General features: G+C 52.2%; 52 protein-coding genes and 1 tRNA gene (1 of these 53 cut by a window edge). 20 read left to right on the top strand and 33 right to left on the bottom strand.

Annotated features, from left to right (window positions below):
• A protein-coding gene (locus CLC93_RS09050) for an SRPBCC family protein (RefSeq protein ID WP_141237370.1) crosses the window boundary here: on the bottom strand, window positions 1–490 show its 5' portion. It extends 35 nt beyond the left edge of the window; only the first 490 of its 525 coding nucleotides appear in the window; its start codon is at window positions 488–490; the stop codon falls past the left edge of the window.
• A 69-nt stretch (window positions 491–559) separates the two neighbouring features.
• Window positions 560–1,738, bottom strand: a complete 1,179-nt coding sequence (locus CLC93_RS09045; protein ID WP_095505749.1) for an MFS transporter — start codon at window positions 1,736–1,738, stop codon at window positions 560–562.
• A gap of 93 nt (window positions 1,739–1,831) precedes the next feature.
• Between CLC93_RS09045 and CLC93_RS17720 the strand changes: the two genes are divergently transcribed.
• Both CLC93_RS17720 and CLC93_RS09040 read left to right on the top strand, forming a co-directional pair.
• Window positions 1,832–2,185 carry a hypothetical protein gene (locus CLC93_RS17720; protein WP_169902927.1) on the top strand — a complete coding sequence of 118 codons (354 nt, stop codon included), beginning with the start codon at window positions 1,832–1,834 and terminating at the stop codon, window positions 2,183–2,185.
• A gap of 32 nt (window positions 2,186–2,217) precedes the next feature.
• A complete protein-coding gene (locus CLC93_RS09040; protein ID WP_169902926.1) occupies window positions 2,218–3,363 on the top strand; it encodes a tetratricopeptide repeat protein in 1,146 nt (381 codons plus the stop codon).
• Window positions 3,364–3,384: 21 nt separating this feature from the next.
• Here the strand turns inward: CLC93_RS09040 and ppa are convergent, their stop codons facing one another.
• The 3 genes from ppa to CLC93_RS09025 all read right to left on the bottom strand — a co-directional run bounded on the left by ppa (window position 3,385) and on the right by CLC93_RS09025 (window position 6,567).
• Window positions 3,385–3,915, bottom strand: a complete 531-nt coding sequence (gene ppa / locus CLC93_RS09035) for an inorganic diphosphatase (RefSeq protein ID WP_095505636.1) — start codon at window positions 3,913–3,915, stop codon at window positions 3,385–3,387.
• Between the two features lie 71 nt (window positions 3,916–3,986).
• A complete protein-coding gene (locus CLC93_RS09030) occupies window positions 3,987–4,949 on the bottom strand; it encodes a class 1 fructose-bisphosphatase (RefSeq protein WP_095505635.1) in 963 nt (320 codons plus the stop codon).
• Window positions 4,950–5,244: 295 nt separating this feature from the next.
• Entirely contained in the window at window positions 5,245–6,567 is a 1,323-nt protein-coding gene (locus CLC93_RS09025) for a Na+/H+ antiporter NhaC family protein (RefSeq protein ID WP_245837133.1), read from the bottom strand.
• A gap of 230 nt (window positions 6,568–6,797) precedes the next feature.
• On the opposite strand from CLC93_RS09025, the gene mpl reads away from it, so the two are divergent.
• From mpl to trmB, 5 genes are read left to right on the top strand one after another with little or no spacing between them, the layout of a single operon-like run.
• A complete protein-coding gene (mpl, locus tag CLC93_RS09020; protein ID WP_095505633.1) occupies window positions 6,798–8,162 on the top strand; it encodes a UDP-N-acetylmuramate:L-alanyl-gamma-D-glutamyl-meso-diaminopimelate ligase in 1,365 nt (454 codons plus the stop codon).
• On the top strand, window positions 8,149–8,775 hold the full coding sequence (locus CLC93_RS09015; RefSeq protein WP_095505632.1) for a flavin prenyltransferase UbiX: 627 nt from the start codon (window positions 8,149–8,151) through the stop codon (window positions 8,773–8,775). The genes mpl and CLC93_RS09015 overlap by 14 nt, the downstream gene beginning before the upstream one ends.
• 14 nt (window positions 8,776–8,789) lie before the next feature.
• Window positions 8,790–9,725 (top strand): ABC transporter ATP-binding protein, encoded by a 936-nt coding sequence (locus CLC93_RS09010; protein ID WP_095505631.1) that lies wholly within the window; start codon window positions 8,790–8,792, stop codon window positions 9,723–9,725.
• Window positions 9,722–10,492 (top strand): ABC transporter permease, encoded by a 771-nt coding sequence (locus CLC93_RS09005; RefSeq protein ID WP_095505630.1) that lies wholly within the window; start codon window positions 9,722–9,724, stop codon window positions 10,490–10,492. The genes CLC93_RS09010 and CLC93_RS09005 overlap by 4 nt, the downstream gene beginning before the upstream one ends.
• Before the next feature lie 11 nt (window positions 10,493–10,503).
• Window positions 10,504–11,163 (top strand): tRNA (guanine(46)-N(7))-methyltransferase TrmB, encoded by a 660-nt coding sequence (gene trmB / locus CLC93_RS09000; protein WP_095505629.1) that lies wholly within the window; start codon window positions 10,504–10,506, stop codon window positions 11,161–11,163.
• Here the strand turns inward: trmB and CLC93_RS08995 are convergent.
• The 10 genes from CLC93_RS08995 to thpR all read right to left on the bottom strand — a co-directional run bounded on the left by CLC93_RS08995 (window position 11,160) and on the right by thpR (window position 18,773).
• On the bottom strand, window positions 11,160–11,672 hold the full coding sequence (locus CLC93_RS08995) for a hypothetical protein (protein WP_141237369.1): 513 nt from the start codon (window positions 11,670–11,672) through the stop codon (window positions 11,160–11,162). The two genes, trmB and CLC93_RS08995, sit on opposite strands and share 4 nt — an antisense overlap.
• A gap of 174 nt (window positions 11,673–11,846) precedes the next feature.
• Window positions 11,847–12,227 carry an aspartate 1-decarboxylase gene (panD, locus tag CLC93_RS08990; protein WP_095505627.1) on the bottom strand — a complete coding sequence of 127 codons (381 nt, stop codon included), beginning with the start codon at window positions 12,225–12,227 and terminating at the stop codon, window positions 11,847–11,849.
• A 94-nt stretch (window positions 12,228–12,321) separates the two neighbouring features.
• Window positions 12,322–13,170 carry a pantoate--beta-alanine ligase gene (gene panC / locus CLC93_RS08985; protein WP_095505626.1) on the bottom strand — a complete coding sequence of 283 codons (849 nt, stop codon included), beginning with the start codon at window positions 13,168–13,170 and terminating at the stop codon, window positions 12,322–12,324.
• A 22-nt stretch (window positions 13,171–13,192) separates the two neighbouring features.
• A complete protein-coding gene (gene panB / locus CLC93_RS08980; protein ID WP_095505625.1) occupies window positions 13,193–13,987 on the bottom strand; it encodes a 3-methyl-2-oxobutanoate hydroxymethyltransferase in 795 nt (264 codons plus the stop codon).
• A gap of 63 nt (window positions 13,988–14,050) precedes the next feature.
• A complete protein-coding gene (folK, locus tag CLC93_RS08975) occupies window positions 14,051–14,533 on the bottom strand; it encodes a 2-amino-4-hydroxy-6-hydroxymethyldihydropteridine diphosphokinase (protein ID WP_095505624.1) in 483 nt (160 codons plus the stop codon).
• Window positions 14,533–15,945, bottom strand: a complete 1,413-nt coding sequence (pcnB, locus tag CLC93_RS08970; RefSeq protein WP_095505623.1) for a polynucleotide adenylyltransferase PcnB — start codon at window positions 15,943–15,945, stop codon at window positions 14,533–14,535. Before pcnB ends, folK begins: the two co-directional genes overlap by 1 nt.
• Window positions 15,946–15,989: 44 nt before the next feature.
• Window positions 15,990–16,874 (bottom strand): tRNA glutamyl-Q(34) synthetase GluQRS, encoded by an 885-nt coding sequence (gluQRS, locus tag CLC93_RS08965; protein WP_211286842.1) that lies wholly within the window; start codon window positions 16,872–16,874, stop codon window positions 15,990–15,992.
• Between the two features lie 29 nt (window positions 16,875–16,903).
• Window positions 16,904–17,347: an RNA polymerase-binding protein DksA gene (gene dksA / locus CLC93_RS08960; RefSeq protein ID WP_095505621.1), complete on the bottom strand. Its 444-nt coding sequence runs from the start codon at window positions 17,345–17,347 to the stop codon at window positions 16,904–16,906.
• Window positions 17,348–17,491: 144 nt separating this feature from the next.
• Window positions 17,492–18,232: a DNA/RNA nuclease SfsA gene (gene sfsA / locus CLC93_RS08955; RefSeq protein WP_095505620.1), complete on the bottom strand. Its 741-nt coding sequence runs from the start codon at window positions 18,230–18,232 to the stop codon at window positions 17,492–17,494.
• Window positions 18,233–18,239: 7 nt separating this feature from the next.
• Window positions 18,240–18,773 (bottom strand): RNA 2',3'-cyclic phosphodiesterase, encoded by a 534-nt coding sequence (thpR, locus tag CLC93_RS08950; protein WP_095505619.1) that lies wholly within the window; start codon window positions 18,771–18,773, stop codon window positions 18,240–18,242.
• Window positions 18,774–18,913: 140 nt separating this feature from the next.
• On the opposite strand from thpR, the gene hrpB reads away from it, so the two are divergent.
• Complete coding sequence (gene hrpB / locus CLC93_RS08945; RefSeq protein WP_245837132.1) at window positions 18,914–21,406, top strand: ATP-dependent helicase HrpB; 2,493 nt, start codon at window positions 18,914–18,916, stop codon at window positions 21,404–21,406.
• On the opposite strand, the gene CLC93_RS08940 is transcribed toward hrpB, so the two are convergent.
• Both CLC93_RS08940 and CLC93_RS17930 read right to left on the bottom strand, forming a co-directional pair.
• Window positions 21,403–21,735: a hypothetical protein gene (locus CLC93_RS08940; protein ID WP_095505618.1), complete on the bottom strand. Its 333-nt coding sequence runs from the start codon at window positions 21,733–21,735 to the stop codon at window positions 21,403–21,405. The genes hrpB and CLC93_RS08940 overlap by 4 nt on opposite strands.
• 154 nt (window positions 21,736–21,889) lie before the next feature.
• Window positions 21,890–22,078 carry a hypothetical protein gene (locus CLC93_RS17930; RefSeq protein ID WP_342744926.1) on the bottom strand — a complete coding sequence of 63 codons (189 nt, stop codon included), beginning with the start codon at window positions 22,076–22,078 and terminating at the stop codon, window positions 21,890–21,892.
• Here CLC93_RS17930 and mrcB point away from each other — a divergent pair.
• Window positions 22,062–24,272, top strand: coding sequence for a penicillin-binding protein 1B (mrcB, locus tag CLC93_RS08935; RefSeq protein WP_342744925.1), 2,211 nt, complete (start codon window positions 22,062–22,064; stop codon window positions 24,270–24,272). The two genes, CLC93_RS17930 and mrcB, sit on opposite strands and share 17 nt — an antisense overlap.
• A gap of 296 nt (window positions 24,273–24,568) precedes the next feature.
• Here mrcB and hemL read toward each other — a convergent pair whose 3' ends face one another.
• Together hemL and CLC93_RS08925 are read right to left on the bottom strand one after the other, a co-directional pair.
• On the bottom strand, window positions 24,569–25,861 hold the full coding sequence (gene hemL / locus CLC93_RS08930) for a glutamate-1-semialdehyde 2,1-aminomutase (protein ID WP_095505616.1): 1,293 nt from the start codon (window positions 25,859–25,861) through the stop codon (window positions 24,569–24,571).
• A 140-nt stretch (window positions 25,862–26,001) separates the two neighbouring features.
• Window positions 26,002–27,660, bottom strand: a complete 1,659-nt coding sequence (locus CLC93_RS08925) for a chloride channel protein (protein WP_245837131.1) — start codon at window positions 27,658–27,660, stop codon at window positions 26,002–26,004.
• A 54-nt stretch (window positions 27,661–27,714) separates the two neighbouring features.
• Here CLC93_RS08925 and CLC93_RS08920 point away from each other — a divergent pair, with 54 nt between their 5' ends.
• The 4 genes from CLC93_RS08920 (at window position 27,715) to CLC93_RS08905 (ending at window position 33,230) form a co-directional block, all read left to right on the top strand.
• Window positions 27,715–28,449 carry a DUF6776 family protein gene (locus CLC93_RS08920; protein WP_095505614.1) on the top strand — a complete coding sequence of 245 codons (735 nt, stop codon included), beginning with the start codon at window positions 27,715–27,717 and terminating at the stop codon, window positions 28,447–28,449.
• 68 nt (window positions 28,450–28,517) lie between these two features.
• Window positions 28,518–28,868 (top strand): iron-sulfur cluster insertion protein ErpA, encoded by a 351-nt coding sequence (gene erpA / locus CLC93_RS08915; RefSeq protein ID WP_095505613.1) that lies wholly within the window; start codon window positions 28,518–28,520, stop codon window positions 28,866–28,868.
• A gap of 133 nt (window positions 28,869–29,001) precedes the next feature.
• A complete protein-coding gene (locus tag CLC93_RS08910) occupies window positions 29,002–30,102 on the top strand; it encodes an efflux RND transporter periplasmic adaptor subunit (protein ID WP_095505612.1) in 1,101 nt (366 codons plus the stop codon).
• A gap of 2 nt (window positions 30,103–30,104) precedes the next feature.
• A complete protein-coding gene (locus CLC93_RS08905; protein WP_095505611.1) occupies window positions 30,105–33,230 on the top strand; it encodes an efflux RND transporter permease subunit in 3,126 nt (1,041 codons plus the stop codon).
• Here the strand turns inward: CLC93_RS08905 and CLC93_RS08900 are convergent.
• From CLC93_RS08900 to CLC93_RS08890, 3 genes are read right to left on the bottom strand one after another with little or no spacing between them, the layout of a single operon-like run.
• Entirely contained in the window at window positions 33,227–34,012 is a 786-nt protein-coding gene (locus tag CLC93_RS08900) for a class I SAM-dependent methyltransferase (protein ID WP_095505610.1), read from the bottom strand. The two genes, CLC93_RS08905 and CLC93_RS08900, sit on opposite strands and share 4 nt — an antisense overlap.
• Window positions 34,013–34,068: 56 nt before the next feature.
• A complete protein-coding gene (locus CLC93_RS08895) occupies window positions 34,069–35,181 on the bottom strand; it encodes an anhydro-N-acetylmuramic acid kinase (RefSeq protein WP_095505609.1) in 1,113 nt (370 codons plus the stop codon).
• Window positions 35,178–36,569: a peptidoglycan DD-metalloendopeptidase family protein gene (locus CLC93_RS08890; RefSeq protein ID WP_095505608.1), complete on the bottom strand. Its 1,392-nt coding sequence runs from the start codon at window positions 36,567–36,569 to the stop codon at window positions 35,178–35,180. The genes CLC93_RS08895 and CLC93_RS08890 overlap by 4 nt, the downstream gene beginning before the upstream one ends.
• Before the next feature lie 130 nt (window positions 36,570–36,699).
• Here CLC93_RS08890 and tyrS point away from each other — a divergent pair, with 130 nt between their 5' ends.
• Window positions 36,700–37,896: a tyrosine--tRNA ligase gene (tyrS, locus tag CLC93_RS08885; protein WP_095505607.1), complete on the top strand. Its 1,197-nt coding sequence runs from the start codon at window positions 36,700–36,702 to the stop codon at window positions 37,894–37,896.
• Between the two features lie 87 nt (window positions 37,897–37,983).
• On the opposite strand, the gene CLC93_RS08880 is transcribed toward tyrS, so the two are convergent.
• From CLC93_RS08880 to CLC93_RS08845, 8 genes are all read right to left on the bottom strand, one after another.
• Window positions 37,984–38,691, bottom strand: a complete 708-nt coding sequence (locus CLC93_RS08880) for a lipid-binding SYLF domain-containing protein (RefSeq protein ID WP_095505606.1) — start codon at window positions 38,689–38,691, stop codon at window positions 37,984–37,986.
• 243 nt (window positions 38,692–38,934) lie between these two features.
• Window positions 38,935–40,662 (bottom strand): Kae1-like domain-containing protein, encoded by a 1,728-nt coding sequence (locus CLC93_RS08875; protein ID WP_095505605.1) that lies wholly within the window; start codon window positions 40,660–40,662, stop codon window positions 38,935–38,937.
• A complete protein-coding gene (locus CLC93_RS08870) occupies window positions 40,637–41,215 on the bottom strand; it encodes a HyaD/HybD family hydrogenase maturation endopeptidase (RefSeq protein WP_095505604.1) in 579 nt (192 codons plus the stop codon). Before CLC93_RS08870 ends, CLC93_RS08875 begins: the two co-directional genes overlap by 26 nt.
• Before the next feature lie 83 nt (window positions 41,216–41,298).
• Window positions 41,299–41,970, bottom strand: a complete 672-nt coding sequence (gene cybH / locus CLC93_RS08865; RefSeq protein WP_095505603.1) for a Ni/Fe-hydrogenase, b-type cytochrome subunit — start codon at window positions 41,968–41,970, stop codon at window positions 41,299–41,301.
• A 10-nt stretch (window positions 41,971–41,980) separates the two neighbouring features.
• Complete coding sequence (locus CLC93_RS08860; RefSeq protein WP_095505602.1) at window positions 41,981–43,681, bottom strand: nickel-dependent hydrogenase large subunit; 1,701 nt, start codon at window positions 43,679–43,681, stop codon at window positions 41,981–41,983.
• Window positions 43,678–44,769 carry a nickel-dependent hydrogenase small subunit gene (hyaA, locus tag CLC93_RS08855; protein ID WP_425439845.1) on the bottom strand — a complete coding sequence of 364 codons (1,092 nt, stop codon included), beginning with the start codon at window positions 44,767–44,769 and terminating at the stop codon, window positions 43,678–43,680. The genes CLC93_RS08860 and hyaA overlap by 4 nt, the downstream gene beginning before the upstream one ends.
• A 313-nt stretch (window positions 44,770–45,082) precedes the next feature.
• Complete coding sequence (locus tag CLC93_RS08850) at window positions 45,083–47,947, bottom strand: valine--tRNA ligase (protein ID WP_095505601.1); 2,865 nt, start codon at window positions 47,945–47,947, stop codon at window positions 45,083–45,085.
• A 656-nt stretch (window positions 47,948–48,603) separates the two neighbouring features.
• A complete protein-coding gene (locus CLC93_RS08845; RefSeq protein WP_095505600.1) occupies window positions 48,604–48,918 on the bottom strand; it encodes a hypothetical protein in 315 nt (104 codons plus the stop codon).
• 171 nt (window positions 48,919–49,089) lie between these two features.
• Here CLC93_RS08845 and CLC93_RS08840 point away from each other — a divergent pair, with 171 nt between their 5' ends.
• Together CLC93_RS08840 and CLC93_RS08835 are read left to right on the top strand one after the other, a co-directional pair.
• The gene (locus CLC93_RS08840; RefSeq protein ID WP_095505599.1) at window positions 49,090–50,409 is read left to right on the top strand and encodes a serine hydrolase domain-containing protein; all 1,320 of its coding nucleotides are present in this window, start codon (window positions 49,090–49,092) and stop codon (window positions 50,407–50,409) included.
• A 140-nt stretch (window positions 50,410–50,549) separates the two neighbouring features.
• On the top strand, window positions 50,550–51,065 hold the full coding sequence (locus tag CLC93_RS08835; protein ID WP_095505598.1) for a GrpB family protein: 516 nt from the start codon (window positions 50,550–50,552) through the stop codon (window positions 51,063–51,065).
• Window positions 51,066–51,137: 72 nt separating this feature from the next.
• On the opposite strand, the gene CLC93_RS08830 is transcribed toward CLC93_RS08835, so the two are convergent.
• Window positions 51,138–51,611 (bottom strand): peroxiredoxin, encoded by a 474-nt coding sequence (locus tag CLC93_RS08830; protein ID WP_095505597.1) that lies wholly within the window; start codon window positions 51,609–51,611, stop codon window positions 51,138–51,140.
• Window positions 51,612–51,693: 82 nt separating this feature from the next.
• Between CLC93_RS08830 and CLC93_RS08825 the strand changes: the two genes are divergently transcribed.
• On the top strand, window positions 51,694–52,029 hold the full coding sequence (locus CLC93_RS08825) for a hypothetical protein (protein WP_095505596.1): 336 nt from the start codon (window positions 51,694–51,696) through the stop codon (window positions 52,027–52,029).
• 81 nt (window positions 52,030–52,110) lie between these two features.
• On the opposite strand, the gene pepA is transcribed toward CLC93_RS08825, so the two are convergent.
• A complete protein-coding gene (gene pepA / locus CLC93_RS08820) occupies window positions 52,111–53,619 on the bottom strand; it encodes a leucyl aminopeptidase (RefSeq protein WP_095505595.1) in 1,509 nt (502 codons plus the stop codon).
• Between the two features lie 227 nt (window positions 53,620–53,846).
• Here pepA and lptF point away from each other — a divergent pair, with 227 nt between their 5' ends.
• Both lptF and lptG read left to right on the top strand, forming a co-directional pair.
• Window positions 53,847–54,968 carry an LPS export ABC transporter permease LptF gene (lptF, locus tag CLC93_RS08815; RefSeq protein ID WP_095505594.1) on the top strand — a complete coding sequence of 374 codons (1,122 nt, stop codon included), beginning with the start codon at window positions 53,847–53,849 and terminating at the stop codon, window positions 54,966–54,968.
• Window positions 54,968–56,026 carry an LPS export ABC transporter permease LptG gene (lptG, locus tag CLC93_RS08810; protein WP_095505746.1) on the top strand — a complete coding sequence of 353 codons (1,059 nt, stop codon included), beginning with the start codon at window positions 54,968–54,970 and terminating at the stop codon, window positions 56,024–56,026. The genes lptF and lptG overlap by 1 nt, the downstream gene beginning before the upstream one ends.
• 43 nt (window positions 56,027–56,069) lie before the next feature.
• Here lptG and CLC93_RS08805 read toward each other — a convergent pair whose 3' ends face one another.
• On the bottom strand, window positions 56,070–56,576 hold the full coding sequence (locus CLC93_RS08805) for an RDD family protein (RefSeq protein WP_095505593.1): 507 nt from the start codon (window positions 56,574–56,576) through the stop codon (window positions 56,070–56,072).
• Window positions 56,577–56,882: 306 nt separating this feature from the next.
• Between CLC93_RS08805 and CLC93_RS08800 the strand changes: the two genes are divergently transcribed.
• Window positions 56,883–56,969 (top strand) — tRNA-Leu (locus CLC93_RS08800).
• The last annotated feature ends 314 nt before the right edge of the window (window positions 56,970–57,283 follow it).

The raw sequence follows: 57,283 nt of genomic DNA, 5'->3' as shown, positions 1-57,283 counted from the left end.
CCAATCCTTTTTGGAAGTTTTTCGACACAGCAACACGGGTAAACCAGGCCATGTAAGGGCCGACAATTGGCTGGCTGAATTCGCCGCGCATTTCCCAAAATACTCGAGTGGCACTTAAGCCGTGGGCTTGGTAGTAGACGCGTCCTTCAGCGGTATTCGAGCCCACTTGCATGCGGTAGTTAACCCCTTGGTCAAGATCCGCGTGGGTGATCTCCAGCGCGCCTTTTTGACGGCCTTGGTTATCGAACCAGGCCTGGTTGGCGCCTGCGCCAAAACTCTGCTCGCCGAGTTTGAGCTCTAAATCCGGGTTGTTGTGTTGCCAAGGGCTCCAATCGGGCCAGCGACTCAAGTCGGCCACCATGGGGTGAATTTGCTCGGAAGAGGCTTGAATACGCACTTCTTGGCGCACCAGATACTGACTGGGAAGCAGAAAACCACCGACGATAAACGCCAACATCAAGCCTGCTACCAAGTAACTCAGTATTTTCACTATTACCTCCCGCACTCTAGTGTTGGCTTAATTAAAGTGGTTAACGGGTGGTTTTTCCAGCCAGCGAGCTTACGACTCGCTGACTTGGACCTTTGCACTAACTAAACGGGTTTCGTTGCCACGCTCAGGGTTAGTTGGGATAAACTGCGCCAGAATCAGCGAGCAGGCGGCCAACAGGGCGCCAAAGTAGAACACGGCACTGGGGTTGATGACCCACACCAGACCCAGCAGGGCGGGAATAACCACGGCCGCGATGTGATTGATGGTGAAGCTAATACCTGCGGTGGCGGCAATATCTGCCGGGCGAGCAATTTTTTGGAAGTAGGTTTTAATCGCAATTGCCATCGCAAACAACAGGTGGTCAATCACGTACAGGGCTGCCGCCATCCACGCCACTTCAACCAGGGCATAGCTGATAAACACTAGCATTAAGCCCACGTACTCAATAGTAAGCGCGCGGTGCTCACCAATGCGGCTAATGAACTTACCGATACGTTTGGCAAAAAGCAGGTTAAACACATAGTTAATCAAGAACAGCGCGGTCACTTGCGACACTGAGTAGCCGAATTTCTCGACCATCATGAAGCCGGCGAATACCATGAAAATTTGACGACGGGCTCCAGAGAAGAACAGCAGGGCGTAGTACAGCCAATAGTCTTTTCTTAAGATCAGTTTTTGTTCTTGCGCTGTGCATTGTTTAAAGCGCGGAAAGTAAACCCACAGCGCGATGGTCATCACCAGCCCCAGGCCGCCAATTAAGGCATAGGTGACTTGGTAGTCCACTTCTAGCCAGCTCATCAACAACCAAATACTAGCATAAGCGCTGAGTGCAGCCGCGGCTTTCCAAGCCAAGGCTTCACCCAAGAAGGTGGCGGTTTGTTTCTTGTCGACCCATTGCAGAGTCAGGGATTGGTTGACGGTTTCAAAGTAGTGAAAGCCAATGCTCATTAGCACTGTGGTTAAATACAGGCCGATGACGCTGGGGAAAAATCCGGTTACCGCGACCCCAATACAGGTCAGGCCCAAAGCCAAAAAGGCAAAGCTTTGCTCTTTTAGCACCAGCAGCACAAACACCGCAGTAAAGGCCAAAAACCCAGGTACTTCGCGTAGGCTTTGCAGCAGGCCTATCTCTTCTCCAGTGAAGCTCGCGCGTTCAATCACGAAATTGTTCAACAGTACTTGCCACACTGAGAAGACTAGCGACATCACAAAAATCATCAGTAGCAAGAGTTGTTTTTGTTGTTTCATGATTTCCAATTCCGTTGATTTTATGTTGCTATGGTAACTCAAACTGGTCATTAAACGCTGCCTTGAACTAAGCTTAAACAGAGATTTCTGAAAATGTTTCACCAACTGGTAGTCAGTGGAGGCTGTAAGCGAGTGACACCCCCTTGGTCATTGGCCGTGATCATGACAGTACTGTTTTGTACGAGCGTGCAAGCCGGGTCTGTCGTGGTACGCAATACCAACCAAGACTATGACGCCTTTGCAGTGCGTGACGAGAAGAAACGCCAATATCAAAGGCAAGAGGCCATTAGATTGCAACAATCGTTACGTATTGTGCGGGCCGTGCCCTTGGGGTGTGTAATCTACCCAAATCACCAGTTACCTTGGCTGTGTAGCCCCTATTATCCCCTGCCTACTCAAGCATGGGGAACCGCTCTGAGCGACAACAACTCACGAGGACAACGCTAGCCCAAATCGCCACTACAATACGGGAGTTCCAAATGCAGAAAACGCTGTTCTTGCTCCTTCTAGCCCTGCTAACGGGTTGTGCTACCGCGCCTGCGGTGCAAGATTCCATGGTTGTGCCATTTGTCGATTCTGCGTTCACTCAAGAAATACCACCACCCGATAGGCAACAAGCCCTACACCTGACCTCCGAGCAAAGCATTCAGCTAAAACACGCGTTTAGTAGGGATCGTAAAAAATTACTCGCCCATGAATGGCTAGCGCAGGAGTTGTCGGCCAAAAGTGGCAAATTTACCTATCGCGATCGCCTTTCAGCACTGCCTAATGAGACCTATCAAGCGCGCGAGGGCAATTGTTTGTCGCTGGTGCTTTTAACCTCGGCCATGGCGCGAGAGCTGGGCGTGGAAGTGGTCTATCGCGAAGTTAAAGTGGAGCCAGTGTGGGATAGAGACTCTGGTTATTTGCTGATTAATGACCATATCAATATCGAACTCAAACCCGAGCGCAGAGCTAATACTGTGCTCACATCGACGCAATCGTATGTCGTGGATTTTTTACCGCAACGGGCGATACAAGGCTATCGAGTGAATCACATCAACGAGCGTGAGCTGTTGTCGATGCTTTACAACAACTTGGCCGCTGAACGCCTGATAGATGGAGAGCTCGACGCCGCCTATTGGCTGGCGAAAGCCTCGCTAGAGCAAGACCCGACTTTCTTGCCAGCGGTAAACACACTAGCGCTGATTTATCGTCGTAAAGGGTTAGAAAAAGACGCCGAGGCGGCCTATCGTTTCGCTATGGCGCACGATCCCAAGGACCTCACCAGCCTTAACAACTTTGCCGTACTGTTGGCGGATCAGGGTCGCTTAGAGGAGTGGGCGCAAATTCATCGCACCGTTGAGTTAACCCGTCTACGCAATCCGTACCACTACTTTGACCAAGCCGAAGCGGCTTTAGCGGCGCAAAACTATGAGTTGGCGATTCACTTTTACCAGAAAGCGCTGGATCGAGCAGACTACCGTCATGAATTCCACTATGGACTGGCGAAAGCCTACGCGCAAAGCGGAGAGATTGCCCGTGCTAAGAATTCGCTGGATAGAGCGCTTAAGTTTGCCTCGTCAGATTCAGCCAATAAAAAACGCTACCAGAGCAAACTGGCAGCGTTCTCAGCATTCGAATAGCCGTTCGTGCAGCTTAGTGAATTAGGCTTTTTCGTAGCGCTCTGCGCTGGATAGGATTTCAGCGCGGGCTGCTGCTACGTCATCCCAACCATCAACTTTAACCCACTTGCCGTCTTCAAGGTCTTTGTAACGCTCGAAGAACTGCTGGATCTGTGCTTTTAGCAGAGGATCGATGTCATCAACGTCGTTGATGTGATCGTAGCTCTTGCTCACTTTGGTGTGAGGTACAGCGAATACTTTGGCATCTTCGCCAGACTCGTCGGTCATCTTCAACACGCCAACTGGACGGGCGCGGATTACAGAACCAGGCTGCAGTGGGTATGGGCTAGGTACCAATACGTCTACTGGGTCGCCGTCCAAGCTTAGCGTGTTGTTCACGTAACCGTAGTTACATGGGTAGAACATAGGCGCGCTCATGAAGCGGTCAACAAATACCGCACCAGAATCTTTGTCTACTTCGTATTTGATTGGATCGTGGTTTTGAGGGATCTCGATTACCACGTAAATGTCGTCTGGCAGAGACTTTCCGGCAGGAACATTGTTCAAGCTCATTGGATTTTATCCTTCACTGTTTTGATGTGGCGCTATTATAGCGCCACCAAATTGAAAATCTAAATTCGACCTTAGCCGTGATATTTCAAGCACTCGGTCACTTCGTCGCGGGAGCCTAAAACGACCGCTACGCGTTGGTGAATGCCTTCGGGCTGAATGTCCAAAATGTCTTGGTAACCGGTTGAGGCGAGTCCTCCGGCTTGTTCTACCAGCAAGGCCATTGGATTGGCTTCGTACATCAGACGAAGCTTGTACGGCTTGGCTGGATTTTTGGTGTCGGTTGGGTAGGTAAAGATACCACCGCGACTAAGCACACGATGAACGTCGCCAACCATGGCGGCAATCCAACGCATGTTGAAGTTTTTACCACGAACGCCGGTGTCGCCTTTTAGAAGGTCAGCGATGTAGTTTTGCATGGCCGGCTCCCAGAAACGCTGGTTCGACATATTGATGGCGAACTCTTGGGTAGTGGCAGGAATTTGCATGGCGTCGTCAATTAGCAGGAAGTCACCGCTAATCGGGTCGAGAGTATACAGCTGAGTGCCTTTGCCTGTGCTGATGGCCATCAAGCTGGATGGGCCGTAAAGCACGTAACCGGCGGCTAACTGTTGGCGCCCCGGTTGTAGGAAACTGTCTTGAGTCAACTCGCCCTCTGGTGCAGGCAAAATCGAGAAGATGGTGCCAACCAGGCTATTGATGTCGATGTTTGACGAACCGTCTAGTGGGTCAAAGCTCACCAAAAAACGGCCGTTAGGGTTTAGCGCAACCACATCGTCTTCTTCTTCTGAGGCAATGCCTTTAACTAAGTCGAGCTTGGCCAAACCATCTTTGATAAGGTCGTTGGCAATCACGTCCAGTTTCTTTTGGGTTTCCCCTTGAACGTTCTCGCTCTCGGTGGCGCCGAGAATACCAGCAAGGGCGCCGCGACGTACGTCGTGGCTAATTTGGGCGCTAATTTGGGCAAGGGCTTGCAGTAGCTGCGACAGTTCCGCGTCGACTTTGCGGGAGGTCAGATCCTGACTAAAGGATTGCATTCTGGCTTCCTATGAAAAAAGAATGAATTAACGGGCGCTAATCATAGCGGAAAAGCAGGGGTTCGTCATGCCCCCTGCGGGGTGTGATTCTCGCGTACTTAGCGTGTCATCCCCGCGTAACTAGCGTGTCATTCCCGCGAAAGCGGGAATCTAGCCAACTGCTGTTAGCAGTTAGGTGGATCCCCAGTCGAGCTGGGGATGACGAACAATGACGCAGGGGATGACGAACATTGACGCTAATGCTGACAGCAATGACGTGTCCCTGCGCCGGGAATTACGCTTATTTGAAACAGACCTAGCGCTTACGCCAAATCACCACAGCGATTGCCACCACAGCCAACAACATGCAGTAGTAAGCCTGGCTTACCGCCGCTAACGGGCTAATCAAGAAGGCCGATGACAACAGCAGCGCTTGTGCACCGTAGGGCAACAGGCCCTGTACGATACAAGCGAAGATGTCCAGAATCGAAGCGGCGCGCTTCGGAGCCACCTGATGCTTAGTGGCCAGCTCTTTAGCCAGATCACCAGCCACAATAATCGATACTGTGTTGTTAGCCACACAGGTATTGGTAAAGGATACCAGCCCCGCCATACCCAGCTCAGCGGCGCGAGTTGAGGCATCGCCACCTTTACTTGAGTACTTCACGATCAAACGCTGAATAATGCTAGAGACAAATGCCAGACCGCCTTGTTGTTGCATCAAAGCTGCTAGACCGCCAACCAACATCGACAGAATGAAGATCTCCTGCATGTTGCCAAAGCCCGCATAGACGTCTTGGCCAAACTGAATCACACCGTAATCGGATAGCATGACGCCACTCAAACCGGCAAACAAAATACCTGCGGTCAACACCACGAACACGTTCACACCGGCCACGGCCAAAATCAGAATCGCGATATAGGGCAGCACTTTGATCAGCTCGTAATCTTGCTGTTCAACCACGGCTTCACCGGTACCAATGAAGACAAAAATGACTAGGGTAATCAGTGAGGCTGGAATGGCAAAGATCAGGTTTTCGCGAAACTTATCTTTCATGCCACACCCCTGAGTGCGGGTTGAGGCAATGGTGGTATCCGAGATAATCGACAAGTTGTCACCGAACATGGCGCCAGACAGAATCGCGCCAGCCATCAATGCTGGCTCAATCCCCGCTTGCTGAGCGACACCCAACGCAATCGGAGCAACCGCCGCGAGGGTGCCCATTGAGGTACCCATAGAGGTTGAGATAAAGGCTGCGATTAAGAAGAAGCCAGGCAGCAACAAGCTAGCTGGAATCAGGCTCAAGCCCAAAGCAACGGTGGCATCCACACCACCTGTGGCTTTACCTACCGCAGCAAACGCACCGGCTAGCAGGTAAATCAAACACATGGTGATGATGTTGGAATGGCCAACACCAGAGACAAAAGTACCAATGGCTTTATTGAGCTTTTGTTTACTCAAAATGATCGCCAGCAAAATTGCCGGCAGGATCGCTACAACACTTGGCAATTGATAGAAGGCGAAGTCGACTCCCTGCGACTGGAAGTACAGACCGGCGCCAATGAATAGAACTAAAAATAGCGCTAGCGGTATTAGGGCTATGGCGCGTGGCTGAATGTCAGAAGTTGATTCGCTCAAAATGCTTCTCTTTACAATATTTGAGGGTGGTTCCTATGCTGCGAAAGATTATAAGAATTCGCTAACCATGTCAATTTAGACGTCTAGACGTTTTTGCCGCTAGAATGCTCTTTGGCTCACACTATTTATAAAAGCAGCTATCGCTTGGTCGCTCTTGGACAGGGGGATCGCCAGCGGGGTACAATGTGCGGCTTATGAGAATCCAAACAGTTCAGATTAGGTAGTCCTTGATGCACATACACATTTTGGGGATTTGCGGCACTTTTATGGGGGGCTTGGCGCTATTGGCCCGTGCCATGGGGCACAAAGTGACCGGCGCGGATGCCAACGTTTATCCGCCGATGAGTACCCAGCTAGAACAGCAAGGCATTGAGCTCATTCAAGGCTGGGATCCATCCCAGCTCGACAGCCAACCAGACTTGGTAGTGATTGGCAACGCCATGAGCCGTGGCAACCCTTGCGTTGAAGCCGTGCTAGATAGAGGCTTGGCCTACACTAGCGGACCAGAATTCTTAAGTCGCCATGTGCTGCAAGGACGCTGGGTGTTGGCGGTTTCTGGCACCCATGGCAAGACCACCACTGCCAGTATGCTGGCCTGGATTCTCGAATACGCCGGTTATAAGCCGGGCTATTTGATTGGCGGTGTACCGCAAAACTTTGGCGTGTCTGCCCGCCTTGGCGAGTCAGATTTCTTCGTGGTAGAGGCGGACGAGTACGACTCGGCTTTCTTCGACAAGCGTTCTAAGTTTGTTCATTACCGCCCTAAGACTCTAGTTATCAACAACCTAGAGTTTGACCACGCCGACATCTTTGACGACCTAGGGGCCATTCAAAAGCAGTTTCACCACCTCATTCGCATGGTGCCGTCCTTAGGCCAGATTATTTATCCGCAGGATTGCGAGGCAATCACTCAGGTGTTGGAGATGGGCTGCTGGAGCGAGCAAGTGGCTGTGGGACCGGCAGGTTGGAATGTTAAAGCGCATAACCCTAGCGCCAGCCAGTTGGGCTGCTATTCTGGCGAAACACTCAAAGCCGAGTTCAGCTGGCCTATGATTGGGGAGCACAACGCCAACAATGCCTTGATGGCTATTTTGGCTGCCCGTCATGTGGGGGTCGAGCCGCAAACCTCTGCCGAAGCCTTGGCACAATTCGAACCGCCAAAACGCCGTTTAGAGCTAATCGGCACGCCAGGTAATATTGCGGTTTACGACGATTTTGCCCACCACCCAACGGCGATAACCACCACTTTAGCGGGCTTGCGCGCACAAGTGGGCTCAAAGCGCCTAATCGCCGTATTAGAACCCAGATCCGCCACTATGAAGCGCGGGGTTCATCAACAGACGCTAGCCGCCTCGTTAAAAGATGCCGACAGCGCTTTGGTGTATCAGCCGCCGGGTTTGAGCTGGGACCTCAGCGAAGCCATGGCCGACGCTCCTATTCCGGTACAAGTCTGCTCGGATGTTGACCAGCTACGCGAGGCGATATGTGCACAAGCCCAGCCGGGCGACAGTGTGGTGATCATGAGTAACGGTGGTTTTAACGGACTGCACCAATCCTTGCTAGCTCAATTGGAGACTCAACATGGCCCAAGCTAAGCCAGCCATTACGCTCGCCTTTACCGGTGCATCCGGCGCCGGCTACGGTCTGCGATTACTTCAGCAGTTGCTGTCGCAAGGCTATCCTGTGTACTTGATGATCTCATCAGCAGCGCGAGTGGTTTTTAAAACTGAAGAGGGCTTAGGGCTTTCGGCCAAACCCGAACAAGCCACCGAACAACTGATACAAGCACTGGGCTGTGGTGAAGGCTTACTGAAGGTGTTTGGCAAAGAAGACTGGTTCTCGCCGGTGGCGTCAGGCTCCTCGGCACCTAAGTGTATGGTGATTTGTCCTTGTTCTACGGGCACCTTAGCGGCTGTGGCCACTGGTATGAGCAACAATTTAATTGAGCGCGCCGCCGATGTGGTGCTCAAAGAGCGAGGCACTCTGATTTTGGCACCGCGGGAGACCCCGTTACACGCCACTCATCTGGAGCATATGCTGAGCTTGACCCGCCAAGGCGCTGTGGTCATGCCGTTGGCTCCTGGGTTCTATAGTGAACCTCAAAGTATTCAAGACCTTATCGATTTTATGGTGGCGCGTATTTTAGAGCATCTAAACGTTCCACAAACCCTAATGGCGCCCTGGGGCTACCAGAAGCCATCGAAATAACAGAAGTTAGTTAAATGACTCAAGAATCTCCTTTAGCCTTGGAAATAAAAGGGCTAACTAAAACCTATGCCGGCGGCGTACAAGCCCTGAAAGGCATTGACCTCAGTGTGGAGCAGGGCGACTTTTACGCCTTACTAGGCCCAAACGGCGCCGGTAAATCCACCACCATAGGCATCATCAGTTCATTGGTTCACCGCGGCGAGGGTAGCGTTAAGGTGTTTGGCCATGACTTGGCTGACGAGCTTGAGCTGGCCAAGCAATGCATTGGTTTGGTACCGCAAGAATTTAACTTCAACCAGTTCGAGAAAGTGCTGCAGATTGTGGTGAACCAAGCGGGTTACTACGGCGTGCCACGCAAACTAGCTTACGAGCGCGCCGAGCACTATTTGTCCCAGTTGGACCTGTGGGAAAAGCGCGACTCTCGTGCCCGCGAGCTTTCCGGCGGCATGAAGCGTCGACTGATGATCGCCCGTGCTCTCATGCACCAGCCTAAACTCCTGATTCTCGATGAGCCAACCGCTGGGGTGGACATCGAATTGCGTCGCAGCATGTGGGACTTCTTGCGCAAGATAAACGGCGAAGGGGTCACCATTATTCTGACTACCCACTATCTCGAAGAAGCCGAGATGCTGTGTCGCAACATTGGCATCATCGACAAGGGCACGCTGGTTGAGAACACCAGTATGAAGTCCTTGTTGGCCAAGCTGCACCTAGAAACCTTTGTTTTGGATATCAGCGCCAATTCAGAGTTTGAGTTGACCAGCTGTCCATGGCGTCGAGTGGACGAGCATTCCATTGAGATTGATGTGGAAAAAGACCAGGGTCTAAATCCGGTATTTGCCGAGTTGACCGAGAAGGGCGTGCAAGTGCTGTCGATGCGCAACAAAGCCAACCGTTTGGAAGAGTTATTTGTGGGGCTGGTGGAAGCCGGCAAAGGAGGTGCTGCATGAACGCCATCTACTGGATTGCCTTTAAGAGCATCTTAATCAAAGAAGTGAATCGCTTTACACGTATCTGGGTGCAAACCATTTTGCCGTCAGCGATCACCATGACGCTGTATTTCCTGATTTTCGGCAACCTGATTGGTAGTCGAATTGGCGAAATGGCTGGCGTTAGCTACATGGAATTCATTGCCCCTGGTCTTATCATGATGGCGGTGATCACCAATTCCTTCTCCAACGTTGCTTCGAGTTTCTTCAGCGCTAAGTTCCAGCGTAACCTCGAAGAGCTACTGGTGGCGCCAGTGCCAAACTACGTAATCATTGGCGGCTATGTGGGCGGCGGGGTGACCCGTGGCTTGCTGGTGGGCACCTTGGTGACCCTAGTGGCTCAATTCTTTATTCCAATGCAGTTTCACAACATGCTGGTGGTAGTGCTGACCGTGCTGATGACAAGCGTATTGTTTGCCTTGGCCGGTTTGATTAACGCGGTATTCGCACGCACCTACGATGACATTTCTATCGTACCCACCTTCGTGCTGACACCACTGACTTACCTAGGTGGCGTGTTCTACTCGCTCACCTTGCTACCGGACTTTTGGCAAGGCGTTTCGGCGCTAAACCCTGTGGTGTACATGATCAACGCCTTCCGCTACGGCTTTTTGGGGATTGCTGACATATCCTTAACTGTGTCCTTTTCGGTGATCTTAGGCTTCATCGCTGCGTTTTATGGAACCGCCCATTATCTGATTAAGCACGGCAAAGGCCTGCGTAGCTAGTTGAGGCAGAAATGTCAGATTCGAGAGTCATAGTCTCTAATCAAGCGGGATTACACGAATCCCTTGATGACGTGGTGCGCAAGCATTTGACGCACCCGTTTCAAAAGCCTTTTGCTGAGCATACGGTCAGTGAATTTGAACGCCTGAATGAGATTGTTCAGGCCAGCTCGCGTCCGCTGATTTTGGACTCCTGCTGCGGTGTGGGTGAGAGCACGGCTAATTTGGCGGCTCGTCACCCTGATGCCTTGGTGATTGGTTTAGACAAATCCGCTCACCGGATTAACAAGCACGTTGATAACTATCAGGGTGAAGACGGTGAGTATTTGCTGGCGCGGGTGGACCTCAACGATTTTTGGCGGCTAGCGCTGGACGCTGGCTGGCGGCCAACCCATCACTATTTACTTTACCCCAACCCTTGGCCCAAATCCAAGCACCTGCAGCGACGTTGGCATGGCGCGGCGGTTTTCCCAACCCTAGTGGCGTTGGGAGGTAAACTTGAGCTCAGAAGCAACTGGCCTGTGTATTTGCAGGAATTTCAGCGGGCATTGGAAATTGCAGGGCACAACAGTCAGTTTGGGCCATTAGCTCAACAGCCGGCGCTAACCCCGTTTGAGCGCAAGTATGCGGCCTCTGGGCAGCCTTTGTATCAACTGGTGGCTGAATTAGGCTAGGGGTTCTCTATTTCTTCTGGGGTTTGAATTAGCTCGTCTCGGTAAGTTTCCAATCGCACTATGTACAACAGGTTGTCGGAAACTAAGTTGTTGTAGTGCTGGCGCACTTTGAGCTGGGATTTGGCAAAAGCCGCGTCGCTTTGACCTTGCTTTTGCCAATAGCGGCGGCGCTCCAAGGTTTTCAGTTCGCTTTCTTTGAGTAGTTCTAGGTAATCGTTTTCTTGCTGGATGCGCGAGATTTCGGTGGCGATTTGCTCGAGCATCTGCTCTTGCGGAAGGTCTTGGCTTTGTAGCAGTTCCACTAGGGTTATTAGCTTGTCGCCTTTGACCGGGTCGTTGGAGATTTCGAAGGTAAAGCCGTGGGAGTAGCTGACTTCGCTTTCACGGTACTCTTTGGGGCAGGAGGTTTGGCTGAACACGATTTTGTCTTCGTGGACACACTTAAACACCTGAGCGTGCACAGTATTGGACAATAGTCCAAACAGAATGAGAGCTATCGCGGTGCGCATTGCCATCCTATGGCCACCCCTTAAGTCAGCCTGTTAGCGCTTACACGCTACAGGTTAAGCATTTGTTATAGAGCCAATTATAAGCACGACTTTGCCGAAGATAAAAGAGTGCAGCAGAAAAAATGGCCAATAAAAAAGCTCCCAATTGGGAGCTTTTTTAGAAGAGTTTACCGCTTAGGCAACCTGGACCGGGATAGCCTTGGAGGTGCGGATCATCTCGTTGTCCTGGTTTAGGTATACCAGCGACGGCTTGTGCTTCTCGGCTTCAGCCGCATCGTAGTTGCCGTAGGCACAGATAATGATGCGATCGCCAGGAGAGGCTTGGTGCGCAGCAGCGCCGTTCACCGAGATAATGCGAGAACCGCGCTCAGCTGAAATGGCGTAAGTGGTAAAACGCTTACCATTGTCGATGTTGTAAATCTGGATTTGTTCGTTTTCCAGAATGTTGGCAGCATCCAGCATGTCTTGGTCGATGGCGCATGAGCCTTCGTACTCTAGCTCCGCGTGAGTTACGCGAGCCTGGTGCAGCTTGCCAATGAGCATAATACGTTGCATACAGGCGAAATCCTCGAGTTCAATTCCTGTCTAGGACTAAAAAGTTGTGTGAACTATATCTTAGTTGGCCAGTAAATGACAACTCTGTGAACGCTTATGACAGCTGCACTGGCAGGTTATCGATAAGTCGAGGCTTGCCCAAAAAGGCGGCAGCAAAGATCACCAAATCGGTATCGCCGAAACTCGCTAGTGCCAGGTCGTGAGTGCGGCGAACTTCGAGATAATCCACCTCAAAACCCTGTTCATTAAGCGTTTTTATTGCGGCATTGACGGCGCTCTGGATATCGGCACCATTGCGCAACTGCTCGGCTAGGGCCTGTAGCTGACGCTGTAACAAAGGCGCAATCGCGCGTTCTTCTTCGGTGAGATAACCGTTGCGCGAACTCATGGCCAAGCCATCGTCGTGGCGAGCGGTAGGCACGGCGACTATCTCTATTGGCATCGCCAAGTCGGCCACCATGGTGCGAATCACTTGCAGCTGCTGAAAATCTTTCATGCCAAAGCAGGCGAAATCCGGCTGGACCAAATTAAACAGCTTGGCCACCACTGTGGTAACGCCGCGAAAGTGGCCGGGACGGGAAGCGCCGCACAGGCAATCGGTGATACCTGGCACGTCTACCGTGGTTTGCGCCTCTAGGCCTTTGGGATAAATGGTGCTTTCGGTGGGCAGATATAGCAGGTCGGCACCGCGCTCACGCAAAAATTGAGCGTCTGCCGCCAGTGTGCGTGGATAGCTGTCCAAGTCTTCGTTGGCGCCAAATTGCATTGGGTTGACGAAAATTGAAACCACCACCTTGTCGGCTTTGGCTTTGGCGGCGTCCACCAAGGACAAGTGCCCTTCGTGTAGGTTGCCCATGGTCGGCACAAACGCCACTGTCAGGCCTTGGGTGCGCCACTCGCTGATGTGCTGGCGCAGTAATTCGTTTTGGCTAACTTGATACATACAACAAACTCAAAAGCTTAGGTTAGCTAAAGGTGTGTTCGTCCGCGGGAAACTCTCCGTCTCTAACCGCTTTTCTGAACGCTTGAATGGCGCTGTGAATGTCGCCAGTTTCCTTTAGAAAGTTTTTCGAAAACTTGGGGATATAGCCAGTAGAAATACCCAGTACGTCATGCATCACCAAAATCTGACCGTCCGTGTCCTTACCTGCACCAATCCCTATAACAGGAATATCGACCGCTTGAGTAATACGTTTAGCCAATTCTGCTGGAATACACTCGATCACCAGCAATTGTGCACCGGCTGCCTGTAAGTCCTTGGCGTCTTGAATCATTTGCTCGGCTTTTTGCTGGTTGCGACCTTGGATTTTGAAGCCACCAAACAAGTGAACCGATTGCGGGGTTAAGCCCAAGTGAGCGCATACCGGAACGCCGCGCTCGGTCAGCGCTTTAACTGTATCTAGTAACCACTCGCCGCCCTCGAGTTTCACCATGTTGGCACCCGCGCGCATTAGCTCGGCGGCATTGTTGATAGCATCGCTGACCTGGCCATAGCTCATAAAGGGCATATCGGCGATAACCAGCGCATTTTGAGCGCCAGCGCGAACACAACGGGTGTGGTAAGCAATGTCTTGGACGCTGACCGGCAAGGTGTCATTGTGTCCTTGCAATACCATTCCTAAGGAGTCGCCGATCAGCAGCACTTCGACACCTTGAGCGTCAAAGGCCGAGGCAAAGCTGGCGTCGTAAGCGGTTAAGGCGGTGAACTTGTCGCCGCTCTGTTTCATTTTTTGTAGGCTTGCTGTTGTGATTTTGGCCATAGTTACAACTCTGTCATGCTATCCCAGTTTTTATACGCAAAGCGCTTAAAAACTGCAATGAAATTAGTCGCTAATCCTTATCAACGGCGGACAGCTTAGCCTTTCGCTGTAGTCACGCAATAGGCTGCCGTTGGGTAATTTTAGTTCGGGGTTGAGTTCGAGCAGAGGCTCAACCACGAAGCGCCGCTCGGTTAAGCCGTAGTGAGGAACCACTAGCCGAGGGTGCTCAACGTTTTGGTCGCCATAAAGCAGTAGGTCTAAGTCCAGAGTTCTCGGTCCCCAGCGAATCTCGCGAGTTCGACCTTGGCTGAGTTCGATTTGCTGTAGCGTATCCAGCAAGTCGATGGGATCTAGCTCAGTGCTAATCTCGGCAACCGCGTTGACGTAGTCCGGTTGCGCTACATCGCCCATGGGTTTGGATGCGTACAAGCCCGAGCGCTTAAGCAATTGGCACTGTTCGGCGCTGTCGAGCGCGCTAAACGCGCGCTGTAATTGTTCGGCAGGAGAGGCTAGGTTAGCCCCCATGCCGATGTAGCATATGGTCACTAGGACTCGCCTTGAGGCTTGGCGGCAGGGCGTTGACGTGGACGACGACGGCGACGGTTTTGAGGACGCTTGCCACCGCCTTGGCCACGTACTAGCTGACGACGAGCGGCGTCATCACCTTCGACAAATTGAGTCCACCAATCCGCCAGTTTGGCGACTCGGCCACCTTCTACGTCGGCCCGCAATAGCAACAAGTCATAGCCGGCGCGGAACTTAGGCAACTCGATAAGCTTAAAGGCTCTGGAGCCCATTGAGCGCTCGAGGCGCAGCTGCAGCTGCCAAATGTCTTTGGTAGGCGTGGCGTGTCGGCGTGGTAAGCTGATGCGCTGATTTTGCATCTCTAGCACATCGCCCATCGCAGCAAAATGCGCGTCGTAACTGTTCAGACCGGCTTCGTTGGCAATTTCTACTGCGCGCTCGGCTAGTGGGTACCAAAGCAATGCGGCGTAGAAGAAAGATGGAGTAACCGGCTTATCTTGCGCCACGCGAGCGTCGGTGGCCTGCATAACCTTAAGGGCCATCATCGCCGCGCTGCCATTTGGGGCATCGTCCATAGCGCTTGCCAGCATTGGGAACAGAGGTCCAAACAACTGATATTGCTGCATCAACTGATAATTGGCTTCAGCTTTGCCGTTGAAGAACAGCTTTAGCGCTTCTTCGTACATGCGCGCCGCTGGAATGTCTTTTAGCAAAGGTGCCAATGACACAATCGGTGCTGCGGCGTCTTTGTCTATGTGCATGTCCAGCTTGGTGGCAAAACGCACCGCGCGCAGCATGCGCACAGGGTCTTCGCGATAGCGGGTTTCTGGGTCGCCGATAAGACGCAGTCGGCCTGCTTGTAAATCTTGTAATGCTCCGCCATAGGCGCGTACCGAAAAGTCGCTGATGTCGTAGTACATAGCGTTGACGGTAAAGTCGCGACGCTCGGCGTCTTCGTCGATATTGCCGTAGACATTGTCTCTAAGCAGGCGGCCCGATTGATTGGTCTTAGCAATTTTGCTGTTGTCAGACTCGTGGTGTCCGCGCAGAGTTGCCACTTCGATGATCTCGCGACCAAACAAAATGTGCGCCAATCGGAATCTACGTCCGACCAAACGGCAGTTGCGGAACAGCTTTTTCACTTGCTCAGGTGTAGCGTCGGTAGCCACATCGAAGTCTTTGGGCTCTAATCCCAGCAGTAAATCGCGCACGCCGCCGCCCACCAAGTAGCCTTTGTAACCTGCTTTGTGCAGGCGATAAAGCACCTTAATGGCGTTTGGACTAATGTGTTTGCGCGAAATATCATGCCCGTCGCGAGGAACGATTTGCAGGTCTAGACCAGCTTCCGTGGTGAGCTGCTCGACTTGACCAAACCATTTTTTGTACAGGGCGCTAATACGACCGAAAATAACCCACCTCAAGTGTGATTGCATTTTTAGGCGCCATACTATAGCAAACTTGCGACGGCGAGTAATCTTTAAACTGGCGACGGTGCTACTTGGGCTTTGGTGGGAATTGCCTCCCAATCAAAAGCGGCGACCGCGTGCTCGAGTATTTGCTCCACGCTGTAATCATCGGGGTTCCCATCTGGTGGGGTTTGTCCAAGTATTAACAGCGCGTCAAATAAGTTTTGTGTGGCCTGCACAGCCTCTAATTCTGGGGCCTGATTCTGCTTGGATAACTTTTGTCCATTGGGCATTAAAGCCAAAGGCAGATGCGCCCATTTCGGCTCTTGCAGATTCAAGCTTCGATACAAGCTAATGTGACGAGCACTGGTTTCCAGCAAATCAGCTCCGCGCACCACTTCGGTGATGCCTTGGTAGTGGTCGTCTAACACCACCGCAAGCTGATAGGCGAAATAACCGTCTCTACGTTTCAATAAAAAGTCTTCGCCGGCCCAATCGGCTCCAATCGAAATTTGACCTAACAGCTGATCGTCAAACTCTGTGATCGGGTGTTGGTTGTGTAGGCGAATGCCTTGCCCGTTGGGGTCGATGTTAAGCTCGCGGCAGTGACCGTCGTACAAACCGCCAAGGGATTGAATGCGTTTGCGGGTGCAATGACAGCCGTAAGCCAAGCCCTTTGCCATTAATTGGTCCAAGCAGGCTTGATATTGCTCGAATCGCTGCGACTGATAAAAGAGTTCGTCATCCCAGTGCAGGCCATGGGCTTGCAGGCTTTGGCAAATGCTATCTGCGCTACCGGGAACCTCTCGGGGAGGGTCGAGGTCGTCAATTCGCACCAACCAACGCCCACCTTGTTGTTTGGCTCGCAAGTAACTACCTAGCGCGGCCACCAATGAACCAAAGTGGAGCGGGCCTGAGGGTGATGGTGCGAAGCGTCCGATGTAAGACATAGGCATTAAAAAAGGGGCTCAAAGCCCCTTTCGTTTTATCCCGCTAGCTGCTTTTCTTTAATTTCAGCTAGGGTTTTGCAATCGATGCACTGGTCGGCGGTTGGTCGCGCCTCTAGGCGGCGAATGCCGATTTCGATACCACAGGTATCGCAGAAGCCGAAGTCGTCGTCTTCGATTTTCTGCAGTGTCTTTTCAATCTTCTTAATCAGCTTGCGCTCGCGGTCGCGGGTGCGCAATTCGATGCTGAACTCTTCTTCTTGGGCAGCACGATCGACAGGATCTGGGAAGTTCGCCGCTTCGTCCTGCATGTGGTTCACGGTGCGGTCCACTTCTTCACGTAGCTGGTTGCGCCATGCTTCCAGAATGATGCGGAAGTGTTTGTGCTGTTCAGCACTCATGTACTCCTCACCATCTTTTGCCTGGTAGGGTTCGACACCGGCAATGGCCATTACGCCAATTTTTTTATTGCCTGCTGGCATCATGCTTCTCCTATAAATCTAATGCGCACAATTTTCATTCTTTTTAAAAGGGCGATACATATAGCAGACCAGCTCTTATGTGGCAAATTATTTGTCTGCTAATCTCGCCTGTCTCAAGTTACGTGCGCTAATAACAATGGGGCGTTAGGGCTTGAGAGACCCCGTGGTAACTGAATTCTGGCTAACAATGGGTAGCGCTTTCGTTAAGTAAATACTGTTATGCTTGAATTCAGCACAATAGGCAAGTACTTCTACGCCGCATTTGAGAGCTTGGTTCAATAATTCCGAGTAAGCGGGATCTATGTGAAAAGCGGCGCAAACTTGTTCAATTCCGGTGTGCACCACAGCAAACACAAGCACAGCTCGCTGGCCGTTTTCCACCATGTGCATCAGTTCGCGCAAGTGTTTTTGGCCACGCGTGCTCACCGCGTCGGGAAAAGCGCCGAGTCCATCGCCTAGGTGAAGGGTGACACTCTTAACTTCCACAAAGCAATCACCGCGATTATCACTACTGAGTTTGATATCAATACGGCTGTTCTCTTGCCCGTACTTTACCTCTGTTTGGATTCGCGAATAGCCGCTTAGTTCCTTAATGACGCCGGCTTCGATGGCTTCCACCACTAGGGCGTTGGCCCGCGCTGTATTGACTGAGAAGCGGTGTCCACAGTCATCTTGCGCCCACTCCCAAGTATGGGCGTACTTGCGTTTTGGATTATCACTGACGCTTAACCACACTGGGTGGCCTTCAAACAGACAGTTCTTCATGGAACCTGTGTTGGGGCAGTGGGCTGTGATGGTGTCGCCGTTGTCTAACTGAACATCAGCGAGAAAGCGCTTGTAGCGCTTGATTAGGGTGCCTTTGATTAGGCTAGGAGCCACTTGCATGGGGGAATCAGCCGTCCTTGTGCAAACTCCAACTGGCGATGGGCTGGTAGTGAGGGCCCGAGGGACCCAGTTGGGAGCGAAACAATTGAAAGTGTGACGGCCAGATTATTATGGGTTGAGCGAGGGCGCAACTGGTTTGCCATTGCCCCGTGGTTTGCGGCAAGTTGCGTTGCAAACTGATGTGAGGGCGGTAAGGGTGCAGGCTTTGATGCAGACCGTAACGAGCGCTAAGGCCGCGTAGGTCGCGGGCGAGCTCAGCAAGGGCTTGCGGGCATTGACTGGTCTCTAAGCAACGCAGTCGCGAGTTGGGCCAAATGGATAAAGTATCAAAGCACAGGGAAAACTTGCGTTTGGGGACCGCTTGGATCGCTTCGACTAGTTCTAACTGCACCGCTTCTCGGGTTAAACCAAAGAAGGCTAGAGTGATGTGCAGATTGTCTTTAGGGATGATTCGTCCATCGCGACCAAATCCAGACTGTAATTGGCAAATTTGTTGGCTGGCAGTGCTATTGACCTTGATGGCGGCAAACAGTCGATTCATTCAAAAAAGCTAAGTATCAGATTTAACAATCATTTGATTCTAGAACAGGATAAAAACTTTGCTCTTTATCCGCTCGGTTTTGCCGTGTTACAGCCAATCTCTGATACAGTATCAGTATCTGTTACCGCTCGAAGTTCAATGTGAATCAAGCCCTACCTATTGCCGCACTACTTGGCGACATACAACGCCACTTTCAACGCGAATCTAACTTAGTACTGCAGGCCCAGCCAGGCGCGGGTAAATCCACTCAAGTGCCGTTAGCCTTGATGGAGCAAGATTATTTGTCAGGCCAGAAAATTCTGATGCTAGAGCCGCGGCGTCTAGCGGCCAAGTCCTTGGCGACCTATTTGGCGGCGTGTCTGGGCGAGGAGGTAGGGCAGCGAATTGGCTATCAAATTCGTCACGAGTCCAAACGCAGCGCTGCGACTCAGGTGGAAATCGTCACTGAGGGTATTTTGACTCGACGCTTGCAGAGCGATCCCGAGTTGTCAGGGGTTGGCTTAGTGATCTTCGATGAGTTTCACGAGCGCTCGATTCACTCGGACTTGGGTTTGATGTTTTGCCTTGAGGCCCAACAAGCATTGCGTGATGACCTTAAATTACTGGTAATGTCGGCCACCATAGACACTGACATGGTGTCTGAGTACCTGGGTGGTGCCAAAGTCATGCATTGCCCGGGGCGCACCTTTCCGGTCAGTTGTGAGTACGCGGATGTTGGCGATAGGCGCTTAGAAGATGCGGTAGCACTTCAGGTCAAGCGCGCCTTGGCTCAAGACAGCGGCGACATTCTAGTGTTCTTGCCCGGTGCTCGTGAGATTCAAGCGGCCAAGCGGGCCATCGAGCAACTCCCAGAATTGCCGAACAACACCCAGGTATTACCTCTGTACGGCAGCTTACCTTTTGCCGAGCAACAACAAGCAATTCAGCCAGCGAAAGATGGCATTCGCAAAGTGATTTTGGCCACCAATATTGCCGAAACCAGTTTGACCATTGACGGCATCACTCAAGTGATTGACTCGGGATTGGAGCGCTTTAGTGAGTACGACCCCAGCAGTGGCATGACCCGCTTACAGCTTGGGCGAATTTCCAAAGCCTCGGCGGAGCAGCGGCTGGGGCGGGCTGGACGTACTCGAGCGGGCCACGGCTATCGATTGTGGCGTGAGTCGCAGCAAGCCGGTTTGAGCGAGTTTCAAACCCAGCCCATTTGTCGCGAAGACCTTTGCAGTACTGTGCTTGAACTTATGATGTGGGGCTTTAAGTCTTACGCCGACGTACCTTGGTTGACCCCACCAAATCCGGTGCACTTTGACACCTCGATGCAGTTATTGCAGCTGTTGGGCTTGGTCAGCGAGTCGGGTCAGGTGACCGCCAACGGCGAGACTATTGCTGGTTTGGGCATAGAACCGAGATTAGGGGCTATGTTGTTGGCCCATCAAGACACTTCTGATGCTTGGCTGGCTTGCCAATTGGCGGCGCTTTTGTCGGAGCGCGATGTGCTTAGCTCCCGCACTGGTGTGGATATCGAGCACAGGCTAAAAGCCTTGTCTTTTGGGCAAGGGGTGCACCCAATGGCTAAAGCGGCGATAAAGCGCAACGCCAAGTCCTGGGCTAAGCGTTTGCGAATAGCCACTGCCGATTTTGGACTGGCCGCTGGCGTTCAAATCGGTGCTCAAATCGGGGCTATGTTATTGCACGCGTTTCCCGACCGAGTGGCCCGACAGCGCCAAAGCGAAGGCCGAGATTACACCTTGTACAACGGTAAAAGCGTGGCTCTTCGCGAAGAAGACCCTATGCGTCGCGAACCTTGGTTGGTAGTCGCGGACTGCGATGGTCAGCGCAGCGGCGGTCGCATCTACCTCGCGGCCAGTGTGACTCAATCTCAGGTGATGGAACACCTTGGAGACCGCCAGCAAAAGGTCTCTCGCTATTTCTACGATGGCGACAAAGGGCAAATTCGGGCTAGCACCGACCTCATGCTTGGGCGGATCCGCCTTGCTAATCAGTCCAGCGCTAAGTTGTCCCCTGAGCAGTTTGTCGAAGCATTGGGCCAGCTACTACCCGAGCACGGATTGGAGGTGCTGCAACCCTCCGACAAAGTGCAATTTTGGCTAAAACGGGTGCGTTGGTTGGCTCAATACAACGACCAATTCCAAGGGTTTGAGGATGCCGAATTGTGTCGCACTATCGATCAATGGATGCTGGCCTACTACCCCAAGGCCTGCAGCATTCGAGACTTAAAAGCGGTGGATTGGCAGAGCTTGTTGAACAATCAACTCAGTTTCGAGCAACAACAAGACTTGGCCAAACAAGCCCCTAGCCACTATCGAACCCCGTCGGGCAAATCCGTGCCGATTGAGTACCACCCAGCGCAAGGACCTAAGGTGTCAGTGGTGCTACAGGAGGTTTTTGGTGAGTTGAGTTCGCCTTTGTTGGGATTTGGCCAAGTACCTCTGTGTTTTGAGTTGCTATCACCGGCACGTCGGCCGATTCAAACCACCAGTGATTTGGCCAACTTTTGGGGCTCGTCTTACTTCGAGGTTGCCAAAGATATGCGTGGGCGCTACCCCAAGCATCGCTGGCCGGAAGAACCGCTTCTCGAGAAAGCGGGGCGTTCAATCAAAAAGAAAGGCTAACAGGTTGGCAGCTTATCGGGATCGAATCGCAATGCTTGAGCCTTCTCATTGATTTGCTTGGTCAGATCGTTGCAGGACAAAAACCAATCGTTTTCTATATACGCTCTGATGATGGCTAAGTCAGTATGGACGTTTGAACGGATGATAGACAGAGGCATCGGAGGACTGGGCTGGGGTCTTTCTCGACGTTCGATTTGGTAAAGCCGTTCTATGGCGGCGTTTTGGATCATGGCTAATTGTTGTTTGGCGAAAACTGGATAAGTGAGAATTAATCCTGCAGCGAAGCCAATAACGGCTCCTACGGTAAACACAGCGAAAATCCTTTTCATAAAACGCACCTCTCTGGTGTGATGGCTTGCTAGGCCTTGATGTTAACCGAAACCTAAATGCCACATTAGCACTGGCTAATTTGCGTTTAAAGGCCGCATGCTGAATCATCCAATTGGGATACGCGCAGTTTTCATCAATAGAAAGGGTTAGGGATTAGCCCACTGCACCCGTATAATCGCCGCCAGAAAGATTGAAAGTCAGCGAGTCAAAACAGCCTATGCCGAGAAAAGCCGCCAAAAAGCCAAGAGCCACACGAGCCAAGCGGAAAACTGCGTCCAAGCTCAGTTGGGGGCGTAGGCTATGGAGTTTGTGCTGGAAGTTAGGCTTGATTGGAGTTGCCATCGTACTCGCTTGGGGCATACGACTGGACTCACAAATCGCCGCCAAATTTGAGGGGCAGCGCTGGCACTTACCGGCACAAGTCTTCAGCCGTTCATTAGCTCTGTATCCAGAGGCTCCAGTTTCCCACGCTCAGGTGGTCGCTGAACTCAAACTGTTGGGCTACCGTAAAGTCTCCAATCCTCGTCAAGTGGGTGAGTTTAGCGCCTCATCGGACAAAATCGATGTGTGGCGCCGTCCGTTTCAGCACCCTCGCGGCTGGCAGGAACAACAGCGCTTCATGCTGCACTTTGACAGCTTTGGCGTATCTCAGGTGCAACGTCACAGCGATGGCCGCAACTTGGCGGTGGCCTATATCGAGCCTGTGTTGTTAGACCGCATGGTCACTCAAGACAGGGAAGACCGAGTGTTTGTCTCGGGCTCGCAAATTCCACAAACCCTGATCGACGCCTTGCTCTTGATTGAAGACCGCAATTTTTATGACCACCATGGGGTTAACCCGGTGGCCATTGTTCGCGCTGCCATGGTCAATCTCAAAGCCGGTCGTGCGGTACAAGGTGGCTCGACCATCACTCAGCAGTTGGCTAAGAACTTCTTTTTATCGTCCGAGCGTTCCTTGTGGCGCAAAGCCCGCGAAGCTTACATGGCGCTGATCATTGATTTTCGCTACAGCAAAGAAGCGATACTCGAGGCTTATCTCAACGAAGTGTACATGGGCCAAGACGGCGCCCGCGGTGTGCACGGCATGGGGCTAGCGGCTCAGTTTTACTTTGGCCGTCCATTGGCCGAGCTAACTCTGCCGCAACAAGCGTTACTGGTCGCTTTGATCAAAGGCCCGAGCTATTACAACCCTTGGCGCTTTGAAGAGCGCGCGGCACAGCGTCGCGACTTAGTATTGCGGGTATTGCTAGAGCAAGAAAACATTAATACCGAGCAGTACAAGTTGGCGGTCAATCAGCCGCTGCAGCTTAGAGACCGCAAGCGTCGTGTGCGCCAGCAACTACCGTCTTTCTTTGCGCTGGTTCGCGGCGAGCTCAAACAACGCTATGGCAACCGTTTGGCTAATGCCACCGGTATTAAGGTTTACACCACCTTAGATCCATTGGCTCAACAAGCTGCCGAGAAGGCGGTTAAGAGCGAGATGACCAATCTGATAAAACGCAGTGGCAAGTCTAAGTTACAGGTGGGTATGGTGGTCAGCGACCGCTACCAAGGTGGTGTGGCGGCTATGGTGGGTGACACTCAACCCGGCTTTAAAGGCTTTAACCGCGCCATGGACATTCGTCGTCCAATAGGCTCTTTGGTGAAACCCTTTGTCTATGCCACGGCGCTGTCTAAGCCGGCGGATTACAACCTAGTGACGCCGCTAAAGGATGAGCCGATTACTCTGGCCAATGGTCAGGGGCAAACCTGGCAGCCGAAAAACGTCGACAAACAGTTTAGAGGCCGCGTACCGCTACAAGAGGCCTTGGTTGGTAGTTTGAACGTGCCCACGGTTAACTTAGGCATGGCCGTCGGACTACCCTCAGTGGCGGCAACGCTCGAGCAGTCCGGTTGGCAGGAGTCGATTAGCCGCTATCCCTCCATGTTGTTAGGCGCGGTCAATGGCTCGCCACTAATGGCGACTCAACTGTTTCACACTTTAGCCGACAGTGGCCGCTATCGACCGCTGACCTCGGTTACCGCGGTTCTTGATAGCGAAGATCGACTGATAGAGGCGGATAAACGGCGTGGCTCGCAAGCCATTAATCCCGAAGCGGCTTACTTGGTACAGCACGCTCTGACTCAAGTAGTGGAACGCGGCACCGCCAAAAGCTTAGGTGCTCAATTCCCAGGTGTGGTGTTGGCGGGTAAAACCGGTACCAGTAACGACAACCGAGACTCTTGGTACGCAGGCTTTGACCAGCGCAACGTGGCTTCGGTTTGGGTGGGGCTGGATGACAACGGCAAAACCGGCTTATACGGCTCTAGCGGCGCTTTGAGCGTCTATCGCGCTTTCTTGAAGCAACGCGCGCCCATGTCGCTGCGTCTGATCCCGCCACAGGACATAGTCCAAGGCTACTTTGACCCAAGCACAGGTATGGCGCAAAACGCTGATTGTTTAGATGTGGTGGCCTCACCAGCGCTGCGAGATAGCTGGCAGCCGGGCAAGGAGTGCAGCCGTGGAGCCAAGAGCTGGTGGCAAAAGCTGTTTTAAGTTGAAATGCGGATATGGAAAAGCCCAGCTAGTGCTGGGCTTTTTTGTCTAAGCTGAAGCTGTCATTTCCGTCATCCTCAGCATGCGCAATCCCGTCATCCCCAGCATGCGCAATCCCGTCATCCCCAGCTTGACTGGGGATCCACCTACTCGCTAATTAGCTGTTGGTCTGGATTCCCGCTTTCGCGGGAATGACGGGCGTGTGGCCGTTGGCGAGATTCCCGCTTTCGCGGGAATGACGCTGAATTGTCGCGGGCGTATCGCTCAATCGCCGCGGGAATGACAAATGGCTGCTGCTAGCGCTTAGCCGCAATCTCAGCCAATACCTTGTCCGCAGTTTCGATAGTGCGAGCAATGTCTTCGTCCGAGTGAGCTAGGCTCAAGAAGCTGGCTTCAAAGGCGCTAGGTGCTAGGTAAACACCGGCTTCTAGCATGCCGTGGTAGAAGGCTTTAAAGGTGTCCATGCAGCACTCGGTCACTTGGTCAAAGCGCGTTACGGTTTCTAGCTCGGTGAAGAAGAAGCCAAACATGCCGCCAACATAGTTGATGCTCATTGGAATGCCGTGCTTGTCAGCCGCGGCTTTAAAGCCTTTTGCTACTTGCTCGGTCTTGGCTGACAGTGACTCGTACACGCCGTCTTTCTCAAGCTCAGCTAGCTGAGCCAAACCGGCTGCCATGGCTACTGGGTTACCAGACAGAGTACCGGCTTGGTATACGCCACCAACAGGCGAGATATGAGCCATGATTTCTTTCTTACCGCCAAAGGCGCCTACAGGCATACCGCCACCGATAACTTTACCTAGGGTAACCAAGTCAGGAGTCACGCCGTAGTAGCCGTGAGCACAGCCTTTGGCTACGCGGAAACCAGTCATTACTTCGTCGATGATAAGCACAGTACCGTTTTGGTCACAAATTTCGCGCAGACCTTCTAGGAAGCCTTCAACTGGTGGAATGCAGTTCATGTTCCCGGCCACAGGCTCAAGGATGATACAGGCGATTTCGCTGCCCAGCTCGTCAAAGATTGCCTTCACTGAATCTAGGTCGTTGTACACAGCGGTAAGGGTGTGCTTGGCGAAATCTTCTGGAATACCTGGCGAGTTAGGTTGGCCAAAGGTCAGAAGACCTGAACCGGCTTTTACCAGTAAGCAGTCAGCGTGGCCGTGGTAGCAACCTTCAAACTTAAGGATTTTGTCGCGTTTGGTGTAACCACGGGCCAGACGAATGGCGCTCATGGTGGCTTCGGTGCCAGAAGACACCATACGCACTTGCTCAACCGCTGGTAGCCAGTTACAAACCTTCTCGGCCATCTCAACTTCTAGCTCGGTTGGCGCGCCAAACGACAGGCCGTTGGCGGCAGTTTTAACCACAGCATCCAAAATCGATGGATGGTTGTGACCCAGAATCATAGGGCCCCAGGAACCTACGTAATCAATGTACTGTTGGCCGTCGGCGTCGGTGATATAAGCACCGTCAGCTTTTTGGATAAAACGAGGAGTGCCACCTACGCCGTTAAAAGCGCGTACTGGCGAGTTAACACCACCAGGGATGGTGTTCTTGGCTTGTTCAAACAGTTCTTGAGAACGGGTCATTGTGATTCCTTAACGACTTAATTCTTGATTGCTAATTCATGCAATTGTGGATGTTGCTATTTTGGTCACTCAGCGGCGTTTTGCAATAGCAGGGATCACATAGTGGTTGATAAGAGCCGATGACGGGGTGCTTTGGTGCGCTAAAGCACCTTTTTGCGCAGTAATTGAGTCAAACTGGCCCAGCTGATCACCCCAACAGGTGTGCCGCTTTGGTCAAAGATGTAAACTTCGCCACTGTTTTTGGGAGAAAGGATCTCAAATACCCGATCGAGACTGGCAGTGTCGGGTAGGCCCTTAATCGGGTGCATCACCAAGCTGGCTTCGTTTTCAAAGGACTGCATTTGAAGCTCAATCATGTGAATTGAGCCGTCTTCTTTTTCAAGCAACACCGAACGACCTTGAGCGCGTTTAAGCACCTCTAACAGCAAGGCCTGATCGTGTTTTACTAACACCAAACGCCGGTCCATTAACTGGCGCACACCGTATTTTTGTAGGGCCTGTTCCATTGGACGCTTGCGGTAGTCCAAACCATTGATGTCCAGCTGTTGCAGTAGAATCGAGCGCACGCCAAAGCCTTGGAAGCACAGCAAGAACGCAGGTACGGTGACAAATAATGCCGGCAAAATAATGGCCACATTACCGGTAAGCTCTACCAGTGCCACCAGGGCCGCCAAAGGCGCACCAAGCCCCACCGAGAACATTACTGACATGCCAATCACGACGTACAGGCCCACGTAAGGCGAGAGCTCCGGCCAAACTCCGATAGACACCCAAGCGATGATAGCTCCAAGCAGAGCACCTAAGCCGTACAGCGGGCCGATAAGGCCACCGGGAATGCCCAAACCAATTGCCGCGACTGTGGCTACCACCTTGGCCAGTAAGACCGCAACTAACAAACTCAGCGCAGGCGATTCGCTAATCGACAATAAAATCGCGGCTTCACCAGTACCCAGTGCTTGCGGGAAGGTCGCGCCAATTGCGCAGGTGATAATGCCGGCGCTCATTAGTTTGGCCCCCAAGGGCCAGCGCTGTCCTTCTTTGGTGACGCGTATCAAAGACCAGTTAAACGCGGCAGCTACCACTCCAAATACCAATCCGGCAATGGCCAGTACTGGATACTGGCTGATGGGAAATTCCTCTAGGTTGATATTGTCAAAGGCGTGCGGGTCGCCAAAAGCCAAGTGGCTGGCCAGCGCACCGCAAATCGCCGCGGTGACGATGGGGAAAAAGTACTGCAGTCGGTACTCGCGCAAAATCACTTCAAATACAAAAATCACTGCCGCTAGCGGGGTATTAAAGGTCGCCGCAATACCCGCGGCAACGCCACTAGAGGCCAGAATTCGCACCGAATTATCCGGTAAGCGAAGTTTGCGCGACAGGCTAGAGGCTGTCGCGGCGCCTAAGTGAATCGATGGGCCTTCGCGCCCCACGGAAAACCCGCAAACCAAAGCTATCAGTGCATGAACAAACTGGCCGGTTAAGGTTTGACTGGGAATGTGTCCGGCGTACATTTTGATGCGATGCAATACGTAGGCGATGCCCATGTGGCGATTAGAGGGGCGAGTGTAGTGAATGATCAGCCATATCAATAAAGCGCCGATGGCGGGCAGGCTAACTCGCCAATCGATATCGAACACACTGTAATCTTGGTCAGAGAAATCCAGCACACCTTGAATGAACTCTACCGCCAGCCGGAACACGATTATCACTAGGGAACAGATCACAGCAAACACAAGCGCCAGCGCATTGAGCTGGATACTAGTGTTCGCCTGTGCCAAAGTATCCCGAAGTTTTTCCACAGCCAGTCCGTAAGCGGGTCAATGGCTATAGTGTATCAATAAGGACGCAAAACAATGCAAGGATTAAAAGCTGGCTGGCGAAAATTTTTGAGCTGGGAGAAGAGCTTACATCCGCGTTTGGTGTCAATTTTACTCATGGTGCTGGTGGCTTACACGGTCGGCTGGCTAGCGCGCCACACCCTCTGGAATCAAACCGACAAGCAGCGCCAATACTGGATGGAGCAATACCAATCCAGTCAGGCCGAGCTGGCCAAAACTCGTGAGCGCAGTTACGCGCAGGCGCTTGAGTTAACCGTCGAGCAACAAAGCGTTAAGCAAATGCAGGTGGACTTGCGTTCGATGCAGGCTCGGCTTACCAAGGTCAGCGAGGAATTGGATTTCTATCGCTCGGTAATGGCCCCAGAGATGGCCGCCGAAGGGGTGTACGCCAGTGATCTGGAAATTCGCCAAGGCCCAATGGACAAGCAGTACCGCTTCCGTTTGGTGTTGGCGCAACTTAAAAAACGCAAAACCTCGGTCAAAGGCACTGTCGAGGTGACCATTGTCGGGCGTGAGAAGGGTGAGGTGGTGCGCTATCGACTCAACCAACTCACTCAGGACCCCATCAGTAAAAAGTTTAATTTTCAGTACTTTCAGTTCATTGAAGGCGATTTTATCCAGCCTGAAAACTTGTTGATTGATCAAGTAGAAGTCGTAGTGAAAGTGACCCCTAATCGCTGGACTAAAGCGGCCACCACCAAATCCAGTTTTGACTTCCAAGAAGTGTTACTTGTGGCGCAAGAGGAGTAACAATACTTGAACTCGTTACTCGGGTAACGGATAATCCGCCCAAGAAATAGTTTAAGAGAAAGTATTCTATGACCACTGAAGCCGATGCCGCGATGCCAATTTTCTTTACCGACGCTGCGGCCTCCAAGGTAAAAACCTTACTTGAAGAAGAAGGTAACAACGAACTTAAACTGCGCGTATACGTGACTGGCGGCGGTTGCTCGGGATTCCAGTACGGCTTTACCTTTGACGAGAAGGTAAACGACGGTGATATGACTGTGGAAAAACAAGGGGTTGAGCTTGTGGTTGACCCTATGAGTCTACAGTATCTGATGGGTGGAACCGTGGATTACACCTCAGGTCTTGAGGGTTCGCGTTTCTTCGTCAACAACCCAAATGCCACCACTACCTGTGGTTGCGGAGCCAGCTTCTCCGTTTAAGGGTTTCCTGTCTGTTGAATAGTTTTCGCGAATGTTGCTGCTTTTGACATAAAAGCTAACATTTGAGTTAATTTTTGCGCGGCAATTCTGGCATAATTTGGCAAGATCAAATTAGTCTGGAATCTGCTGCGTTATGTCTTCAAATAAAACTGCCTCCCTGTTTCAGCGCAAGCCCTATGTTTTGGCGCTTGTGGTATTGACGCTGGTTGTACTTTGGGTGGCTTCCGGCCTGTTGGGGCAAAGCTCCGATCAAGCCGCTTCTTCCTCTTCCGAAACAACCGAACTAAAACTGGCCAAGGTACAGATTGAAACGCTGAATGCCGAAGCGGTTACCAAGAATTTAACCCTGTACGGTCGTACCGAACCCAATCGCCAAGTTACGCTGAAAGCGGAAGCCAAAGGGGTGATCACTGAAGTCTTGGTGCCACGCGGCTATGCCGTCACCAAAGGCCAACCCCTACTGCGCATCGCGCCAGAAGCGCGTGGCTTAGAGTTAGAAACTGCCAAGGCGCAACTTAAACAACGCCAGCTAGAATACGACGGGATTCAGGCGCTCAGAAATCAAGGTTTACAAGGTGAACTCACCGCCGCTCAAACCAAAGCCGCGTTGGACGACGCCAAAGCACAGGTTCGCAAAATCGAACTTGAGCTAGAAAAGACCTTAATCAAAGCGCCTTTTAACGGCGTGTTTAGCGAGCGTGAAGTAGAGGTGGGCCAATACGTTGGCATAGGCGACAAGCTGGGCTTGATAACCGACCTAGACCCACTGGTGGTTCGCGCTGATGTGACCGAAGCCGACATCGTGTACCTGCGCAAAGGCTCGGCGGCGTCCGCGCACTTTATAGGCAACACCGATGCCGATGGCGAGATTCGCTACATCTCGACCGTGTCTAATCCAAACACCAATACTTTCAAAATTGAAGTCGCGATTAATAACGCCGAAGGCACTTTGCGCGCCGGTAAAAGCGCCGAGCTAACCATTCCGCTGACCACAGAGGAAGCAGTGAAGATTTCTCCAGCGCTGTTGGCCTTGGACGAAAAAGGCAACTTGGGCATCAAAGCGGTCACCGATGAAAATCGCGTCAAGTTTTATCCGATTCAGTTGGTCAAAGCCGAAGGTGATGAAGTCTGGACCAGTGGTGTTGGCCGCAGTGTTGATGTGATCTCCTTGGGCCAAGGCTTTGTCCGTGATGGCGATGAAGTGGAAGTGGTACGCAAAGGACAAGAGGGCTAAGCATGCTGGCATTGATTTCAGCGGCGCTTAGCCGCGCTCGCACCATGAGCATGTTGTTGGTGCTCATCTTGGTGGCGGGAGCCGTGACCTTTAACAGCATTCCCAAGGAAGCTGAACCGGATATCACTATTCCCATCATCTATGTCTCGATTACTCATGATGGCATCTCACCTGAAGACGGTGAGCGGATGCTGGTGCGTCCGATGGAGCAAGAACTTCGCTCCCTTGAGGGGATCAAGGAAATGCGCTCCACCGCCTCTGAGGGGCACGCCTCAGTGGTATTGGAGTTTGTCGCAGGCTTTGACCCGAAAAGCGCCCTGGCGGACGTGCGCGATAGAGTGACCTTGGCTAAGGCCAAACTGCCGGCAGACACCGAAGAGCCGACGGTTAACGAAGTCACCCTGGCCAATGAGAATGCGGTGATCACCGTGACCCTCTCGGGCTCGGTACCAGAGCGTACTCTAATTCAATTAGCCAGAGACATGCGCGACAAGCTCGAAGGCTTGCGTGAAGTGCTCGAAGTTGAGATTGGCGGTAATCGCGAAGACATTCTAGAAATCATTGTCGATCCGCTGTTGATGGAGAGCTACCAGCTTGACCAGAACGACATCTTCAACCTGATTTCGCGCAATAACCGTTTGGTCGCTGCGGGTACCATGGACACGGGTAAGGGCCGCTTTGCGGTGAAAGTCCCGTCAGTGTTTGAGAGCCTTAAAGACGTTTTGGATATGCCAATTAAGGTGGATGGCGATCGAGTGATCACCTTTGCCGATGTAGCGACGATTCGCAGAGCCTACAAGGATGCCAACAGCTATGCGCGCCTGAACGGCGAGATGGCGGTGTCCCTAGAAGTCAAAAAGCGTCCCGGTGAAAACATCATCGATACTGTGGCCAAAGTGAAGCAGATGATGGACGAGCAAAAGAAGATTTGGCCACAGAATCTGCGCATCGATTACAGTGGTGACTCCTCTAAAGACGTCAAAGAAATGCTCACCGACCTGCAAAACAACGTTTTGTCAGCTATCATTTTGGTAGTGATTGTTGTGATTGCAGCACTGGGGTGGCGTAGCGCCTCATTGGTTGGAATCGCGATCCCAGGGTCGTTCTTGACTGGGATATTGGTGTTGGCCATTGGAGGCCTCACTATCAACATGATGGTGTTGTTTGCACTCATCATGGCGGTGGGCATGCTAGTTGACGGTGCCATCGTTGTTACCGAATTCGCTGACCGACGCATGATGGAAGGTGCGCCGCGCAAGCAAGCATACGCCGAAGCGGCTAAACGTATGGCTTGGCCGATAATTGCTTCGACTGCTACTACGCTAGCCGCTTTCGGCCCCCTTTTGTTCTGGCCCGATGTCATGGGCGAGTTCATGCGCTATTTACCCCTAACACTAATTGCCACACTGGCGGCATCGCTGATGATGGCGCTGTTGTTTGTGCCTGTGCTCGGTAGCATGTTTGGCAAACCTCGCCTAATGACCGAACACCAGCAAAAGCAAATTAAGCTTGCCGAGTCAGGCGATGCGACACAGCTAAGTGGCCCTTCTGGCAGTTACACTCGACTGTTGCGCAAAGCCATTCACAACCCGTGGAAAATTCTGTTTGGAACCATAGCCCTGTCGGTTGGTATTTTTGTCGCATTTGGCAAATCTGGTCTTGGGGTGGAGTTTTTCCCGACCATTGAGCCGCCTGGGTTAAACATTACGGTGCGTTCGGTCGGTGACTTGTCGATTGATGAGAAAGACCAAATCATGCGTCAAATTGAGCAGCGCATCATACCTATCGAAGGCTTGGAAACCCTTTACACTCGAGTCGGGGGCAACGACCAGGTCGGCCGAATTCGCTTTAATATGGTGGACTGGAAAATTCGTCCGAAAGCGGATGATGTAGTCGAGAAAATTTACGCTGCGACTAGCGATATGGGCGGTGTGGAGATTGAAGTGCGCAAAGATCAAGCCGGTCCAAACGGTGGTAAAGACTTGCGTTTGCAACTGAGCTCGCGCTTCCCAGCCTTGCTCAACGAGACCGCGCAGCAGATTAAAGCCATTTTGGAGTCAGACGAAGCCTTTGTGAACGTGGATGACAACAGCTCCAAGCCCGGCATCGAATGGCAACTGAATGTGGATCGCCAGCAAGCCGCGCGTTTTGGCGCCGATGCCAGCTTGGTGGGCTCTACCGTGCAGTTCGTAACCAATGGTCTGAAAATCGGTGAGTACCGCCCTGATGATGCCGATGATGAGCTAGACATTCGCGTACGCTTCCCTGAAGACAAGCGCAACATTTTGCGCTTGGACGACTTACGGGTGAAAACCATTCACGGTCAGGTGCCGATTTCCAACTTTGTTGAGCGCAAAGCTGAGCCCAAAGTGGACTCGATTCGACGTGTTGATAGTCAGCGAGTACTCACTGTGCAAGCAGACATGGCGCCGGGTCAACAGCTCGGTGTGCACCTGCCTCGACTGCAAGCCATGTTGCCTGAGATGGGCATTGACCCTAGAGTTAACATCACGGTACGCGGTGAAAACGAGCAACAAAACGAATCGCAAGCTTTCTTGATGAACGCCTTCTTGGTGGCGCTGTTTGTCATGGCGATTATTCTGGTGACTCAGTTTAATAGCTTCTATCAAGCCGGTTTGATTCTAACTGCGGTGTTGTTCTCCACCGTTGGCGTATTCCTGGCACTACTTATCACTCAGTCGCCATTTGGGGTGGTAATGTCGGGGATCGGGGTTATCGCGCTGGCCGGTATTGTGGTCAACAACAACATTGTGTTGATTGACACTTACAACGTGCTGCGTCGCTCAGGGATGTCGGTGGAAGATGCCATTTTGCGCACCGGTGCCCAGCGTTTGCGCCCGGTAATGCTAACCACCATCACCACCATTTTGGGTTTGACTCCTATGGTGTTGAAGATGAATGTGGACCTGGTGAATCGTGAGGTGTTATTCGGAGCGCCATCGACTCAATGGTGGTCACAGCTGGCCACCGCGGTTGCTGGTGGACTGGCCTTCGCGACCTTGCTGACCTTGATTCTGACGCCTTGCCTGATTTACCTGCGCGACCGTCCTAAAGGTGCAGCTAAGCTACGACTCGCTAGCGAGCGACAGCAGGACATTGCCGCCTAAGGGCGGCGCGCGAGCAGGGAAAACACCATAGGAACTGGATGCGGAATGCCCTCGGCCTGAAACTGGCCGGGGGCTTTTTCGTATAGGCCCTCGAAACAGTTGTAGGGGCTGTAGTCGTGCTCGCGCAACATAGTCAGTTGCAAGTTGGCATCGAGCAGAGCGGTGACCACATCGGCAATTGAATGCGACCAGCAATAAAAGGGATGGGCTTGTTGCTCGCCTTCTATGTAGCTTTGCTCCTCGATGCGATCGGGTGTGGGCTGAAAGAAATAGCTGGCTTTGTCGTATATCAGTGTATAAGCCGGGTGGAACTCGGCCAGGTAAAACTGCCCGCCCGGTGCTAGGTATTTGTGGATGAGCTTGGCCCAAGCCGGTAGGTCACCCAACCAGCATATCGCGCCGTATGAGGCGTAAACTAAGTCAAACTCACCGTCTAGGTGCTGGTCTAACTCCAATACATCGCAACACAAAAACTCAACGCGGTCTAAGCGGGTTTGGTGGGCCAGCTGCTTCGCGGCATCAATCGCCACCGGCGATAGGTCAACGCCAACGGTGCGAGCGGTGCCCATACGGGCCAGGCTTAAGGTGTCTAGACCAAAATGGCACTGTAGGTGTAAGACTCGTTTGCCCTCGATGTTGGGCAACTCGGCTAGGTCGATGGCGGGCAGGGAGCTCTCGCCCTTGAGGAATCCAGCTACGTCGTAGAAGCTGGAGTTTAAGTGATCTTTGGTGCGCTCATCCCAACTGGCTTGGTTGGTCTGTCGAAACTCGGCGCTATGCATAATGCCTCCCAAGTCCATTGAGGATAAAGACTTAGAACATGTTAGCGCCGTTTGGTTCAATTCGCCGGAAAGAAGGCGCCCAGTACCGCAGCTCGGCTCGCGCCGGTAACCGCTGGTAAATTTGAGGTTTTCCCTTGCTTGTATTGCTTGGCCAGCCAAGCAAACGCAATCGCTTCAACCCATTGTGGGTCAATACCTTCGTCAGAGCTTGAGACCAGTTCAAAGCGCGCTAAGCGCTCGTCTAAGCGTTTCATTAGCTCGGGATTTAGCGCACCACCACCGCATACTAACACCTTGCCTTTGTTGGCCAGCTGTAAGCAGGCATCAGCAATAGAGGCGCAAGTGAGGTCGAGCAGGGTCGACAACAAGTCTTGCTCGCGCATGTGGATGAATTCGGATAGCTGCTGTGACAACCAAGCTTGGTTAAACAACTCGCGGCCGGTGCTCTTGGGGTATGGCTGAGCGAAGTAGGGGTGTTTAAGCATGGCTTGCAGCAACTGAGGATCGCTATCACCACTGGCGGCCAGTTCACCGTTGACGTCATAAGCTCGGTCGAAGTTCTGGCGACAGTAGGCGTCCATCAAGGTATTGCCCGGGCCTGTGTCAAAGCCTATCACATCGTCATCGCTACCAATTGGTGGAATGTAGGTCAGGTTGGCAATGCCACCTATGTTGATGATGATGCAAGGGTAGTCACGGGCGGCAAACACGTTTTGGTGAAACGCTGGTACCAGTGGCGCGCCTTGGCCACCAAGGGCCACGTCCTTGCGGCGAAAATCGGCAATAACGTCCATTCCGCAATGCACCGCAATAGTGTTGGGATCGCCAATTTGCAGACTAAAGCCCTGTTCTAGTTCGGGCATGTGGCGCACGGTTTGCCCGTGAGAGCCAACGGCGATGACCTGGTCACGGGATACACCGGCTTTATCAATCAAATTGACCGCCGCTTCGGCAAATAGTTTGCCCACTTCGCGATCCAACTGACCGAGTCGATTGATTTCGTCGTGGCCCGGAGTGGTAATTTGGTGCAGCTTATTCAGCAGTCGCTTGGGAATGTGCTCGCTGTGCTGAGCGATTAACTCAGGCTTGTCTTGCTCAAAGCACACCAGCGCCGCATCGACGCTGTCCATGCTGGTGCCTGACATCAGGCCGATATAATACTGGGTCATTGGGCGGACGCCATTCTCACTTGAGTTTGTTGTTCCAATTGGGCGATCAAAGGCTTGGCCATGGCGAGGAATTTCTCTTTTTCCGACGCTTTAATCGGCTCGGATTTCGGCAGCTTGACGGTTCTTGGGTTGCGATGCACGCCGTTTACAATGAATTCGTAGTGCAAGTGAGCGCCGGTGACACGCCCGGTAGCTCCCAAGGTGCCAATGATCTGGCCTTGCTTCACGTATTGGCCTTTTTTCACCCTACGCTTACTTAAGTGTAGGTACTTGGTGGTATATGTGTCGTTGTGTTTGATGAACACATAGTTGCCGTTGAGCTTGCCGTAGGCCGACGCGACTACGCGGCCATTACCTGCTGCCTTAATTGGGGTGCCCACAGGTGCCACGTAATCCACGCCATTGTGGGGGCGTACTTTACCGGTTACTGGGTGCAAGCGACGGGGATTAAAGTTCGAGCTCACTCGAGTGAAGTCTACCGGTGAGCGCAGGAAGGCTTTGCGCATGCTGCGGCCTTCGCTGCTGTAGTACTCGCCATCGGTGTAGCGCACCGCGTCAAAACGCTCGCCTTGGTTGGTAAAGCTGGCGGCGAGAATATTGCCGTTGCCCACCGCTTGGCCATCGACGTATTTCTTCTCATACAACACAGAGAATTGGTCGCCTTTGCGAATATCTAGGGCAAAGTCCACGTCCCAACCGAAGATACCGGCCAGACTCATGATTTGCTTAGGCGTCATGCCTGCACCAACCGCCGCATTCCAAAAATTGGTGGTAATAGTAGCGTGTGCGAATTCTTGGACCAGTTCCACTGGACGCTTATGCATCTCTTCGGTCAGCTCGCCATCCACGCGGCTCACCGTCAGGTATTCGGTTTTAGAAACCTCATAGGTCAATCCCATGAACTTGCCGTCGTCGTCTTTGCGAATGGTGATAAGCTCACCCGGCATAATTTTTATCAGAGATTTTTTGGCTTTTTTTAACTGGGTCACATCGTGAGTGTCCCGCGGACTCAAGCCGGCGCGCTTAAACAGCTTGCCCAGCGAGTCACCGCTGCGCACTTGAAACTCTTCTTCGGTGATGTTTATCGACACTACGGGCTCTGGAGCAGTGTCTACCTCTACCGCCTCAGACGCAGGCTTGAGCGCTTGCGATGGCGAGTTCTGCGGTCGCGGGTTTTGCGGTGCCAAGGTGTAACTAGCGCTGTCGCTAGAATCCAAATCTAGTGGAATATCAATCCGTTGTCCGGGTTCTAGGGCGGCAGAGTCGCGAGAGGCTTCGGCGTCTTCTGAGGGTATCAGCATGACGAGAATAATGAGTCCTGCCGCAGCGGAAAGAAGCCATTGATGTGGCTTGGGCAGAGATTTGTATAAGATCACCAAGTTGCGCATGAAAATGAAAGAAAAGTCAGCAATTGAGTATTATTATCGAGCCTTAGTGTACACACTTTCATTTACACTGGCTAACAAGTAAGATTAACCCCCTTTTTTAGACAGAGCCCTCTTTGGAGCAAGCAATACAATGGCGGATTTTGACACCGTAATGGCAGAAATCAGACGCGGCACCGATGAAATTTTGGTGGAGTCTGAGCTACTGGAAAAACTCAAGGAAAAGCGCCCACTGCGCATTAAGCTTGGAGCGGATCCAACTGCCCCGGATATTCATCTGGGTCACACCGTCATTTTGAACAAGCTGCGCCAGTTCCAACAACTGGGCCACGAAGTCATTTTCTTGATTGGTGATTTCACCGCTATGGTGGGTGACCCTTCTGGAAAGAACAACACACGCCCGCCGCTGACTCGCGAGCAAGTACTGGCCAATGCAGAGACCTACAAAGAGCAGGTGTTCAAGATTCTGGACCCGGCTAAGACTCGTATCGAGTTCAACTCGAGCTGGCTAGAAGCCTTAGGCGCTGGTGGCATGATCAAGCTAGCCGCTCAGCAGACCGTCGCTCGTATGCTAGAGCGCGATGATTTTAAAAAGCGTTACGCCAACGGCACCGCGATTGCTATTCACGAATTCCTATACCCTCTGTTGCAGGGTTACGACTCAGTGGCGCTAAACGCCGACGTCGAGCTTGGTGGTACCGACCAGAAGTTCAACCTGTTGATGGGCCGCGAACTGCAAAAGGGCGAAGGTCAATCGCCTCAGTCGGTGATTATGATGCCATTGCTAGTGGGCTTGGACGGCGTTAAGAAGATGTCTAAGTCAGCCAACAACTACATTGGTGTGAGCGACGCGCCGGATGAAATGTTCGGCAAGATCATGTCTATCTCTGATGACCTGATGTGGAATTACTACGAGTTGTTGAGCTTCCGTCCGCTAACCGAAATCGAAGGCTTTAAACAAGCCATTGCTGAGGGTAAGAACCCGCGCGACGTTAAGATTCTACTAGCCAAAGAAATCATTGCACGTTTCCACGACGAAGCCGCTGCCGAGCAAGCCGAAGCTAACTTTATTGCTCGCTTCCAAAAAGGTGCCATCCCAGATGAGATGCCTGAGGTAGAGCTGGCGCTGGGTGAAGGTCTTGGTATTGCTAACCTGCTAAAAGATGCCGGCTTGGTAGCCTCGACTTCAGAAGCCATGCGCATGATTAAGCAAGGCGCGGTTAAGATTGACGGCGAGAAGGTGGCGGATCCTAAGACCCAAATCACTGCTGCTGGCACTTGTGTATACCAGGTCGGCAAGCGTAAGTTTGCTCGCGTTACTTTGAAGTAAGAGCTTTGAAATAAGAGCTCTGGTTTAAACCTACTAGCCAGCAAGACACAAAAAAGAGCGCATCATGCGCTCTTTTTTTGACTGTAACTACTGCTCAGGTGGCGCTTCGCCAAATACCGAGATGTAGGCGGCGTCTCTGAGTTTTCGCTGAATGTTGGCCGCCGCGGGGAAGTCTCCGCCTTTTTTGTTGGCCAGCACTTTGTCGACGCTAAAGTCGTCACCATAGGCGACCTTGTTCATGTCCTCGTCGATACGCAAGCTGATGCCCTCAAACGATCCGCCAAAGTAGGCTCCTTTGTTGGAAGACACCATCAGAATCTCAACACCGCCGGCACCGCCGCCAGCTTTGCCGCCAACGCCGGGACCTAGGGTGAGATCCGCTGAGCCACTGGCGCGAATTTTACCCTCGTACAAGCGATCTAGAGCCTCTTCGCTAAGCACAGCACCGACCGCGTTAACTTTCTGGGCACCGGCCAGCAATCCCAAGTGAACACTGTTGATTTTAATGAAGAGGGGGTCGCTCCAGTCGTGCACGTCGCGAACCAACAAAAGGCCTCGGCCCCACTGGGCGCCAACCACAAAGCCCGCTTGTCCGCCGCTGGGAATGATAAAGATGGCCTTTGCCACACCAGACAGGTTACGAACTGCAGCCCAGTGATCGGCGGTTAGAAAGACTTCCAAGTTTTGTTCAGTGAGCTCGGTCAGCTCAACCGCTGGGTTCTTATCGGCTTCTTCGGCCTTGGCCTGGCCGCTTAGACTGATTGCCATCAGGGCAATGATGAGTATTGGTTTCATTAATCGAGTTTCACTTTTACCGTCTTGTTACCTTCAAGTGTAGCCAGTGAAAGCTAAACCGCAGCTTAATAACTAGGAACTATTGTTTTATTGACGTTAATGTTTGGTGAGCGAATCCTTTTCACAAGGTGTTGCTTTGGTATGCATTTCCAGCGACGCTAGCAACAATCTTTTGAGCGCGATTGGCCTGAGCACTAGCACACTTGTTGCTTGACCCAGCCCAATCGAGATTTGGCATCATGGCTATCGCCGTCTGCGAAGGTACAGGGCGCCAAGGGCTATGTTTGCGCCGTCGAAACCCAGCTCTTGTGGTAGCAGTAAGGTTTGATTGTGTCCCACCCGCAGACGGATTCGGTCCAGCAGCACTGGGTTTTCGAATTCATCGCCGGCTAAGGCAATGGCATCGACACCTTCGTCTGCATCCAGTTGCTCGAGCCAGTTGGCCACAAAGTCGGCGAACGAATCGATAATGCCAAAAGCGACCTTGTCGAGTTGATCTGGGTCCGCTAAGCGATAACTCAAACAGGCTTGCAGGGATTTGTGCCAATTGATCTGCAGTACACCCTCGTGATTGCGACTTAGTGGATAGTCGATTCGAGGTGCATTGCTGGCGTTGTAACGCAATGCGCGGGCGATTAACGCGTCTTTGGCGATACTTGAGTCGGCGCTTTCACTAAACCCTAAGCACCAACTGGCGCTAGCCAAAAATGCACTAAAGCTCGACAGGTTGAACGAATGACTCAACACCTGCCATCGCGCTAATTGCTCAGGGAGTTTGCTCTGCAACTGGCGTACCAAGCGTTCGGCTGAATTGCCTTGTTGCTGCATCGATTGAATCAACTGGGCAGGGGTGGGCACTGGCGAGGCCAGCTGAACCAGCCATTGGTAATTTTGCTGGCTGTCCTGGTAGAGCAAGCCCGACAAGCCGCTACAACTGAGGTACAAAGCGCCTAGCCTGTGATTGTCCTCTTGGATGACTTGCGCCGCATGTAATGCACAAGCGGCATGCCAGCTCGGTCCAGCTGAAGGGTGAGCCGGCTGGTGGCTAAGGCTAACCCGCCCTTTAGCCCAGTGAGCTTGGAAGTCTTTAACACTAGCATGCTCGTGTAAGGGCTCGGTCGAGACACTAATTTGCGCACTGGCCTGTCGATGCCTAAGCGCAATCGGATGTTCGCCAAAACTGCCGATAAGGCTGGGTTCAAGCCCAGAAACAGTCGCTACCCCAACAAAGGCGACGCCTTTATTCGCCAGTAGTTGCGACAGTTTAAGGGTGACCAAATCATCGGCAAACTGACATTGATATAGGCTCCGCGGTAGTTGATTATGCGCGGCGAAGCCCGGGTTTACGCTGGCGATGAGCGCGGGCTTTTCTAGACTGCTCAAACGCTCGATGGCCTGGTTGGATACCGCAAAGGCGTGGTTAATAGCCTCTAGGCGACAAAACAGTAAGCGTTGACAATGGCTGGGAATCTGCTCTGGTAAATAGAGTTCAACTTGCCCCCACAGAGTTTCAAACTGGGCATGCCCCACAGCGAATAATTGTTTTAGCGGCACCGCTAAGCCGCTAAGGTCTTCTCCGTACGCCGTGATAACCGCTTGAGTTTGCACCTCTGTTTTGGGACTGCACTGGCGGCAGTTGGCTTGCCAGGGCTTATCGGCCAGTACCGCATCGGCGCAGTCTGGGCAAAAGGCAGCTTCGCTGGTGGCTTGTGGCAATGGGCTCGACTGGGTGGTAATGGTGTCGATGGCTTTGATTTGAGCTCGCTTGAGCCAACAGGATAAGGGAAGCTTGGCACCGAGCTCATCGGCGAGCTGGCCTAATTCGGTTTTATCGCCTTGTGCCTCTACAGCGTATTGGTTGTGATCATGGCTAATGCCAACCACTAAGGGGTGTTTTAGCGCTTGATTGAGCGCTTGTTGATAGCTAGCGACCGGGCGCTGGCAATCAAATTCGAATCTCAGCTTGTTCATGCTCTTCGCTCAGGTAATGGGCCGCGCTGGCGGACACTTGGTCAATGGAAAGCTCTTGTTGCAGCTGGTGTTCTACCTGCAAACAATTGAGGTAGTTGAGCAGGGTACGCTCCATGGTAGGTACGGCTTCGCGCACCGGTGTGGAGAGCTCAAAGCTCATACTGTCGATCACCTTAGGCACTACACCGAGCACAAAGGTTGGCGGACGATCGCCCACCATGTCCATCATGTTCAGCGTCTGTAGCATCTCGACTTCGTGGGCGGAGCCTTGCCAGTCCACCTCACTGGGTGCTTTGTCGAAATCAAACCAATAGACTTCGCCGGGACGTGCGTTGTTGGCGTTGACGGTATCGATAACAATTAAATGGTCGTATTGGGCAATCAATGGGATTAAGGCGTGAGCAAGGGTGCCACCATCGACTATGTCTAGGGTTGAAGCGCCGCTAAAGCGATATTTGCGCTTGAGCAACTGAACCATGTGCACGCCGATACCCTCATCGCCGTAGAGCAAGTTACCTATCCCGAGGACGAGAATGCGTTTGCTTTGAGTCATGGCTCATCTTCCTGTTTTTTTTATACTTCTTAAAATAAAAAAGCGGCGCGTCACTAGGAGTGTGTGAGCGCCGCAGACGCGTGCTAATCCCTTTTCATGGGGTGGTAGTCGTACCCAGAGACAATCGAGTCGACCGAATTGTGCTTAAACCGGATGCCCGTCCACACGGCCATGTAGACATGGACCAGTATGAAGATAATGAACACCCAAGAGGCGATGTGGTGCCACTCGCGTACCGCGGCCAAGCTACCCATCCACACCAGCATCCACTCGTTGATGGTCCAGGCGATACCGCCGAGGCCTTCGTGGTAGACGTTAGCATGCAGCGCCAGCCCAGATAAACACATGAACACTATCACCAGGGTTAGTCCGAAATAGGTGACAAACTGTAGCGGGCCATAAACGCCAGCTTTGTTGAGCTTGCCAATCCACATATAGGACTTGATTTGAGTTATCCAGCTCTTCGGATTTACCACATCTTTGACCGAGCGACGTTCAATATCGCTGCGACTAAAGAAGTACAGATAAGCGCGGGCTAGAGTCACGGCTATCAGCACAAAGCCACTGATCAGGTGGGCAAAGCGCACCCACCCTTGAATCAGATTGTCCGAGCCGCCGTAAGCGGTCAGAAATGGCCAGGCGATGTAAAAACCGGTCACCAATAGCAAGATGATGGCGGCAAACCTGAGCCAGTGGCAGATGCGGATCACCGGCGAGAATATCTTATCTCTAGAGTGGGGGATCGCATGTTGCATACTTACCTCCTTACACCGCGACCGGTGCCACTTTGTACTCAGACAATTCCTGTCCTTTGTAATCCATTACATGCACCGCGCAGGCCATGCATGGGTCAAAGGAGTGGATAATGCGGATGATTTCTAGCGGCTTGGTTGGGTCTTCCACTTTCAGACCAATCAGGGATGCCTCATACGGACCTTTGACGTTATTCGCATCGCGAGGCCCAGAGTTCCAGGTGGTGGGTACCACCGCTTGGTAGTTCTCGATCTTGCCGCCTTTAATGCGGATCCAATGACTCAGCAGTCCACGTGGCACTTCGTTCATCGCATGCCCCACGTACTCTTTGTCGGGGTCGATAATAGGCTCTACGTAAGTGGACTCATCGGATTGAATGTTGGTCAACAGAGCGTCAAAGGTGCGCAGTGCGTTGTCGCAAATAATGTTGGTTTGCAGCAAACGCGCGGCGGTGCGACCTAGGGTAGTAAACAAGGCTTCTACTGGCAGACCGGTGGCTTCGAGCAAACCGTTGACCGCGTTAACAACTGCGGGGGTGCCTTTGGCGTAGTTGACTAGCAAGCAGGCTAACGGGCCGACTTCCATGGGTTGACCGTTGTAACGCGGCGATTTCACCCAAGAGTACTTGTTGTCGTTATCCAGGGTTGGCAGGCGACCGTAGACTGTATCGCGCTCGATAAAGCCGGTGTAGTTCGGCTCGGTGACACCATCGTACGGATGGCGACTTGGGCCGTCTTGATACCAGGCGTGGGTTACGTCTTCTTCAATCAGGCTTGGGTCGACTTCTTGCACATTGGCCAAATCACCGTTGGTGATAACGCCACCTTCAAACAACCAGCCATCGCCCATGAAGAAATCTGGCGTGGCCAAGAAGTTCTTAACGCCTAAGCCACCTAGCACACTTGGCTCGGTCTTGTAGGCTTCAGCGGCCATCAGCACATCTGGTAGATAAGCACGCTGAATAAAGTCGTGCACTTGATGGAACTTGGTTTTCCATTCTTGCAAACGAGCCGGGCTTAGCACGTCGCGTACGCAGCTAACACCGCCAACCACCAGTGACTGTGGATGAGGCTGCTTGGCGCCAAAGATGGCCATCATCTCAGCGGCGACCCGTTGTACTTCTAGCGCTTTGAGATAGTGACTAACGGCGATTAGGTTTTGCTCCGGGGTCAGCTTGTAAGTGCCCGCACCCCAATAAGCATTGGCAAATGGGCCTAGCTTACCGGTTTCGACAAAGCCTTGAACCCGTTCTTGCACTGCTCGCAGCTCACCTTCACCAGCATTGATTGGCTTGTCGGTGTATTGCAGCGCCACTTGGGCCGCTTTAGCCGGGTCTGCGCTCAGTGCTGAGACGATATCCACCCAATCCAGCGCGTGCAGATGGTAGAAGTGCACCATGTGGTCGTGCATGTACAAGCTGGTTTGCATTAGACTGCGCACCAACTTGGCATTCAGTGGGATCTCTACACCAAGGGCGTTTTCCACCGCTTCGGTGGCACAACGGTAGTGGGAGAAGGTACACACACCACAGATGCGCTGCGTGATAAGTCCAGCGTCTAGCGGGCTGCGGCCTTTGAGAATCACCTCGATACCGCGCCATAAAGTGGAGGAGGACCAAGCGTCGGTGATGACGTTGTTTTCATCTACCTCGACTTCGACGCGCAGGTGGCCTTCGATTCGAGTGATTGGGTCGACGACTACGCGATTACTCATGAGTTATCCTCCTTGTTGGCAAACACACTGGCAACGGCGTGTGCGCCGATACCTACTGCGGTGACCCCAAGCGCAACCGCGCCAATGCGATCTGCTGTCGCGTCTAAACTGTGTAAATCTCGGCGGCCCAATGGCTTTTCGAAATCCGCCATGGCGTCCCAAAAACTCGGCTCGGAGCAGCCAATACAGCCGTGTCCGGCTAGTACTGGCCAACTGGTGTGGTGGTTAAAGCGTTCGGTTGGGCAGTTGTTGTAGGTGTAAGGCCCTTTACAGCCCACCTTGTACAAGCAGTAACCCTGTTTGGCACCTTCATCGCCAAAAGTCTCAACAAACTCGCCGGCATCGAAGCGACCGCGGCGCTCACAGTTATCGTGCACTCGTGCGCCGTAGGCCCACTTGGGTCGGTTGTACATGTCGAGCGCTGGCAAACGGCCAAACATGATGTAGTACATCAAAGTACCGACAATGTTTTTCTCGCTTGGAGGACAGCCGCCTAGGTTAATCACAGGCTTGCCAACTACCTGACCAACCCCTTTGGTGCCGGTTGGGTTAGGCGCTGCTGCCTGCACGCCGCCAAAGGAGGCGCAAGTACCAACGGATACGATAGCCGCGGCTTTGTCTGCTGCTTCTTTGACTATGTGCAATCCGGTGTGACCTTTGCAGCCAACGGTCAGGTACTTACCGTTGTCCGCGGTTGGCACACCACCTTCAACCGCGAGCAGGTAACCGCCAGGGTAGGTTTCCATGGCGTGCTCTAGATTCTCTTCGGCTTGCCAACCGGCAGCGGCCATCAGAGTTTCGTGGTATTCAAGGGATATGTGGTCAAACAGGAGGGTGTCAATGGTGGGCGTGTCACAGCGAATCAGTGACTCAGAGCAGCCGGTACATTCGGCCAAATGCAACCAAATCAGCGGCACCCTATCAGCGACTTCAGCCGCCTCTGCCAGTAGTGGACTGAATTGGATGGGCAGCGCCAGCAGGGTGGTCATCGAAGCGGTCCATTTCATGAACTCCCTGCGACTAATGCCTTGCTTACTTAGCTTATCCTTCAGTGGGGTGGCCTTTAAAGGTGGCAGCGATTTAAGCATTGCCACTCTTTGTTGGCAGCGTTCTAACAGTGCGTCATATTGCCCCATAGCGACTTCCTCACAAAACAGACAAAAGTTGTTTACATGAGTCATTCTAGGGTCAAACAAATGCGCAACTTTTGACCTGCATCAAACGCGCATCGACCGAAAGGTGACCTGAATCAATAATTAGCTAACTACTTTGATGGAATTAGAGTTTTTACAAACCTATAACGAGAATGTTGCGCACAAGATACAAAAAAGCCCGACGCGGGTAGCAATCGGGCTTTCAGAGCAATGGCTTGCGGGTTAGCGAACCCTTATTAAGTGTGGGTTAAAGTGCGGCGAGCTCTGCCTTTTGCTCGTTGAGCTTGGCGATGCTGGTTTGCATCTCTTCAAGCTTTGCGCGCTCTTTGTCGATGACCGCAGCCGGTGCCTTGCTAACGAAGTTTTCGTTGTTCAATTTACCTTGAGTGCGAGCCATGTCTTGGCTGAGTTTATCGATTTGCTTGTCGATACGAGCCACCTCGGCTTCAACGTCAATTAGGCCGGCCATCGGAATCAGTAGCTCCATTTGGCCTACTAACTGAGCCGCGGACATTGGCGCTTTCTCGCCTTCGCCTAGCTCTTGGATGCTCTCTAGGTTCGCAAGCTTGAATAGGAAGCTCTGATTGGCGTTCAAAATTGCCTTATCGCTGTCGCTCGCACCACGCACCAAAGCGTTCAGCGGCTTAGACGGCGCAATATTCAGCTCGGCACGAACCGCACGAACCGCAACAATCGCCGCTTTGAGCCACTCAAGCTCGGCCATCGCCTGCTCATCGACTTTGGTTTCATCGAATTGCGGGTAGGCCGCTAGCATAATCGACTCGCCTTCAACGCCGGCCACTGGCTTAACTCGATCCCAAATGCTTTCGGTGATGAAAGGCATTACAGGGTGCATCAGTCGAAGCAAAGCTTCTAGCACGCTAATCAGGGTGTTGCGGGTACCGCGTTGCTGCGCTTCGCTACCGTTGGCCAACACAGGTTTGGTGAGTTCTAGATACCAATCGCAGAACTGGTTCCAAGTGAATTCGTACAAGGCATTGGCGGCCATGTCGAAGCGGTAGTTATCGATAGACTCGGTAACCGACTTAACCGTTTGGTTAAACTGGCCCAGAATCCAACGGTCCGCCAGACTTAGCTCCATATCGCCGCCATCACTTGCGTTAGTGCCGCAATCTTGTTCTTCGGTGTTCATCAACACATAGCGCGACGCATTCCACAGCTTGTTGCAGAAGTTGCGATAGCCATCGAGACGGTTCATGTCCCAGTTGATGTCGCGACCGGTGGACGCCATGGCGGCCAAAGTAAAGCGCAGCGCATCGGTACCATGGGCATTAATGCCATCAGCAAACTCTTTGCGCGTCGACTTTTCGATCTTCTTCGCCAGTTGCGGTTGCATCATGTTGCCAGTGCGCTTTTCAACCAGGCTTTCTAAATCGATGCCGTCAATCATGTCCAGCGGGTCTAGTACGTTCCCCTTGGACTTAGACATCTTGTTGCCTTGTTCATCGCGAATCAGGCCGGTGACGTAAACCGTTTTAAACGGAACCTGCGGCTTGCCGTTATCGTCTTTACAGAAGTGCATGGTCATCATGATCATGCGGGCAACCCAGAAGAAGATGATGTCAAAACCCGTCACCAACACGTCGGTTGGGTGGAAGGTCTTAAGCGCATCGGTATTCTCAGGCCAGCCCAAAGTACCGAAGGTCCACAGCGCTGAACTAAACCAAGTGTCCAGTACATCGTCGTCTTGGCGCAGAACCACATCAGCGCTCAAACCATTTTGCTGACGCACTTCGTCTTCAGAGCGACCAACGTAGACCTTGCCAGATTCGTCGTACCAGGCCGGGATACGGTGACCCCACCACAGCTGACGTGAGATACACCAGTCTTGGATGTCGTTCATCCAAGCGTTGTACATGTTTTCGTACTGCTGAGGTACGAACTTGATGTCGCCATTGGCTACGGCTTCTTTCGCGGTTTTCGCCATGGGTGCTACTGCCACGTACCACTGGTCGGTCAGCAGAGGCTCGATAACCACACCAGAGCGGTCACCGTAAGGCACCATCAGGCTGTGGTCGTCGATTTTTTCCAGAAGACCCAAGTGCTCGAATTCCGCCACGATGGCTTTACGAGCAGCGAAGCGCTCAAGGCCGGCAAAGGCTTCTGGGATGCTCAGGCTGATGTCGTTATTAATGGTGCCATCAGAGTTGATGATTTCCGCTTGCTCGCGCACATCAGCGTTCTGAGTAAAGATGTTGACCATCAGCAAGCTGTGGCGCTTACCCACTTCGTAATCGTTGAAGTCGTGGGCCGGAGTGATTTTCACACAGCCGGTGCCTTTTTCCATGTCGGCGTAATCATCACCCACAATTGGAATGCGACGGTTCATGATTGGCAGAATAATTTCTTTGCCAATTAAGTCTTGGTAGCGCTCGTCGTTTGGATTAACCGCAACCGCCGAGTCACCCAGCATGGTTTCAGGACGAGTGGTAGCTACAACTACATAGTCTTTGCCGTCTTTGGTCAGCGCGCCATCCGCCAGCGGATAGCGGAAGTGCCACATGTGGCCATTCTTTTCTTTATTCTCAACTTCTAAGTCAGAAATCGCAGTATGCAGTTTCGGATCCCAGTTAACCAAGCGCTTACCGCGATAGATAAGGTCGTCTTGGTACAGGCGAACAAACACTTCTTGAACCGCTTTGGAGAAGCCTTCGTCCATAGTGAAACGCTCGCGATCCCAATCGACCGAAGCGCCCAAGCGACGAAGCTGTTGAGTAATAGTCCCGCCAGAGTGGTTTTTCCACTCCCATACCTTGTCCATAAAGGCATCGCGGCCAATGTCGTGACGGGACTGGCCAGACTCGGCTTCCAGCTTGCGCTCAACCAACATCTGAGTCGCAATACCGGCGTGGTCAGTACCCACCTGCCAAAGGGCATTTTTGCCTTTCATCCGCTGATAACGGGTCAAGGTGTCCATGATCGTATCTTGGAACGCATGCCCCATGTGCAAACTGCCGGTCACATTCGGCGGCGGGATCATGATGCAATAGTTGCCCTGGCTGCTATCACCAGAAGGCTTAAAATAACCTTTCTCTTCCCACGCTTTGTAGAGCGCTTGCTCAAGCGCCTGCGGATTATAGGTAGTATCCATAAATCTCGGTCAATCTCTAACGGCTGAAGTCATAAAATGAAACGGCACATTATGCCGCAAAACCGCAGCAAAGCCTATAGCTGGTGGGGGATTAGAGAGTGTGGTTAAGCATCCCACGTCGGGCCGCTCTACAACGCGACTCGTCCCTGAGCCGCCTTTCCAGCTCGACTCCTGTCTCGCGTTTAGGGCTTTCGCCCCTCACCCCTGTGCGCTTTACGGTCGTTCCATACGACCGAAACCCTCCTTAGGGATGCTTAACCACACTCTCTTCAGCTCCAGACAACGTCGTGTTTGACTCTATGGCGAAGGTTGAGTTGGTGAATTGCAGCAGGTGTTTAACTCTAAAGGGATGGCCTAAAGGGATCAATATCAGACAGTTGCAGGATTGCTGTGGCACGGAATTAGCTCCTTGCGCACATCTAAGCGTTGGCCGGTAGGGTAGACCGGCGAAAGGGAAACCCATCACAGGGCATCGTTTGTAGGGAACAAACGTTGAGCGGATAGGGGTGAGAAGCGCGAGCTTCGAACGCGAGACAGGAGTCGAGCTGGAGGAGCAGCACACGGATGTGCTGCGTCTAGAGCGTCCCTGTGATGGGGTTCCCGTCAGCCGAATACCCTACCGGCCAACCGCCAAGACCAAGGTTGCCAACCGCTGGCTATTTCCCATCCAAGACCGAGCGAGCTCCAGTGACCGCGGTGCCTACCACCTCTGGGAATTGGGTGTCGGCGACGACTTCGGTGAAGCGTGGGTAGCGGCCGCCGAGTTCGGAGCCGATCATCATGAGTTCAGCGACGCCGGCTTGGTCGAGCTCGACCACCATGTAAACCACTCGGCGGGAGAGGGCCATGAAGGTGGCTTCCGGTTGGAATTTTTCGATCATTCGGCCCACAACTGGACCTGGTCCGCCGGGGCGTTTTTCTATCTTTTTGCCTTTCTTTGGGGTGACGATTACTTCCACTAGGTATTTCATACGAGATCCTTATCTTTGTCAGCGATTTGAGCGCAGCGAATTGCGCAGGAAAAGCTTAGAAGATAGGGCCTTTTTTGCCAGTTTTGCCCCTTCCGAATCTGCATAGCTGGCCATATTTGTCATCGCTAAACTGGCGCCAATTAAATGGTCCTGTTGAAAGGTAATACGAGTATGAATACAAAAGGTCGATTTGGCGCTATCAGTTTGAGTGTGTGCGCCGCAATGTTCTCTCTTGGGGTAGCGGCAAGCGATGCGAACCCTTATGCCAGCGCTGCCGAGTTGGGCTTACAGCAAGGATTCCCGCCAGCGCCCGAAGCCCAAGTCACCAAAGACAATGCGCTGCTGTTCGCACCTTACAATCGCTGGTCCTATCAAAACATGCGCATGTTTTATCCCAGCGCCAACATAGAAAACCCGACGACAGCCTCGGTCATTGAAAAGTCTATCGATTCAGGACTCGACAAACTTAGCATTCAAAAGGGCGAGTCGGAGCAGATGGTCGATATGCAGACCTATTTGCGCGAGACCTACACCGATGCTCTAGTGGTGGTGAAAGGCGACAAGCTGGTTTACGAAAACTACCAAAACGGCATGGGGCCAAATAAAGCCCACCAAATGATGTCGGTGACCAAGTCCTTTGCGGGTCTATTGGCCTTAATGGCTCAAAGCGAGGGGAAACTTAACGAAGACAAGCCGGTGACCGATTATCTGCCCGAGCTAAAAGGCACTGCGTTTGACGACGCTAGCCTGCGACATGTAATGGACATGACAAACTCCATGTCGTTTTCCGAGGTTTACGACGACCCTAACTCTGACATAGTGCAATACGCGACTGTGCTCGGTTGGTTCTCAGAAATGGAAGGGGTGGACTACTCGAATAGCTTGTACGAGTACCTGAAAACCTTAAAGAAAGATCCAGAGCTTAAGCACGGCGAAGTGATGGAGTACTCAACCCCGAAAACCGATGTGATCAACTGGATCACTAACCGAGTCAACGACAAACCTTTCCAGCAAGACATGGCAGAGCGGTTGTGGGCCAAGCTTGGCACCCAAGGTGAAAACTACGCTTTGTTGGATAAAACTGGAGTGCTGGTGGCCGGTGGCGGTCTTAATGCATCCCCTATGGATCTCGCCCGCTTTGGCATGATGATGGTCAACAAGGGCCAGTTCCAAGGCGAGCAAGTGGTGGCGCCAGAAATCATTAATGACATCGCGGACGGCGCTTCAAAACAAGCCATGGCCAAAGGCTCTTCTGCTTATGGCATTTATGCTGGTGGTGATTGGAGTTACCGCGCTCAATGGTGGGTGCGTCACACTGAAGGCAAAGAGGCCATCATGGCCATCGGTATTCACGGCCAGTGGATCTATCTGGATTTAGAACGCGAAGTGGCGATTATCAAGCAAAGCTCGCAGCCAGAATCCAGCACCAACTATTACGACGAGTACACGATTAACGGCTTTGATGCGATTGTTAAACACCTAAGTGAGTAAACACTTAAGTGAGTAGACACCTAAGTGAATAGGCTCCTCTGCGAGTACGTACTTGCGTGAGCAAGCACCCGCTGTGATATGAGGTACATTAAAAGTCGCCGACAGCTTTTTTGTCGGCGACTTTTTAATGAGGTGATTTTGTGCGCGAAGTGAAAGTGGTGGACTACAACTCGCAATGGCCAGCCATGTTCGAGGCCGAGCGTGACTTGTTGTTGAATCGGCTTGGTCAGCTGATTCATCGAGTGCATCACATCGGCAGTACGTCGGTGCCGGGACTTAGGGCCAAGCCAGTGATTGATATCATGCTGGAGGTGGAGTCGCTGCAAAGTTTAGACGCCCATCAAAGTGAATTTGAATCGCTTGGGTATGAGGGCTTAGGCGAAAATGGCATTTCTCGACGGCGCTATTTCCAAAAAGGCGGCGACGATCGCACCCACCAAATTCACGCCTTTCCAATAGCTGACGAGCACGTGACTCGTCATTTGGCATTTCGCGATTATTTAATCGCTCATCCCGACGTTAAGCTCGCTTATCAAGAGTTAAAACAGCGAGTAGCGGCCCAGTGCGATAACGACATTGAACGCTATTGCGATGGCAAAGACAGCTTTATTCAAGAGCATGAAGCCAAAGCGTTGCTTTGGTATTCACAAAGATAGGGCGCCTAAAAAGAACAAAGCCAAACTCGAGCATTTTAAAGCAAGGTTTGGCTTATGGGTTTGTGTGGAGAACTACAACGCAGCCAACAGAGCTTCTGCTTTGCTGACCTCAAAGGTCTTAGGCGGTTCCACATTGAGCTGAGTGACCACCCCGTTGTCGACTATCATGGCGTAGCGCTGCGAGCGCACCCCACCAAAGTTACCCGAATCCATGCTTAGTCCAATCGCTTGAGTAAAGCTCGCATCGCCGTCGGCCAACATTCTCACCTCACCGGCACCGGTAGTATCGCCCCAAGCTTTCATTACAAAGGCGTCGTTCACCGAAACGCACACTATCATGTCCACGCCTTTGGCTTTGAACTGATCCGCGAGAGCAATGTAACCCGGCAAGTGTTGCTCTGAGCAAGTCGGCGTAAATGCACCAGGTACGGCAAATAGCACGACTTTCTTATTGGCAAAAAGCTCAGCGGTGTCGTGGCTGGAAAAGCCCTCGGCGGTTAGCTCGCTCAAGCTGGCGTTGGGAAGAGGTTGTCCTTGTTCAATCATGACGGGTTTCCTTATTTAGCAATTGTCTTTAGTGTAGAGCTAAAGCCTTGCGAAAAACACCGAGAAATATTAAGGATTTAGTATGGGGCTAAGGACGGAAACCGAAACCTTGATGAGCTGCATCGGGATTAACCTGATGTTCGTGGTGCTGTGGTTTATCAATCTGGGTCTTATGACGGTGGGAGACAGCCAGTCTTTGCTGGGCTTCATGTCGATAGTGTTTATTTTTCTATTGCCGCTGGGAATTATCGCCAGCTACCTTTGGTCGCTTTTCGCTTTACTGCCTGTGAGTTACTACTGGGCGCAGACTCTGATGTTTAACTGCCGCAGTACCCAAATCAAACTAGCCCTGTCCTTGATTTACCTGATTGCTACGCCTTGTTTGCTTTGGTGGCAATTCGACTCCTTATTTGGATAGTAAAAAGATGGCTGATAAAAAAGGTGGTTAATGAAAAAGGACCGCATTATGCGGTCCTTTTCGATGGGTTAATCGGCGTGATTATTCACCGACTTCAATTTCTGATTTGTTGATCAAGTACTGAGTCAGAATAGGTACCGGACGACCGGTAGAGCCTTTGTTCTTACCTGAGTTCCAAGCGGTACCGGCACAGTCGATGTGGGCCCAGTGGTACTTCTTGGCAAAGCGAGATAGGAAGCAGGCTGCTGTGATGGTGCCAGCCGGACGACCACCGATGTTTTGCATGTCTGCAAATGGGCTTTCAATCTGCTCTTGGTACTCGTCCCACAACGGCAGACGCCAAGCGCGGTCACCGCACTGCTCGCCAGCATTGAGGATTTCGTGTGCCAAAGGATTGTGGTTCGACAGCAGACCACTGGCGTGGCTACCCAGTGCAATTACACAAGCGCCGGTCAGGGTCGCGGTATCGATAACCACTTCTGGGTTGAAGCGATCCACATAGGTCAGCACGTCACACAACACCATACGACCTTCCGCATCAGTGTTTAGCACTTCAACGGTTTGTCCGCTCATGGTAGTGATGATGTCGCCTGGACGATAGGCTTTGCCGTCAGGCATGTTTTCGCATCCGGCCAAAATCGCAATCACGTTGATTGGCAGTTCAAGCTCAACCACAGACTTCATCATGCCCAACACGCCGGCAGCGCCGCCCATGTCGTACTTCATTTCGTCCATGCCTTCGCCAGGCTTTAATGAAATACCACCGGAATCGAAGGTCAGGCCCTTACCGATAATTACGATTGGGCGGGCGTTGGGGTTTTTAGCGCCTTGGTAGTTCATCACAGTCATTACTGACTCGTTCTCTGAACCACGACCAACCGCAAGATAGGAATTCATATCCAGCTCGGCCATTTGCTCTTCACCCAAAGTGGTGACATCAAGCTTGTCGCTAGTTTCGGCCAATTGACGAGCTTGGGAGCCCAAGTAGGCAGGGTTACAAATGTTTGGTGGCATATTGGCCACGTCGCGACACATTTTCATGCCTTCAGAGATGGCCAAACCGTGGTTGATGGCGCGCTCGCCAACCGGTAACTCGCGACGAGTCGATACGTTGAACACCAGCTTGCGCAGCGGGCGACGAGTTTCGTCTTTCTTGCTCTTTAGCGCATCGAATACGTACAGGCTGTTGGCCGTTGTTTCGACGGCTTGACGCACTTTCCAATATGTGTCGCGGCCTTTAACGTGCAACTCGGTCAAAAAGCACACAGCTTCCATTGAACCGGTTTCGTTAAGGGTATTGATGGTTTTGGCGATGATTTGTTTGTACTGGCGCTCGTCGAGTTCACGCTCTTTGCCACAACCGACCAATAATACCCGCTCGCTCAATACGTTAGGTACGTGGTGCAGTAATAGCATTTGACCGGGTTTACCCTCCAGATCACCGCGGCGCAATAGGTTAGAGATGTAGCCGTCGCTGATCTTATCCAGTTGCTCAGCGATTCCGGATAAGCGACGTGGTTCATAAACGCCAACAACAATACAAGCAGAACGTTGTTTTTCCGGACTACCGCTCTTAACATTAAACTCCATGAGCACTCCTAGATTGTTAAAGACATGGACTGTTTATTATTAGATAATGGCGGCCATTAGCTCGCCTTTGGTCCGATGACTTTAAACCGTTTTTCTTTATTTATTATTATTCGGGTTAGCGTCCGAATAGGGTTAGTTTTAGATAGAAAACTATCGAAAGTCGTAGGTTTACATAAAAGATAGGCTGTTTCCAGCAAAAAACAAAGTTAAGTGGTCAGATACTGGTCGTGATCTTATTTAGATACTTGATAAAAGAGGTATTAAAAGCCCAAGCCGCGGTGCTTTTCGTGCTTCTTGCCATCTTTATTAGCCAAAATTTTGTACGAGTTTTGGCCGATGCCTCTGAAGGGCAATTTCCCGCAGGCCTAGTGGCCACCATCATGGCGCTTAATTTGCCTTGGCTGTCAGCGCTGATTGTTCCCCTGAGTTTATTTTTGGGCGTGTTATTGGCCCATGGTCGAATGTACGCCGAAAGCGAAATGACAGTGATGCACGCGGTGGGTGTTTCCGAGTGGTACGTAGCTCGAGTGACCTTGCTGTTGGCCGTGGTCAATATGGTGTTCGCCGGCGCTCTGTCGATTTACATCGCTCCTTGGGCGCAAGAGAAAGAAGCGCAAATTCTTGAGAAAGCTCGCTCTGAGGCCGGACTCGCCGCTCTAGTGCAAGGGCGTTTTCAGCAAGCGGCCAATGGCCAAGCGGTTATTTTCGTTGAAAAATTGGATAAGAACTCCAACTTGGAGCGAGTATTCGTAGCGCATTTGCCCAAAGACACCGAAGAGGGCGAAGAGCCAGACGCGCCATCAGTGGTAGTCGCTAGTAATGGTCAAATTCTTGAAGATCAATACGGTTCGCAACGATTGCGCTTGGAAAACGGTGTTCGTTATCAGGGCGCGGTTGATAGAGTCGACTACCAGGTGACTGAATTTGGCGACTATCAGATGCAGATTAAAGAGCAGGCACAAGAGGAGCGTCGCCGTCGTCTATCTGCACTGCCTGTGTCCGAATTGACGCAAATTGAATCCAGTGAAGCCAATGCCGAGTTTCATTGGCGCTTGGCCATTCCACTGGCACTGCCTGTGATGGTGTTAATGGCGGTACCACTGGCTCGAGTGAATACGCGTCAGGGTAAGTTCGCCAAAATGGGGCCTGCAATTTTGCTGTATTTGGGTTACTTCGGCCTGCTGGTGGCGGGACGAAAAGCGTTGGAAGACGAAGTTTACCCTGGTGAGCTTGGGCTTTGGTGGGTCCACGCGTTGGGACTGGTTATCGCCTTTATGCTGATTGGGCGAGATAGGCCTTTGGGGCTTAAATTACTCGGAATTGTTACCGGTCGAGGGCGCCCAGCATGATGAAGATCCTCGATTGGTATATTGCTCGCATTCTGCTGTCGACCTCGGCGATTACGCTGCTTATTCTCACTGGGTTATCCGGCATCATTAAATGGGTGGATCAGTTTCGCTTAGTGGGTCGCGGTACTTACGGCATGATTGATGCGCTGATTTACGTCATGTATTTGGTGCCTCGTGACGTTGAAATGTTCTTCCCGATGGCGGTGCTGCTCGGTGCTTTAATTGGTATCGGTATGATGGCGCAAAGTTCGGAATTAGTGGTAATGCAGGCCTCTGGCTGGTCGCGCTTCGAGGTGATCCAGTCGGTGATGAAAACCGCCATTCCCTTAATGATTATGGTAATGGCGCTAGGCGAATGGGTCGCCCCAGAGGCCGAGCGCACCGGGCGTGAGCTGCAAGCCAATAAAATCCACGGTGGTAGCCTAATTAACTCAAAGCGCGGGACTTGGGCCAAAGACGGTGACTTGTTCGTCAATATCACCGAGGTGGAAAGCGCGACTTTACTAAAAGGCGTGATTCAATACCGCTTTGATGACAATCAGAATCTGGTGCAAGTGGTAGCTGCCGACGAGGCCGAGTTTATCGATGGCGTGTGGAAGATGCGCGGCGTTAAACTCACCGCTTTGGAAGAGGAGCAAGTTAACCTGCAACAGGTGGAGCAACGCGATTGGCACTCAAGTTTGACGCCGGACAAGCTCAGCGTGGTTTCGGTGAAGCCAGAGGCACTCTCTATCAGTGGCTTGATGGGGTACCTCGACTACCTTAAGGACAATAAACAAGACCCGAGCCGTTATGAGCTTGCCCTGTGGCGCAAGCTCATGCAGCCGGTCACCGTAGCGGTAATGATGCTAATGGCGCTGTCGTTTGTGTTTAGCCCAATTCGAACCTCGACCATGGGCGCTCGAGTCTTGATTGGGGTGATTGCCGGCTTTAGCTATTACGTCTCCAGCGAAGTGCTGGGAACCGTGAGTCTAGTGTATCAATTGCCACCGGCAATTGGCGCCGTGGCGCCTAGCTTACTGTTCACCGGGATAGCGGTCTGGTTGCTCAGGCGCTAACAAAAAACGGAGCCAATCGGCTCCGTTTTTAATGCAAGAAAGGTTACACCCCTTGCCAGTTTTTAAGTTGATTGGCCTCTTGCGACAAGACCACCACTTCGGTTTGGCATATGGTGTCTTGCAGCGCCAACTTGTCTTTGCTGAGCAAAATAAACAGGTTGCCCAAGCCCAGCAGGCTGGCAAACACTCGGGTAATAGCGCGCGGTAAACTAATACACTGGCCGTTAGGGTGCTGAACCTTCAAGCGCCAAGCGCGCATACCAAGGGTCTGACCGCCACGGCTCCAAAACCACACGTAGAATCCCACCACCCAAAGCAGTATCCAGGCTTGATAGCTGGAGTGAAGATTTGGGTGCTGGCTGATGTAGCTGGCCAGTTCGGCTTCGCCCGGGTTGATGACACCGCTGGAAGCCATGATGGCGATAATGGCAAAACCCAGTGCACCGGCAACCATGTAAACGGCGGCAGCGATCAATGCATCGTAGATAATGGCGCCGAAACGGCGCATAAAACTGGCTCGGGGAAAGTTGGCGTGTTCGAAGTTACTCATTGGCCTGTTACGTGTTACAACTTAGTGGCCTGAGTGTATCAGAAGCCAATCGTGCGGGGCAGCCACAGTTAGACAAAAAACGCGCCGAAGCGCTCGATAAACCAATCTATTGTCAAGAATACCAAGCTTGTCTATTGAGCGACTGTTGAAGGTTTTCTGATGACTCCTCAATGGCTTGAAACTGCCGCTGAATAGTTAATTCAGTCCAACGGAACATTTTTTGCCCGATCGAACATTTGGTCGCTTGCTATATTTAAGTTTGTGGATATAATGCTCCCCATCGCTTCAGCAAGCTGATTCGATAATGCCAGAGTGGCGAAATTGGTAGACGCAGCGGATTCAAAATCCGCCGGTGGCAACACTGTGCCGGTTCAAGTCCGGCCTCTGGTACCAAATTCTAAAAAAAGCACCCAATAGGGTGCTTTTTTATGCCTAAAGCACTTCACTATCTAAGCCTCGGCGAACTAGCCTTCCTACTCGAACGTTTGCTCCGAACCCTGGCCATCCTTCTATCCCCACAGATGTACAAAGCAGCTTACAATTTTGGTTAACGCCAAGGCTTGTAATGAATTCTTGAGTGACGTTAACTATGGCGCAACAAGTTTTGGGTTCTCTACTGGTCTAGGTGTTTGCACAGCCAACCTTTCAGCATCTGACTAGCAACCGCGCGCTCTTTTCGGGCAACCAAAATTTACCAATAAAAACAA

Origin of the sequence: Paraferrimonas sedimenticola, assembly GCF_002282855.1 — a bacterium.
Taxonomy (GTDB): domain Bacteria; phylum Pseudomonadota; class Gammaproteobacteria; order Enterobacterales; family Shewanellaceae; genus Paraferrimonas; species Paraferrimonas sedimenticola.
This window is presented reverse-complemented; position numbering and strand designations above follow the sequence as displayed.

Bases quoted from the DNA above. Each gene is read 5' to 3' on its own strand.
- CLC93_RS08910 (WP_095505612.1), top strand. From the start codon at position 29,002: ATGTCTTCAAATAAAACTGCCTCCCTGTTTCAGCGCAAGCCCTATGTT.
- CLC93_RS08805 (WP_095505593.1), bottom strand. From the start codon at position 56,576: ATGAGTAACTTCGAACACGCCAACTTTCCCCGAGCCAGTTTTATGCGC.
- CLC93_RS09030 (WP_095505635.1), bottom strand. From the start codon at position 4,949: ATGCAATCCTTTAGTCAGGATCTGACCTCCCGCAAAGTCGACGCGGAA.
- gluQRS (WP_211286842.1), bottom strand. From the start codon at position 16,874: ATGCCTATGTCTTACATCGGACGCTTCGCACCATCACCCTCAGGCCCG.
- panC (WP_095505626.1), bottom strand. From the start codon at position 13,170: ATGTATCAAGTTAGCCAAAACGAATTACTGCGCCAGCACATCAGCGAG.
- panD (WP_095505627.1), bottom strand. From the start codon at position 12,227: ATGCAACGTATTATGCTCATTGGCAAGCTGCACCAGGCTCGCGTAACT.
- CLC93_RS08995 (WP_141237369.1), bottom strand. From the start codon at position 11,672: ATGCGCACCGCGATAGCTCTCATTCTGTTTGGACTATTGTCCAATACT.
- CLC93_RS08840 (WP_095505599.1), top strand. From the start codon at position 49,090: ATGAATACAAAAGGTCGATTTGGCGCTATCAGTTTGAGTGTGTGCGCC.
- pepA (WP_095505595.1), bottom strand. From the start codon at position 53,619: ATGGAGTTTAATGTTAAGAGCGGTAGTCCGGAAAAACAACGTTCTGCT.
- tyrS (WP_095505607.1), top strand. From the start codon at position 36,700: ATGGCGGATTTTGACACCGTAATGGCAGAAATCAGACGCGGCACCGAT.
- sfsA (WP_095505620.1), bottom strand. From the start codon at position 18,232: ATGCAAGTGGCTCCTAGCCTAATCAAAGGCACCCTAATCAAGCGCTAC.
- CLC93_RS08920 (WP_095505614.1), top strand. From the start codon at position 27,715: ATGCAAGGATTAAAAGCTGGCTGGCGAAAATTTTTGAGCTGGGAGAAG.
- CLC93_RS09045 (WP_095505749.1), bottom strand. From the start codon at position 1,738: ATGAAACAACAAAAACAACTCTTGCTACTGATGATTTTTGTGATGTCG.
- CLC93_RS08830 (WP_095505597.1), bottom strand. From the start codon at position 51,611: ATGATTGAACAAGGACAACCTCTTCCCAACGCCAGCTTGAGCGAGCTA.
- mpl (WP_095505633.1), top strand. From the start codon at position 6,798: ATGCACATACACATTTTGGGGATTTGCGGCACTTTTATGGGGGGCTTG.
- cybH (WP_095505603.1), bottom strand. From the start codon at position 41,970: ATGCAACATGCGATCCCCCACTCTAGAGATAAGATATTCTCGCCGGTG.
- hemL (WP_095505616.1), bottom strand. From the start codon at position 25,861: ATGACCCGTTCTCAAGAACTGTTTGAACAAGCCAAGAACACCATCCCT.
- hyaA (WP_425439845.1), bottom strand. From the start codon at position 44,769: ATGCTTAAATCGCTGCCACCTTTAAAGGCCACCCCACTGAAGGATAAG.
- CLC93_RS08900 (WP_095505610.1), bottom strand. From the start codon at position 34,012: ATGCATAGCGCCGAGTTTCGACAGACCAACCAAGCCAGTTGGGATGAG.
- CLC93_RS09015 (WP_095505632.1), top strand. From the start codon at position 8,149: ATGGCCCAAGCTAAGCCAGCCATTACGCTCGCCTTTACCGGTGCATCC.
- CLC93_RS08895 (WP_095505609.1), bottom strand. From the start codon at position 35,181: ATGACCCAGTATTATATCGGCCTGATGTCAGGCACCAGCATGGACAGC.
- lptG (WP_095505746.1), top strand. From the start codon at position 54,968: ATGAAGATCCTCGATTGGTATATTGCTCGCATTCTGCTGTCGACCTCG.
- CLC93_RS08880 (WP_095505606.1), bottom strand. From the start codon at position 38,691: ATGAAACCAATACTCATCATTGCCCTGATGGCAATCAGTCTAAGCGGC.
- thpR (WP_095505619.1), bottom strand. From the start codon at position 18,773: ATGAATCGACTGTTTGCCGCCATCAAGGTCAATAGCACTGCCAGCCAA.
- CLC93_RS08870 (WP_095505604.1), bottom strand. From the start codon at position 41,215: ATGACTCAAAGCAAACGCATTCTCGTCCTCGGGATAGGTAACTTGCTC.
- pcnB (WP_095505623.1), bottom strand. From the start codon at position 15,945: ATGCAATCACACTTGAGGTGGGTTATTTTCGGTCGTATTAGCGCCCTG.
- CLC93_RS08860 (WP_095505602.1), bottom strand. From the start codon at position 43,681: ATGAGTAATCGCGTAGTCGTCGACCCAATCACTCGAATCGAAGGCCAC.
- CLC93_RS17720 (WP_169902927.1), top strand. From the start codon at position 1,832: ATGTTTCACCAACTGGTAGTCAGTGGAGGCTGTAAGCGAGTGACACCC.
- CLC93_RS08940 (WP_095505618.1), bottom strand. From the start codon at position 21,735: ATGAAAAGGATTTTCGCTGTGTTTACCGTAGGAGCCGTTATTGGCTTC.
- CLC93_RS09005 (WP_095505630.1), top strand. From the start codon at position 9,722: ATGAACGCCATCTACTGGATTGCCTTTAAGAGCATCTTAATCAAAGAA.
- CLC93_RS08845 (WP_095505600.1), bottom strand. From the start codon at position 48,918: ATGAAATACCTAGTGGAAGTAATCGTCACCCCAAAGAAAGGCAAAAAG.
- CLC93_RS09010 (WP_095505631.1), top strand. From the start codon at position 8,790: ATGACTCAAGAATCTCCTTTAGCCTTGGAAATAAAAGGGCTAACTAAA.
- CLC93_RS08825 (WP_095505596.1), top strand. From the start codon at position 51,694: ATGGGGCTAAGGACGGAAACCGAAACCTTGATGAGCTGCATCGGGATT.
- CLC93_RS17930 (WP_342744926.1), bottom strand. From the start codon at position 22,078: ATGGCAACTCCAATCAAGCCTAACTTCCAGCACAAACTCCATAGCCTA.
- panB (WP_095505625.1), bottom strand. From the start codon at position 13,987: ATGGCCAAAATCACAACAGCAAGCCTACAAAAAATGAAACAGAGCGGC.
- trmB (WP_095505629.1), top strand. From the start codon at position 10,504: ATGTCAGATTCGAGAGTCATAGTCTCTAATCAAGCGGGATTACACGAA.
- CLC93_RS08905 (WP_095505611.1), top strand. From the start codon at position 30,105: ATGCTGGCATTGATTTCAGCGGCGCTTAGCCGCGCTCGCACCATGAGC.
- ppa (WP_095505636.1), bottom strand. From the start codon at position 3,915: ATGAGCTTGAACAATGTTCCTGCCGGAAAGTCTCTGCCAGACGACATT.
- CLC93_RS08875 (WP_095505605.1), bottom strand. From the start codon at position 40,662: ATGAACAAGCTGAGATTCGAATTTGATTGCCAGCGCCCGGTCGCTAGC.
- dksA (WP_095505621.1), bottom strand. From the start codon at position 17,347: ATGCCAGCAGGCAATAAAAAAATTGGCGTAATGGCCATTGCCGGTGTC.
- CLC93_RS08850 (WP_095505601.1), bottom strand. From the start codon at position 47,947: ATGGATACTACCTATAATCCGCAGGCGCTTGAGCAAGCGCTCTACAAA.
- erpA (WP_095505613.1), top strand. From the start codon at position 28,518: ATGACCACTGAAGCCGATGCCGCGATGCCAATTTTCTTTACCGACGCT.
- CLC93_RS09040 (WP_169902926.1), top strand. From the start codon at position 2,218: ATGCAGAAAACGCTGTTCTTGCTCCTTCTAGCCCTGCTAACGGGTTGT.
- CLC93_RS08890 (WP_095505608.1), bottom strand. From the start codon at position 36,569: ATGCGCAACTTGGTGATCTTATACAAATCTCTGCCCAAGCCACATCAA.